Genomic DNA, 56,296 nt, shown 5'->3' on the forward strand with positions numbered 1-56,296 from the left:
GCGGCAGCATCGCCGGATCCATCTTGCTGGTGCCAAACACCGAGATCGTCTGGCCTTGGTGCAGGGTGTCCCACCACACCACCGAGTAACGGATCACCGGCAGCAGGGCCACGCCGACAATGGCCAGCAGTCCGGCGGCACGGGCGGCATTGCGGCGGTCATCGATGGCGCGGTACAGCGCCATCACCCCCAGGTACAGGAACAGCAGGATCAATTCGGTGGTCAGGCGCGGATCCCAGTCCCACCAGGTGCCCCACATCGGCTTGCCCCAGATCGAGCCGGTGAGCAGGGTGATCACGGTGAAGGCCGCGCCGATCGGCGCGCAGGCCATGGCCAGGATCTCGCACAGCTTGATCCGCCAGATGTGGGCGATGGCGGCATAGCCGGCCATCAGCGCGAACACCAGCAGGCTCATCCAGGCACTGGGGACATGGATGTACAGGATGCGGAAGCTGTCGCCCTGCTGGTAGTCGGCCGGCACCACGAACAGCGCCTGCCACAGGCCGATGCCGAGCAGGGGCAGGGCTATCAGCCAGCAGACCGGTGCCCAGCGTGCGGCAAAGCGGTCGAAGGTCGGCGGGGAACCCAGTTGGTGGAACCAGCGCAGCAGGGCAGTCATCAGATACGTGTGCTCATCGGGTTGGCTTGCGTGGTGGGCGTGCTGGTCCAGGGCGGCTCATTCCAGGCTGATCCGCAACGCCGCCGCGGTAAGCAGCGGCGCCAGTACCAGCGCGGCGGCCAGCAGGGCGGCCAGCATCAGCAGGGCACCACTGCTGTCCTGGCCGTTGCCGGCCGCCACCAGGGCACCGGCGCCGAACACCAGCACCGGAACGTACAACGGCAGCGACAACAGCGCCACCAGGATGCCGGCGCGGCCCAGGCTGACGGTCAGTGCGGCGACCACCCCGCCGATCAGGCTCAGCAACGGGGTACCCAGCGCCAACGATGCCAGCAACAGGCCGATCCGGTCATGCGGCAGATGCAGCATCAGCGCCAGCAGCGGGCTGAGCAGCAGCAGCGGCACGCAGGTCACCAGCCAGTGGCCGACCACGCGCACCAGGCACAGCCAGGCCAGCGGCAGCGGCGCCAGCAGCCACTGCTCCAGGCTGCCATCGGCGGCATCGTCGCGGAACAGCCGTTCCATCGCCAGCTGTCCGGACAGCAGCACGGCCAGCCACAGCACCGCACCGGCCACGCTGGCCAGCGCCTGCGGTTCGCGGCCCTGGGCCAGGGCGAACAGCATCACCACCAGCAGCGCAAACAGCACCGGCTGGATGGCATCACCGCGCCTGCGCCAGGCCAGGCGCAGGTCACGCTGCAGCAGGGCGCCGGCCGCCTGCAGGGCGCCGGGACGGGTATCGACGGCACTCATGCGCCCACCTGCGCATCCAGGTCCAGCTGCTGGTGCGGCAGCGCGGTGCCATTGAACTGGCCATGGCAGGTCAGCACCGCCGCACCGTTGCTGCGCAGGTGGGCTGCCAGCATCCGCTGGACCAGGTCCATGCCTTCACTGTCCAGGTTGGCGTACGGCTCATCCAGCAACCATACCGGTGCCGGTGACAGCCAGAGCCGGGCCAGTGCCAGCCGCCGACGCTGACCGGCGCTGAGGCTGTGCGCCGGCACCTGCTCATGACCGGCCAGGCCGACAATGCCCAGCGCCGCAGCCGGGGTCTGGCGGGCGCGGCGGCCGAGCAGGCCGCAGGCTGCCTGCAGGTTGTGCAGGCAGCCCAGCTCGGCCTTCAGGCCAGGCAGGTGGCCGAGGTAGGCGACATAGCGGCTGCGGGCATCGCTGCTGGCCGGCTGGCCGTCGAAAAACAGCTCACCGCTGCTGGGCCGGGCCAGGCCGGCCAGCACCCGCAGCAGGGTGGTCTTGCCGCTGCCGTTGCTGCCGCTGACCTGCAGCAGGCCGCCGGCAGGCAGGGAAAAACCCAGTGGACCAAACACGGCTTGTCCCTGGCGTTCAAAGCACAGGGCATCGGCGGCCAACAACGGGGTCTGGTTCAAGGTGAGCGGATGCCAGCGAAAGGTGAAAGTGATTGTAGCCGGCAGTTGCCGGTGTGCCAGCCACTGGCGTGATTGCGTACACTGCCGTCCTTTGTCGATCATGGAGCCGGCCATGCAGCCGCAGACCAAGCTGCCCAAGGTGGGCACCACCATTTTCAGTGTGATGTCGCAACTGGCCGCCGAACACGGCGCGGTCAACCTGGGCCAGGGCTTTCCGGATTTTCCGGCACCGCAGCGCCTGCTCGATGCCACCAGCGCGGCGATGAATGCCGGCCACAACCAGTACGCACCGATGCAGGGCGTGCCGGTGCTGCGCCAGGCGATCGCGGCCAAGGCACTGGAGTGCTATGGCGCGGTGGTCGATGCCGACACCGAAATCACCGTCACCAGTGGCGGCACCGAGGCGATCTTCAATGCCATCCATGCGGTGGTGCGCCCGGGTGAGGAGGTTATCGTGCTCGACCCGGCCTATGACTGCTATGTGCCGGCGATCGACCTGGCCGGGGCGCGTTCGGTGCATGTGGCGCTGGACCCGGTTACCTTCGCGGTGCCGTGGGAGGCCGTGCGCGCGGCGATCACCCCGGCCACCCGGATGATCATCGTCAACACCCCGCACAATCCGTCCGGGGCGATGCTGGGCGCGGCCGACATGCAGACCCTGTCCGACCTGCTCGCCGGTACCGACATCTACCTGCTTGCCGACGAGGTCTACGAACACATCATCTATGACGGTGCGCGGCACGAATCGGCACTGCGCTGGCCGGCCCTGCGCGAGCGCGCTTTCGTGGTTTCCAGCTTCGGCAAGACCTACCACTGCACCGGCTGGAAGCTGGGCTATGCGATCGCCCCGCCGGCGCTGACCGTGGAGTTCCGCAAGGTCCACCAGTACAACACCTTCACCAGTTTCGGCCCGGCCCAGTATGGTTTTGCGGCGATGATCAACGAGCAACCGGAGCACCACCGCGAGCTGGGCGCGTTCTACCAGGCCAAGCGCGATGCCTTCCGTGCCCAGCTGGCACAGACCCGGTTCAAGCTGCTGGATGTGGCCGGTGGCTACTTCCAGCTGGTGGATTACTCGGCCATCAGCGACCTGGACGACATGGCCTTCTGCCGCTGGCTGACCATCGAGAAGGGCGTCACCGCCATCCCGCTGTCGCCGTTCTATGCCGAGCCACCGGCCGGGCAGCGCCTGATCCGCCTGTGTTTTGCCAAGAACCAGGCCACCGTGGATGCGGCCATCGCGCGTCTGCGCGAGCTGTGAGGTGGGCGCGATGAACCTTCCGACCCAGGACCTGCGCATCTCGCTGGTGCAAGGCGATACCTTGTGGCATGACCCGGCAGGCAACCGTGCCCACTATGCGGCGCTGATCGCGCCACTGGCCGGGCAGACCGACCTGGTGATCCTGCCGGAAACCTTCACCAGCGGTTTTTCCAATGTCGCCGGCGAGCAGGCCGAGGGCATGGACGGCCCGTCGCTGGCTTGGATGCAGGCCCAGGCCGCCGCGCTGGATGCGGTGGTCACCGGCTCGCTGCAGCTGCGGGTGGACGGCCAGGTCTACAACCGTCTGCTCTGGGTCTACCCGGACGGGCGCATTGCCCATTACGACAAGCGCCACCTGTTCCGCTACGGCGGCGAACACGAGCGCTATGCCGCCGGCAGCCACCGCCTGAGCGTGGAGTGGAAGGGCTGGCGGATCAATCCGCAGGTCTGCTACGACCTGCGCTTTCCGGTGTTCTGCCGCAACCGTTACAACGTCGAGCGCGCCGATGCGCTGGACTTTGACCTGCAGATCTTCGTGGCCAACTGGCCGCAGCAGCGTGCCCATGCCTGGAATACCCTGGCCCGCGCGCGGGCAATCGAGAACCTGTGCTATGTCGCGGTGGTCAACCGGGTCGGCACCGACGGCAACAAGCTCAGCTATGCCGGCGACAGCGCGGTGATCGATTTCCTTGGCCAGGCGCAGCTGGCCCTGCACGGCAGCGAGCAGGTGGCCACCACCACGATCAGTGCCGCTGCGCTGGCCGCGCACCGCCAGCGTTTTCCGGCAATGCTTGATGCCGATACGTTCGAACTGCCGGGGATGGGCCGGCCCTGAGGAGCGGCTTGCCCGGCGCACAGCGCCGGGTCAGCGGCGGTTCCGCGCGGCTCGGCAGTGGACCAATAAAAACGCCCCGCTGACGGGGCGTTCTGGTTTCCGGTGTCCTGCCGCAGTGGCAGGGCACCGGATTGGCACGCGACGGGCTTAGAAGCCGCCGCGCGGGCCGCGGTTGCCGCCACCTGGGCCACGACCACCGGGACGTGCGCTGCCACCCGGGCGGGCACCGCCACGGTTGCCGCCGGGGCGATCGCCGCCCGGGCGCGGGCCGCGGTTGCCGGCCGGGCGGTCATTGCCGCCACGCGCCGGGCGGGCGGCACCGTACGGGCTGTAGCCCGGGTTGGCGTGATCGGACGGGAAGCTCGGTGCATTGCCCGGATGCCCGTACGGATGACGCGGCGCGGCGGGGCGGCCTTCGCCAGCACCACGCGACTCAGCATGGGCCGGCTTGCCGCCGGCGTAACCGCCTGGCTTGCCGCCACGATTGCCACCCGGCTTGCCGGCGCCACCCGGACGGCCTGCACCGGCCGGACCACGGCCAGCACCCGGACCGCGCCCGGCACCCGGGCCGGCATTGCGGTGGCCGCTCGGGCCGGTGGACACGCCTTCGGGCACATACCAGGAACGGAAGGCGGCGGGATTGCCTTCCGGCAACGCACGGTCGTTGCGCGGCTTGCGCGGCTTGAGCGGCTTGTTGATCTGCTTGGCCGCCGCATCACCGGTAACGGTCAGGCCGCCGCGCGGCGGCTTGCCACCACGGCCACGGCCACGCTCTTCGCGCGGGTTGTCGAAACGGCGCAGCTCGCGGCCTTCATCGGCGGCGGTGTTGCCATTGATGTAGGCATTGCGCGGCTGGCCATCACGGCCCACGCGCACCGGCGCCTTCAGTGCACGGCGCTGGCCGATCACCGGCAGCAGGGTCAGTGCCGGAGCAGCGCCGTCCTCGAGCTTGAGTTCATTGCGCAGGGCCTGGACCTGGGCCGAGCTCAGTTCGCTGCTCTGGCCACGGGCCAGTTCGCGCGGCAGGGTGATGTTGCCGTAGCGGGCGCGCTTCAGGCGCGAGACCTGGCAGCCCTGGGATTCCCACAGCCGGCGTACTTCGCGGTTGCGGCCTTCCTTGACCACGACCCGGAACCAGTCGTGCGAATCGGTGCCGCCGATGCGCTCGATCTCGTCGAACTTGGCCGGGCCGTCTTCCAGCGCCACGCCACGGGCCAGGCGGTCAACGATGTTGTCCGGCACCTTTTCCTCGCCTTCCGGGGCGCGCACGCGGACCACGTACTCGCGCTCGACCTCGAAGGAGGGGTGCATCATCGCGTTGGCCAGCTCGCCGTCGGTGGTCAGCAGCAGCAGGCCGGTGGTGTTGATGTCCAGGCGGCCGATGCTGATCCAGCGCGCGCCCTTGAGCGGCGGCAGCGCTTCGAACACGGTCGGACGGCCTTCCGGGTCTTCGCGAGTGGTGACCTCGCCTTCGGGCTTGTTGTAGATCAGCACGCGGGCCGGTTCGGTCAGCGCGCTGGCCACGAACTGGCGGCCGTCCAGCTCGACCTTGTCGCCGCTGCGGATCGACTGGCCGGTCCTGGCCACTTCGCCGTTGACCTTGACCAGGCCGTCGGCAATGCGCTGTTCCAGTGCGCGGCGCGAGCCCAGCCCGGCCTGGGCCAGCACTTTGTGCAGGCGCTCTTCGGTACGGGTGGTATCGCTGCCTTCGCGCTTGAGCGAAAGTTTGTTCAACGACATTTTGCTTTTGGTGTCACTCATCAATTTGGCTCCGGCCTGCCCGTGCAGGGCGGCCTTCAGGTTCAACATCGGCTTGCTCAACGGCCAGCGGCGTCAGCGCAGCGGCGTTGGAGGAGTTCAGGTGGTGCTCTGCCGCACGGGTGCCCGGCGCAGCGTCGGGTGCCTCGTCCAGAGGCGTTGTAGCGGTGGAAAAATCTTCATTGGCGGCGGCCAGGGCCGCCGCGCTGTCCTGCAGGCTGTGCAACGGTGGCAGCTGGTCCAGCGCGGCAAGGCCGAAATGGTCCAGAAACGCGCGGGTGGTACCCAGCAGTGCTGGGCGTCCGGCGATCTCGCGGTGGCCGACCACTTCCACCCAGCCACGTTCTTCCAGGGTCTGGATGATCTGGCTGGATACCGCCACCCCGCGCACCTGTTCGATCTCGCCGCGGGTGATCGGCTGCCGGTAGGCAATCAGGGCCAGGGTTTCCAGCGTGGCGCGCGAATAACGCGTACGCCGTTCGCTGAACAACCTGGCCACCCAGCGGTGACAGCCGGGCTTGACCTGGTAACGCCAGCCGCTGGCCACTTCGCGAAGTTCCACGCCCTGGTCGTCACTGTCCTGCTGCAGCTGTGCCAGGGCATGCCTGATCGCGTCGCGGTCAACCCCGTCATCGGCATCGAACAACTCCTCCAGCTGGCGCAACGACAGTGGCTGTGGGGCCGCCAGGATCGCGGCTTGAAGGATGCAGCGCAGTTGCCCGGTGCTGATTGCCATGGTCAGTGCAATTGACCGCAGGCAGCAACATGGATCGGGCCCAGTGCCTGGGTCTGGGTGATCTCCAGCAGCTGCTCCTTGGCCAGTTCCAGAATGGCCAGCAGGCTGACCAGTACCCCGTTGCGGCCTTCCTCCGGCGTAAACAGGGCAACAAAATCGTGGCGCTGGCCATCGGCCACCGTGGCCAGGATCTGGCTCATCCGCTGCCGCACGCTCAGGGCTTCGCGGGTGATCTGGTGGCCGGCCTGCAGCTGCGCCCGTTGCAGTACCTGCTGCAATGCCTGCAGCATCTGGCCCAGGTCCACCTGCGGTGGCGTCTGGATGGCCACCGCCAGCCCGGCATCGGCATGGGCCAGGTCGGTGTCGCGTTCGAGCCGGGGCAGCGCATCCAGATCCGAGGCCGCCTGACGGAAGCGCTCGTATTCCTGCAGCCGGCGCACCAGCTCGGCACGCGGGTCATCATTGAAGGTGTCATCCTCGCCGAAGGCCTCATCGCACGGTGGCGGTGGCAGCAGCATCTGCGATTTGATCTGTGCCAGCATCGCCGCCATCACCAGGTAGTCGGCGGCCAGCTCCAGCCGCAGCTGCTGCATCAGGTCGATGTACTGCACGTACTGGCGGGTGATTTCGGCAACCGGGATGTCCATCACATCCAGGTTCTGCCGGCGGATCAGGTACAGCAGCAGGTCCAGCGGGCCTTCAAATGCTGACAGCACCACCTCCAGTGCATCCGGGGGGATGTACAGGTCGCGCGGCATCTGCAGCAACGGCTGTCCATGCAGCAGCGCCAACGGGGTTGGCTGCCCATGCTCAGGCAGGTGTTGCAGGTTCGCGTCGGGCGCGGCTTGGGCTGTCATCAGTTCCAGGTACGGATGGCGCGCCGGGTGCCGGGTTGCGCTCACAGCGCAGACGCGACGACCCAGGTGCACACGGTTTGCACCGTCTGTCGGTGCTGCCACACATCAAAAAAACAAGGCCATGCGCCGAGCGGAGCACGGTAGAACACGGAAGGTGGTCATCACGGCGTTGCGCGGTGCGGCTCGGAGGCTGGCCGATGAAGGCGGCCGGGCGACAGTTCACCAACGCGTGTAGGTGCAAAGACTAACGCCGTGGCCCGGTCGCTGTCTAGTGTTGGCCGGCTACACTGGTGACTTGTTTAACGCAGGTGCGGAGTTGGCCGTGTGGTACGTGATTGAAGGCTTTGATGGTGTCGATGTGCTGGCGGCACGGATGCAGGCGCGGCCTGCACACCTGGCGCGTCTGCGCGCCCTGGCCGATGCCGGGCGGCTGCTGCTGGCCGGCCCTTGCCCGGCCATCGATGCCGAGGACCCGGGCCCGGCAGGTTTCAGCGGTTCGCTGGTGGTGGCGCAGTTTGCCGATCTGGCCCAGGCCCGGGCATGGGCCGAGCAGGATCCCTATGTGGCCGCCGGGGTCTATGTGCGCGTGGATGTGCGTCCTTTCAGGAAGGTGTTGCCATGAATGCCGCCAGGGTGGAAAAAATCCAGCAGTGCCTGCAGCAGGCTCTGGCGCCGCTGGAGCTGAGCGTGGTTGATGACAGTGCGCGGCACGCCGGGCATGCCGGCGCCCGCGATGGCCGTGGCCACTTCAATGTGCGCGTGGTCAGCGCGGCCTTCGCCGGGATGCGGCCACTGGCCCGCCATCGCGCGGTGTATGCCGCCCTGGGCGAGCTGATGGATACCGATATCCATGCACTCGGGGTCGAGGCATTGACCCCCGAAGAAGCGTCAATGGCTTAATTCAGGCTGACCATTGGCATCTGAAGGGCAGGGTTTTCGCCTGCGCTGTGACTGGGTACGCAATTTATTCACGTTTGTTTGCGAACAATGCGCAGCTGACCGGGGGCATGTTGCCCCCGGCCTTATTTCTGCCACCGGAGCTGCCTGATGTCGCCCTCTGCGTTTACCCGCCTGCCTTCCCGTCGTCTGTTGGTTCTGGCACTGGCCGCCGGTTTGAGTCTGGCTGCTCCGGCCATGGCCCAGAGCACCGGCGCCACCCTCCGCGGCCAGGTCAATGCCGATTCCGCGCCGGCAGCCGGTGCCCGCATCACTGCCACCAACCTGGCCACCGGTGCGGTACGCAGTGCGCAGGTCAATGCCGATGGCAGCTATCTGCTGCCCGGCCTGGTTCCGGGCCAGTATCGGGTGGTGGTCCAGGCCAATGACCAGCGCGATGAGCGCGTGGTCAGTGTCGCGGTAGGGCAGACGGCCACCTTGAACCTGGCCGTGGGCGGGGAGGCCGAAACGGCCAGTGCCGGTACGGCACAGCAGCTGGATACGGTACAGGTGAGCGCCACCGCGCTGGTGGAAACCAAGACCTCCGAGCTGGCCACCTATGTCAGCAACCGCCAGATCGAAGCGCTGCCGCAAGGTACCCGCAACTTCCTGGCCTTTGCCGACACCGTGCCGGGGATGATCTTCGAGCAGAACCCGGGCAATGGCGCGACCAGGTTGCGCGCCGGTGCGCAGAGTGCCAACAACATCAACGTCTACATCGATGGCGTGGGCCAGAAGAACTATGTGATCCAGGGCGGCATCACCGGCCAGGATTCCAGCCGCGGCAACCCGTTCCCGCAGCTGGCCATCGGTGAGTACAAGGTCATCACCTCCAACTACAAGGCCGAGTACGACCAGATCAGCTCGGCGGCGGTGACCGCGGTGACCAGGTCGGGTACCAATGATTTTTCCGGTTCCTTCTTCTGGGATACCACCAACCAGGACTGGCGCACCGCGCGCGAGGATGAGCGGGGCGGTGAGAAGACCCGTTCCAGTGAAACCCAGTACGGCATGAGCGTGGGCGGGCCGATCATCCGTGACCGCCTGCACTTCTTCACCAGCTACGAAGCCAAGGAATACAACTCGCCCAAGGACCTGGTGCCAGGGGAGGGCCTGAGCGTGGCCGACATGCCGGCGTGGCTGGCCGACCAGTTCGGGTCCACCAGTGTGCCGTTCAAGGAGGATCTGTACTTCGGCAAGCTGAGCTGGACCTTCAATGAGGCCAACCTGCTGGAGCTGAGCTTCAAGAAGCGCGAGGAGCTGGGTGTGGGCAATGTCGGTGGCCAGAGCGCCGCCAGCTTCGGCACTGACACCGGGGTGGATGAGGACCGCTACGACCTGCGCTGGCAGTACAGCAGCATGGACTGGCTCAACGATGCCCACCTGACCTGGGAAGATGCCTACTGGTCGATGGCACCGGTCAATTTCGGCAATGGCTACCAGCTCACCGATGGCTCTTCCAACAACGGCCGCCTGTTGTTCCGCACCGGCGCCGGTGATGGCGGCCTGCAGGACAAGGGCCAGGAAGGCTGGTCGCTGCAGAATGACACCACCTATTTTGGTTTTGCCGGGCACACCCTCAAGTTTGGTGTGAAGTACAAGCAGGTAGAGCTGAACACCATCGAGCAGCAGCCGTACAACCCGCAGTTCTATTACGACATCGCCCAGGGCGGGCAGGTGCCGTACTACGTTTCCTTCGGCAGCCCGGTCGCCGGCACCGAGGGTGGCGTGGTGCGCTCGACCAACAAGCAGTTCGGTATCTATCTACAGGACGACTGGGAGGTCAGCGACCGGCTGACCCTGAACCTGGGCCTGCGCTGGGACTATGAAAAGACCCCGGCCTGGTCGGACTTTGTCACCGGCGCGGACGTGCTGACGGCACTGGCCACGCAGGACCCGCAGGCCGGTGCGCCGGCCGGACAGACCTATGCGCAGAGCCTGGCGGCCGGTGGCATCGATGTTGCCGGTTTCATCAGCACCGGCTCCAACCGCAAGGCGTTCCGCGATGCCTGGCAGCCACGCCTGGGTTTTTCCTATGACCTGAGCGGGGACGAGCGCCATGTGCTGTTTGGCGGCATTGGCCGTGCCTATGACCGCAACCTGTTTGACTACCTGCAGCTGGAGCGCACCAAGGCCACCTTCCCCTACCGCCAGCTGGCGATCAACTCGCCCGGCCATGCCTGTGATGTCGCCCTGGCCGGCTGCGTGGACTGGGACCCGGCACTGCTGCAGCGCGACTACCTGATGAGCCTGGCCAGTGGCGGGCAGAGCGGGCGGGAAGTGTGGATGTTCGCCAACGACCTGAAGGTGCCGTATTCGGACCAGATCAGCCTGGGTATCCGCAATGCCGTCCAGCTGGCCGGCCAGCAGTGGAACACCTCGCTGGCCTACCAGTTTGTCGACTACAACGATGGCCTGCTGATGCTGTTTGGCAACCGTCAGCCCGATGGCAGCTATTTCAACGCTTCCGGCAGCCCGTGGAGCAATGGCGGCGTGCCGGGCATGGGCAACCTGATCCTGGGAACCAACAACCTGGAAAGCCGCAGCCATTCGCTGCTGTTCTCGGCCGACAAGCCGTACACCGCGGCCAGCCCGTGGAGTGTCAACCTGGCCTATACCTACACCTCAGCCGAGCAGAACGTGCATGAGCAGAATCCCGCCTATGGCTGGTTCTTCCCGGCCGGCGGCAGTTTCGGCGGTGCATGGACGCCGCGCCACCGGCTGGTGCTCAGTGGTTTTGGCGACCTCGGTCATGGCCTGAGCCTGTCGGGCAAGTTGACCCTGGCCAGCCACCTGCGCCGCTGGGATGTGGATGGCAGCAGTGGCTATGAAACCATCCGCAGCTTCCAGCCCGACGGCACCATCGGCTTCAAGCAGTTTGACCTGTCGCTGGCCAGGACCTGGGATACCGGCAGCGACGTCAAGCTGAAGGTGCGCGCCGATGTGCTCAATGTGTTCGACTGGCAGAACTGGGGCGGGTACGGCATCAACTGGCGTAGCGGTGAGATCAACCGCTGGGACCAGTACGCCACCCGTACCTTCAAGCTGTCCTTTGGGCTGGACTGGTAACGGTGGCGTTGCCGGCGCGGCAGGACCAACGGCGCTGGTGCCGAGGGCGTGCAATCGGTCACGATTGACCGCTTGATGATCAATACAAGGTGGTTGCAGGTGAAGTCGGCACGCTGGATCGTGGCGGTGGGTCTGCTGGGCTGTGCCATCGCCCAGGCCAGCACGCGGGTACTGGATGGGTTTGATGATCCCTCGCGCTGGCGCCTGCAGGCTTCTGAAGGCGCGCAGGCCCGGCTGACCCGGGTCAGCGGCGCCGATGGCGGACGGGCGCTGTGCATCGCTGCCGACTTCGGTGCGCATGCCGGCAGCGTGCGCCTGAGTGCACCGCTGGCCCTGGACCTGCCGCCGGATGGGCGGCTGCAGCTGTCCAGCCGCGGGCAGGCGGCACAGGCCCAGCTTTCGCTGCACATCATCGATGAGGCCGGGCGCCGGCATGGCGCCCATCATGCCGGGCGTGGCCTGTCTGGCCGTTGGCAAGGCCTGGACTGGTGGTTGTCCGAATTCAGCGATGCCAGCGGCAGTGGCCTGGTGCTGCCGGCCCGAAGCCAGCGGCTGGAGCTGCGTCTGGCCTCGGCCAGCGGGGGGCAGGCGCAATGGTGTATCGACAGCCTTGCCCTGCACGTGCGCCCGGTCGATCAAAGCCCGTTCACCCCGCTGGCCCTTGCCGATACCGCCACCGCCCTGCAGCAGCGGATGGTCGATGGTCGCGCCGACACCCTGTGGGTCAGTAGCGGGGTCAAACAGCAGACGGTGAGCCTGGACCTGGGTCGTGAGCGCGAGGTCGGCGGGCTGGTGGTGCAGTGGGCTGCCGGCCTGCGCGCGGATAAATACCGGGTCCAGGCCTCCAACGATGGTCGGCGCTGGCAGCAGCTGCGCCAGGTCAATGCCCCGGCCGGCACTACCGACCGGCTGCGTCTGGGACCGCTGACGGCGCGCTATCTGCGGCTGGACCTGGAAGATGGGCCGAACTGGCGCTATGGCATTGTCGACCTGCTGCCGCAGCATGCGACCTTTGGCCGTTCGACGGAGGCCTTCCTGCGCGAAGTGGGCAAGGCATGGCCGGCGGGCGTGCTGCCAGCCAGCATCAGCGATGGACCGGTGCGCTGGACGGTGCTGGGTGCGGAAGCCGCGCCGGCACCGGTGTGGTTCAGTGAGCAGGGCATCATCGAGCCGCGGCCCGGACAATTTACCCTGACCCCGCAACTGCAGATCGATGGCAGCTGGCACGGCGCCGAACAGATGCAGGTGCAGCCGGTGGCGCAGCCTGCTGGCGCGCAGAGCCGCTGGCAACACACCCAGGCACAGCTGACGATCAGCGCCAGTACCGGCCACGATGCGCAGGCACAGCCGTGGCTACGTGTGCGCTACCGGCTGGCCAACCCCGATGCCAGCAGTCATCGTTATGCGCTGGCGCTGGCCTTGCGCCCGTTCCAGCTGCATGCGGCCGGCCGTCTGGGGGATCTGCCCGGTGGTGCCGGCTGGATCGAGCAGGTGGCCGTCAGCGATGCGGCGGTGGCGATCAATGGCGCGCCCGCGCTGCTGGCTGCGCAACGCGCCGATGCCGCCTTTGCCAGCCATTTCGATGCCGGGCTGGATCTGAACCTGCTGCGTGCGGCGCAGCTGCCGCAGGCCCGCCAGGCCAGTGATGGGCAGGGCTTGGCCTCGGCGGTGATGCTGTGGCGGCAGGAGCTGGCCGCCGGGCAGAGCAGGGAATGGGAGGTCTGGCTGCCGCTGTCGGACCCGGCCATGACCAGCGCGGTGCCAACGCGTTTTACCGCGCAAGCCGTGCCTGCTGAAGGCTGGCAGCTGCCGGGTGAGCAGGGCCGCTGGCTGGTCGACAGCTGGCAGGCGGCCGTGGTGCGGATGCGGGCCGAACGCAACGGCCCCTGGCTGCGTACTGACAGCCGGCGCTCGATCGGGGCGGGAAACCGCGACAGCATGCATATCGCCAGTGCCTTGATGCGCGCCGACCAGGCCGACGCCGTGCTGCCCTGGCTGCTGGCGCGGATTGCTACCGGCAGTACCCGACACTGCCCGTTGCTGGCGCATTGGGCCCAGTTGGCGGCCCAGGCGCAGCTGGCCGGGGCATGGTCGCCTGCGCAGCGCCAGGCCTTGCAGCCCTGGGTGCAGGACAGTCTGGCGCGCTACCAGCCCGGCGGGGCCTGTGCCGAGCCGGCGGCGTCCCCGGCACCGGATCCGGCCAGCGTGTCGCTGCAGCTGGCCGCTCTGTTGCCCGAGCCTGCGCTGGCGCTCGGCCCTGCACAGGGCAATGGGGGTGAGGTGGTGCAGGCGGACGCCGGTGCCGGGCAGGTCGCCGCTGTCGCGCCGGTGACGGGCGTCCTGCCGGCTGGCCCGCTGGCCACGTCCACTCAGGTTCCCTTGCCGCCCGGCGAACCGGTGTCATTGGCCCAGCGCCAGCAGCTGTGGGAGGCAGCCCTGGCCCTGCACGATGACAGCCTGTTGCCCGGCTGGCAGCAGTGGCAGCGCGGCCAGAGCCAGGGGTTGCTGGATGCGCGTCAGGCCGCCGAACAGGTGCAGGCCATTGCCGCCACTGTGGTACAGGAGCAGGCAGATCATCTGCGCCTGCTCCCCGGCTTGCCGGCGTCGGCCTGGCAGCAAGGGCAATTGCAGGTGCCCGGTGTGCTCACCCGGTGGGGCCGTCTGGGCCTGCAGGGGCGGCGCGAGGGCAGCGACTGGGTGCTGGTGTTTGCGCCGGGGCTGCAGGCGCCACCGGCCGGCCTGGTGCTGGACTGGCCCTTCGCACAGCCGCCGGCGCCAGCACTGGTCGATGGCTTGCCACAGCCCTGGCAGAGCGGGCGCTTGCATCTGCGCAGCGTGCCGGTGCAGCTGCGGATTGCGCTGCCGGTACCGTGAGTCCGCTGCACTGAGCAGCGAAAAAGAAAACGCCGGGATGACCCGGCGTTTTTCCTGGCCGTCAGGCCGGGTTGCCTTGCGGATAGGGGCTGTCCCATTCCCAGGCCTGGCCGTTGCCAAGCAGGGGCCCGACCGCGATCGACAGCGCGCCCTGGTCGGCGCGGCCCACCAGTGCGCGGTTGAAGGCAAACAGGTTGCGGCCCATGCCGTGGCCGACCTCGGCCGTACTGGTGGCCAGTGGCCGGGCGTCCAGTGCGGACGGCTCCAGATGCACCTGCAGCTGGCCGGTAGTGCCGTCCACGGTGATCAGGTCGCCCTCCTGCAGGCGGGCCAGGACGCCGCCACGGCTTGCCTCCGGGGTGACATGGATGGCCGCCGGGAACTTGCCCGAGGCGCCAGACAGCCGGCCGTCGGTGACCAGTGCGACCTTGCGGCCCTGGTTCTGCAGCATCCCCAGCAGCGGCGCCAGCGAATGCAGCTCGGGCATGCCATTGGCCTGCGGGCCCTGGAAGCGCACCACCGCGACAAAGTCATGCGGCAGGGCGCCGGCGGCATGCAGCCGGTTCAGTGCGGCCGGTGTGTCGACCACCACGGCCGGTGCCGTGATGCTGCGATGCTCCGGCTGCACCGCCGACAGCTTGATCAGCCCCTGGCCCAGGTTGCCTTTGAGCAGGCGCAGGCCGCCCTGGGGCTCGAACGGGTCGGCGACCGGGCGCAGCACACTGGTGTCGGCGCTGGTGGTGGCGCCTGCCACCCAGTGCAGGCGCTCGCCGTCCAGGCGCGGCTCCTGGCAGTAATCGCCGATGCCACCCGGGGCGATGGTGCGGATGTCGCCATGCATCAGGCCGGCCTTGAGCAGTTCGGCAAACACCAGCGCGGTACCGCCCGCGGCGGCAAAATGGTTCACGTCGGCCTGGCCGTTGGGGTAGACATGGCTCAGGGTCGGCACCACCGATGAAATCGCGTCCATGTCTTCCCAGTCCAGCACGATGCCGGCGGCACGGGCCACGGCAATCCAGTGGATGGTGTGGTTGGTCGAGCCACCGGTGGCCATCAGCGCCACGATGGCGTTGACGATGGCCTGTTCGTTGACCAGTTCGCCGATCGGGCGGTAATCATCGCCGGCGGCTGTCAGTTGCAGCGCCCGCTGCGCGCTGGCAGCCGTCAGGGCGTCGCGCAACTCGGTGCCCGGTGGGACGAAGCTGGTGCCGGGCAACTGCAGGCCCATGGCTTCCAGCAGCACCTGGTTGGAGTTGGCCGTGCCGTAGAAAGTGCAGGTGCCAGGCGCGTGGTAGCTGGCGGCCTCGGCGGCGAGCAGTTCCTCCCGGCTGGCCAGCCCGGCCGCGTAGCGTTCGCGCACGGCCGCCTTTTCCTTGTTCGGGATCCCGCTGGGCATCGGCCCGGCCGGAATGAACACCGCCGGCAGATGGCCAAAGGCCAGCGCGCCGATCAACAGGCCCGGCACGATCTTGTCGCATACGCCCAGATACACCGCGGCATCGAACATGTCATGGCTCAGCGCCACGGCGGTGGCCTGGGCAATCACATCGCGCGAAAACAGGGACAGTTCCATGCCGGGCCGGCCCTGTGTCACCCCGTCGCACATCGCCGGCACCCCGCCGGCCACCTGCGCGGTGGCGCCCATCGCGCGTGCCGCGGCACGGATGATCGCCGGGTAATGCTCGAACGGCTGGTGTGCCGAGAGCATGTCGTTGTAGGCGCTGACAATGCCCAGGTTGGGGGCATTGACCGCTTTCAGGGTGGCCTTGTCCTGCGTGCCGCAGGCGGCAAAACCGTGGGCCAGGTTGCCGCAGCTCAACCTGGCCCGTGCGGGCGTCACCGTGCTGGCGGCCCGGATCTGGGCCAGATAGGCCGCGCGGCTGGGGGCGCTGCGCTGGATGATGCGCGCGGTAACCGCTGCGATGGTGGGGTGTAGCAGGTTCATGTCGGATCTCCAGTGGCGCCCGGCCGGCTGGCCGGTGGGCGCAGCAGGGCGGGTGCGGATGGCAGCTTTACGGGCACCAGAACACCTGCAGTGGCCCGGTGCTGCTGCCCAGGGCGTACAGGATGGGGTAATGACGGGGATTGCCGCTTTTCAGCGCGGTGGTGAGGGTGTCGAGCTTGTCGTTGCCACGCAGCAGCAGGAAGCGTTGCCGGCAGTGGCCGAGCCCGGCCGGGGTCAGGCTCAGGCGCTGTGCGAATGGCTGGGCGGCCGGGCAGTCGCCGGCATCGATGCTGGCATACGGCGCGGTGCTGTCCAGGGCCTGCGCCAGGTCCCGCGCGCCGGGAAACAGCGAGGCGGTGTGGCCATCATTGCCCATGCCCAGTACCGCCACCGTCGGCAGCGGCTGTTGCCGCCAGTGCGCATTGGCGGCCTGCACGCTGGACGCGGGGCTGCTGCCCGGCTGCGCCAGCGCTTGCAGGCGGGCCTGCGGCTGCAGGGCCAGCAGATGCTGTTCGACCAGCCGGTCATTGCGGTTGGCATCGCCAGCGGCAAGCCAGCGCTCATCCACCAGCCCCAGCTCCAGCTGGCTCCAGTCCAGTGCGGCCTGCGCCAGTTGCCGGTAGACCGGTGCCGGCGTGCTGCCGCCGGAAAGCAACAGGCGCTGTCGCTGCGGGCCTTGCAGGGCCCGGGCGATGGCCGTGGCGGCGGTCGTGGCCCAGCCTGTGCTGTCGGCATGGCGGTGCAGCAGCAGACTGTGGTTCATGGCAGGGTGGGCTCCAGCAGGTTGGCCGGAAGGAACTGGGCCGCCCGCTGCGGCCCCCATTGCCCGGCGGGGTAGCTGCCCATGGCCAGGCCGGCCTGCTGCCAGGCGGCCAGCACGCTGTCGGTCCAGGCCCAGGCGGCGCGGACTTCATCGGCACGTACGAACAGGGCGCTGTTGCCGCTGAGGGCATCCAGGAACAGGCGCTCGTAGGCGATGCGCCGCTGCTGGCCGGTCGGCACCGACAGCTCCAGCGCCAGCGGCTGCAGTTCCAGGGCGCCCCATTCCGGGCCGGCCAGCGAGCTGAGCAGGCCCAGCTGGATGTTTTCATTGGGCTGCAGCTGCAGGGTGATCCGGTTGGGCTGGGCCTGGCCGCGGCTGGGCTTGTCAAACAGCCAGTGGCTGACCGGCTTCAGGGTGATCACCACCTGGGTGCTGCGGCAGGGCAGGCGCTTGCCGGTGACCAGATGGAACGGCACCCCGGCCCAGCGCCAATTGTCGATATGCGCGGTGACCGCGGCAAAGGTTTCCGGATCGGTGCCGGCCGGCGGCACATAACCGGGCACGTCCTGGCCATCGATCCGGCCGGCGCCGTAGCGGGCCCGCAGGGTCAGTGGCGCGGCGGTCTTCGGATCCAGCGGGCGCAGGCTGCGCAGCACCTTGACCTTTTCATCGCGGATGCGGTCGGCCTGCAGTGATACCGGCGGCTCCATCGCCACCAGTGCCAGCAGCTGCAGGATATGGCTCTGGACCATGTCGCGCAGGGCACCGGCCTGGGCGTAGTAGGCGCTGCGGCCATCCACGCCGCCGCTTTCGGCCACCAGGATGTGCACCGATTCAATGTGGTTGCGGTTCCACACCGCCTCCAGCAGGGTGTTGCCAAAGCGCAGGGCCATCAGGTTCTGTACTGCCGCCTTGCCCAGGTAATGGTCAACCCGGTAGGTGCGTTCCTCCTCGATCAGCCCGGCAATCTGCTCCAGCAGGGCATCGGCACTGGCGCCGTCACTGCCAATGGGCTTTTCCAGCATCAGCCTGGACGGTGCTGCCAGTGCACCGGCCTGTGCCAGGCCCTGGGCAGTGCTCGGGTACAGCGCCGGTGGAATGGACAGGTAGCTCAGGCAGGTGCCGCCGCCGACATCGGCGACAGCGGCAGTCACGGCCGCACTGTCGGACAGGTCGACGCTGCGGTACTGGACCCGTGCCAGCAGGCCCTCGATGGCCGCAGCAACCTGGGCATCGGGCGCTGCCTCAAGCAGCCGCTGCCGCAGCAGGTCGGCAAAGCCGGCGTCGTCGTGCGCGCTCAGGGCCAGGCCGCGAATGCGCAGCCCGGCCGGCAGCAGCCCGTCGGCATGCAGGCGCAGCAGTGACGGGAACAGATAGCGCTGGGCCAGATCACCGGTGGCGCCGAACAGCAACAGGGTGGTCGTGGGGCAGGCGTGCGGATCGATCATGCGCAGGGAGGAGTCCGGGTGGATATGCCGGACCATCCTAGCGCCACCGGGTCACGGCTGGCGCTTCCTGCCTGGGCCGGTTCAGCGTTGCAGGCCATCGAGCAGCGGCAATTGGCTGACCGCCTGTCCATCCACGCTCAGTGGCAGATCTTCGCGCTCCAGCGGCAGCACCGCCAGGGCATACGGTGCCGCCACGCAGGCGATCTGGCCGATGCTGGCCTCGGCCGCAAGCACCGCGCTGCCGGCAGCAACGCCTTCGTCAATTCCGTGCAGCAGTACGGTGGCGCGCTTGGCCTTGCCCAGGAAATGGGTGCGCGCGACGATCTCCTGGCCGGGGTAGCAGCCCTTGCGTACCGAATAGCCGTTGAGCCGGTCCAGCCCAAGCTGCTGCGCGGTCCAGCTTTCGCGCTGATCGGCCGCCAGCCGCGGCAGGCCCTGGCGCAAATCCGCCTGGCGCCATGGTGCACTGCCATCGCCGGCTGCCGGATCACGGCTGATGCGCAGAACGCGCGGCAGCCCGGCGCTGCCCCAATCCAGTTCGATGCTGCCATCGGCAGCGATTGCGGCGGTGTTGCCGCTGGCCAGCGACGCGGAGGCGAAGCTGCCGCTGGCCTGGCGGTCATCGACCCGGAGGGTGACCTTGCGGCGGAAGACAAAGCGTTGCAGCGCCTGGCCGAACTCGGCAGCGCCCCCGTCCGGGAGGATCGCCAGCAGGTCGCCTTCGCCGATCCGCAGCAGTGCCAGCACCGCCAGTACCCGTCCCTTGGCATTGAGCCAGCAGCTCCACTGCCATTGCCCGGGCGCCAGCAGGGTCACGTCATTGGCCAGTTGTGATTGGGCGAAGACTTCGGCATCGGGCCCTTGCAGGCGCAATAAACCGATCTCGGGCAGGGAAAAACGGGGGGGCAGGTTGTCAGTCACGGTCAGCGGGTCTAAAATCAATACGTTGCGAGACCAAAAATGATAGGCCAAACAACCCCCACTCCTGAAACCATCCCGGAAACTGCGGTCAACGACCAGCAGGAAACTGCTGTGCCGGAAACCGTCAAGGTGCCCGAGGTGGGTGGCCGCGGCGGACTGGATCCGGTGCGCTACGGGGATTGGGAGAAAAACGGACGCTGCATCGACTTCTGAAGCCGTTGCAGCGAATAGCCAATGCGGCATTCCGCCGCCCAGCCGAGACAATGAGCCCAGCGAAATGGCGAATCGATCACGCCCCCTCTCTCCGCATCTGCAGGTGTATCGCTGGCAGATCCAGATGGCCACCTCGATCCTGCATCGAGCCACCGGCATCATCCTATCTGTCGGCGCTCTCATCATTGCCGGTGGATTACTCGCCCTGATGATGGGGCCAGAATCCTGGGCCTGCTTCACTGACCACGCCGGGGCGTGGTACGGCAAGGCCTTCCTGTTTGTCTGGACCTGGGTGTTTGCCTATCACCTGAGCAATGGCGTGCGCCACATCGTGCAGGACTTTGCCGTGGGTTACGCCAAGGCGACCTTCATCCGCAGCTCCTGGCTGTCGGTGATTGCCTCGCTGGTCATTACCGCCCTGGTCTGGGCGGCTGTTGTCGTGGGGGGCTGAGTGATGAACAAGTTCCGTACTCCGTTGAAGAATGTGCGTGGCCTGGGCAGCGCCAAGTCCGGCACCGAGCACTTCATCCACCAGCGACTGACCGCCACCGCGCTGGTCTTTTTGGGAATCTGGTTCCTGTGCCTGGTCGTCAGCCTGGTCGGCGCCGACTACGTCACCGCGGTGGAGACCATCTCCAGGCCGTGGAACGCCGTGCTGCTGGTCGGCCTGCTGGTGGCCATGTTCTGGCACGCCCAGCTCGGCCTGCAGGTCGTGCTGGAGGACTACATCCACAACTCACTGCTGGCGTTGGCCCTTCAGGTCAGCGTGAAGTTCGTCGCCGTGCTCGGCGCGATCATCAGCATCTTCGCAGTGGCCCGCATCGTGCTTGGGAATTGATACGCCATGTCCGCTTACAAGATTACTGAACACAAGGTCGACATGGTCGTCGTCGGCGCCGGCGGCGCTGGCTTGCGTGCGACCTTCGGCCTGGCCCAGAAAGGCCTGCAGACCGTGTGCATCACCAAGGTCTTCCCGACCCGTTCGCACACCGTTGCCGCCCAGGGTGGCATTTCCGCCGCGCTGGCCAACATGGGCGAGGACGACTGGCGTTACCACTTCTACGACACCATCAAGGGCTCCGATTGGCTGGGTGACCAGGACGCGATCGAGTACATGTGCCGTGAAGCCATTCCGGCGATCATCGAACTGGAACACTACGGTGTGCCGTTCTCGCGTACCGAAGACGGCAAGATCTACCAGCGCCCGTTCGGTGGCATGACCACCAAGTACGGTGAAGGTCCGTCGGCGCAGCGTACCTGCGCTGCGGCTGACCGTACCGGCCACGCCATCCTGCACACCCTGTACCAGCAGTCGCTGGCGCACAACGCCCGCTTCATGATCGAGTACTTCGCACTCGACCTGATCATGGACGAGGAGGGTGTCTGCCGCGGCGTGCTCGCCCTGGACATGGCCGAAGGCACCCTGCACCTGTTCCGTTCGCACGGCGTGGTGCTGGCCACCGGCGGCTACGGCCGTGCCTACTTCTCGGCGACCTCGGCCCATACCTGCACCGGTGACGGTGGCGGCATGGTCGCCCGTGCCGGCCTGCCGCTGCAGGACATGGAGTTCGTGCAGTTCCATCCGACCGGCATCTACGGTGCCGGCTGCCTGATCACCGAAGGTGTCCGCGGCGAAGGTGGCATCCTGCGCAACAGCAATGGCGAGCGCTTCATGGAGCGCTATGCACCGCACTACAAGGACCTGGCCTCGCGTGACGTGGTCAGCCGTTCGATGACCATCGAAATCCGCGAAGGCCGTGGCGTCGGCGAGCACAAGGACCACATCCTGCTCGACCTGACCCACCTGCCGCCGGGTGCGATCGATGAAAAGCTGCCGGGTATTGCCGAGTCCGCCCGCATCTTTGCCGGCGTGGACGTGCACAAGCAGCCGATCCCGGTGATTCCGACCGTCCACTACAACATGGGTGGCATCCCGACCAACTACCACGGCGAAGTCGTGCGCAAGGCCGGCGACAACCCGGATGCAGTTGTCCCGGGTCTGTACGCCATCGGCGAAGCCGCCTGCGTGTCGGTGCACGGTGCCAACCGCCTGGGTTCCAACTCGCTGCTGGACCTGGTGGTGTTCGGTCGCGCGGTGGCCAACCGCTGCGCCGAGACCATCAAGCCCGGTGCTTCGCACAAGCAGCTGCCGTCGGACGCCTGTGACAAGGCACTGGGCCTGCTGGACAAGCTGCGCCACGCCAATGGCGACACCCCGACCGCGGTCATCCGCGACCGCATGCAGCGCACGATGCAGTCCGATGCGGCGGTGTTCCGCACCAGCAAGACGCTGGCCGAGGGCTGCCAGAAGATGGCCGAGGTGTTTGATTCGTTCCAGGACGTCAAGGTTTCCGACCGCTCGCTGGTCTGGAACTCGGACCTGATCGAAACCTACGAGCTGAACAACCTGCTGCTCAACGCCGTGGCCACGATCAACTCGGCCGAACAGCGCAAGGAAAGCCGTGGTGCGCATGCGCACGAGGACTTCCCGGACCGCGACGATGTCAACTGGCACAAGCACACCCTGGTCACGGTTGATGAGAAGGGCAAGTGCAGCTTCGATTTCCGCCCGGTGCATATGTACACGCTGACCGATGACGTCGCCGTTGTGCCGCCGAAGCCGCGCGTCTACTGATCCGGGGAACTTACGAAAATGGCTGAATTCTCTCTTCCAAAGAACTCCCGGGTCACCAAGGGCAAGCATTTCCCGGCTCCGGCCGGTGCCCGCAACACCCGTACCTTCAAGATCTACCGTTGGAGCCCGGACAGCGGCGAGAACCCGCGCACCGACACCTACGAGCTTGACCTGGACGCCTGCGGCCCGATGGTCCTGGACGCCCTGATCAAGATCAAGAACGAGGTCGACCCGACCCTGACCTTCCGTCGCTCGTGCCGTGAGGGCATCTGCGGTTCGTGCGCGATGAACATCGACGGCACCAACACGCTGGCCTGCACCCGCGCCATCGAGGACTGCGAAAAGAAGGAAGTGCCGATCTACCCGCTGCCACACATGGACGTGGTCAAGGATCTGGTGCCGGACCTGACCCACTTCTATGCGCAGTACGCCTCGATCAAGCCGTGGATCCGTACCCAGACCCCGGCCCCGTCGGACCGTGAGCGCCTGCAATCGCCGGAAGACCGCAAGAAGCTCGACGGCCTGTACGAGTGCATCCTGTGCGCCTGCTGCTCCACCAGCTGCCCGAGCTACTGGTGGAACGGCGAGCGTTACCTGGGCCCGGCGATCCTGCTGCAGGCCTACCGCTGGATCATCGACTCGCGCGATGAAGACACCGGTGCCCGCCTGGATGACCTGGAAGATCCGTTCAAGCTGTACCGTTGCCACACCATCATGAACTGCGCCCGGACCTGCCCGAAGGGCTTGAACCCGGCGCTGGCCATTGCCGAGATCAAGAAGCTGATGATGGCGCGCCGCGCCTGATTGCTGCCGTGATCCGGCCCTGATGTGGCATCGCGACCGGTGGTCTCACCGGTCGTCGCTGACGGCACCGCGCCTTTACGCCGGTGCCGTTTTTTTTGCATTTCCGGCCGTGGCCGGCCATAGGGAGTGAAGCATGGACGAGGCAACCGAACTCAAGCGCATCCGTTGGCGCAGCCGCCGCGGCATGCGTGAGCTGGACCGTCTGTTTGACCGTTATCTGGACCATGCCTGGGCCACTGCACCGACCGCCGAGCGCGCGGTTTTCCTGCGCATGCTCGACTGCGAAGACGATAAGTTGTGGCGCTGGTCGATGGGCTATGAGGAGTGCCCGGATGTCGAGCTCGTCGCGTTACTGCGCAAGATTGCCGCGATGCCGGCTTGACTGGTCGCCGCGCTGGCAGGTGGGCCTGCTGCTGTTCGGTGGCCTGCTGGCCATGCTGGCGCTGATCGACAGTGACCTGCCTCGCGCCCTGATCAACCCGGCCCTGGCAGTGACCGGCCTGCTGGCCGTGTGGCAGGCGCTGCGCCGGCAACGCTGTGCCAAGCTGCTGTTTGAAGTGGACCGCCAGCAGGGCCTGGTGTGGTGCGAAGGCCAGGCATTGGAGCAACCCGCCGTGGCATGGCGCTGTGGCCTGTTGGTGCTGGGCTGGAAAAGCGATGGCCATACCAGGCGCTGTGTTTTCCTGCCGTGGCAGCTGCCGGAAGCAGCGGTTGGTGAACTGCGCCAATGGCGGCCTGCGCGGCGGCATTCCACAACGTAGGCGGCAGTGGCACCATAGCCTGATCTGATCGGGCGAGCCTCATGTTCAAACCAGTTCCCGTGGCCATTGGCCTGCGTTACCTGCGCGCCAAGCGGCGTAATGGCTTCATCTCCTTCATTTCCATGGCCTCGATCATCGGCATTGCCCTCGGGGTAATGGTGCTGATCACCACGATGGCGGTAATGAGCGGTTTCCAGAAGGAGATCCGTGACCGCCTGTTGCAAATGACCGCGCATGCCACGGTGACTGCCGAGGGCGAGCCGATGCGAGATTGGCAGCAGGCGGTGGATGCTGCGCGCAAGGATCCGCGTGTGGCCGGTGCGGCCCCGTATATCGAAATCCAGGGCATGCTCTCCGGCCCGCGGGTACAGGGCGCCGTCGTCCAGGGCATTGATCCGGCCCTGGAATCCAAGGTCTCGGTGATCGCCGAGAAGATGACCGAAGGCAGCCTGGATTCATTGGAGCAGGGCCAGTTCAACATCATCCTCGGCAAGGAGCTGGCGCTGTGGCTCGGTGTGGGGGTGGGCGACAACGTCGTGGCAACCCTGGCCGAAGTGCAGGGCACCCCGTTGGGGGCAATGGCGCGCACCAAGCGTTTCCATGTCAGCGGGATCTTCGAGGCCGGCTACAACGAGGTGGATCGGGGTGCGGCCTTCGTCAACCTGGATGACCTGTCGCGCGTGTTGCGCAGCGATGGCGTCACCGGCGTACGCCTGAAGCTGCATGACATGGACCAGGCCTTCCAGGTCGCCAGTGACCTGGCGTTGTCGCTGGATGGCCTGTACCGGGTCAGCGACTGGACCCAGCAGAACGCCAATCTGTATCACTCCCTGAAGATGGAAAAGACGGTGATGGGCATCCTGCTGTCGCTGATCATCATGATGGGCGCTTTTACCCTGGTGAACTCGCAGGTGATGCTGGTCACCGACAAACAGGCTGATATCGCCATCCTGCGCACCCTTGGCCTGAGCCCGGCCGGGGTGATGCAGGTGTTCATGGTCCAGGGCAGTCTGATCGGCCTGGTCGGCACCACCCTGGGCCTGCTGGGCGGGATCACCCTGACCTTCAACCTGGAGCGCCTGCTGCGCTTCATTGAAGGCACTTTCAACATCGTGCTGCTGCCGCCGGATGTGTACTACATCACCGGCCTGCCCACCGACATGCAGCCGGCCGATGTCGCCTTGACCGTGCTGGTCGCCCTGTTGATGGCCTTTCTGGCCACCCTGTACCCGGCATGGCGTGCGGCACGTACGCAACCGGCGGAGGCACTGCGTTATGAATGATGTGATCAATGATGCGGTGATTCGTGCAGAAGGCCTGGCCAAGACCTATGCCGAAGGCAAGATGCACACGCCGGTGTTCGATGGCCTGGAGCTGTCGGTCAGCCGTGGTGAAACCGTGGCGATCATCGGTGCCTCCGGTGCCGGCAAGAGCACCCTGCTGCACCTGCTCGGTGGCCTGGATGTGCCCACCGCCGGCGAGGTATACGTGGCCGGGCAGCGGATGAGTGCACTGAGCGATGCGGCGCGCGGTGCGCTGCGCAACCGGAACCTGGGCTTCATCTACCAGTTCCATCACCTGCTGCCCGAGTTCAGCGCGCTGGAAAACGTGATGATGCCGGTACTGCTCGGTGGCGGTGAGATTGCCGATGCGCGCGCCCGTGCGCTGGAGCTGCTGCAATCCGTTGGCCTGGGCCATCGCCTGGAACACAAGCCGGGCGAGATGAGCGGTGGCGAACGCCAGCGTGCCGCGGTGGCGCGCGCCCTGGTCAACCAGCCGGCCTGCGTGCTTGGTGATGAGCCCACCGGCAACCTGGATGACCGCACCGCGGCGGCGGTGTTCGGGCAGATGCTCGAACTCAACCGGGCGCGGGCGACCTCGCTGGTGCTGGTGACCCACGACCGCAGCCTGGCGCGCAAGCTGGACCGGGTGCTGGAGCTGCGTGAGGGCCGCCTGCATTCACTGGCTTCTGCGCAGGTGTGAAGCAGTATTCGGCCGGCAGGGGGGATGATCCGGATCTGACCAACCAAGAGGGCAGGACAATGAAATGGCGTAGCAGTGTGGCGTTGTTGGTACTGGCGCTTGCCGGTTGTGCGACCGGTCCCAGGCTCACTGATCAGGAGAAGCTGGCGTTGCACCTGGCACATGCCGGTGAGCCGGTTTCCAGCTTCCGTTTCTTCGGCAACATCCACGGCTGGAGCGAGCTGGGTGACAGCGCGATGGTGGTCTACACCCGGCCCAATGAGTCCTGGTTGCTGCAGTTCGATACCACCTGCCCGGGCTTGCCCTATGCCACCACCATCGGCCTGAGCAGCCAGTTCGACCGCGTGCACGCGCGCTTTGACCGCGTGTTGCTGCACGATGCCATCCCGGCCAGCTGCCGCATTTCCACCATCCGCCCGCTGGACAGCAAGGCGCTGAAGGCTGACATGGCCCAGTTGCGCCAGGCCAGGATGGAGCAGCGCCAGGAGGGGGACGGGCAGGGCGATTGAGCCTGCGCACATGCTGCTGGGCAATGCGAAAAGGCCGCCCCTGGGGCGGCCTTCTGCTGTCTGGTTCCTGCGTTGTCAGTCCTGCGTTTGCTGCGGGGCCTGGTAGCCGGCAACGGCATCCACGCTGCCTTCGTTGAACAGGTACTTGACCATCTGCTCCTGCAGGTAGGCACGGTGCTTGGGGTCGCGTGGCGAGAGCCGGTTTTCGTTGATCAGCATGGTCTGATGCGCCAGCCACGCCTGCCATGCCGGCTTGCCGATATGGTTGAAGATGCGCTGGCCAAGCTCGCCCGGCCAGGGGACAAAATCCAGGCCTTCGGCCTGGGCCTGGGCGTGGTCACAGAAAACAGTGCGCGACATGGGCTTCTCCTTGCGGTGTGATGCGCGGCACAGCGCCTCACAAAGAATCGATGAGTTTACGGATCGGGGCGGGCAGGCCCAGTGCGGCCAGCTGGACGCGGTCAAACCAACCAGCGGCGGTTTCGCCGATGCGTTGGCGGCTGCTGCAGCGTAGTCGATACACATGCAGTTGCAGCCGGTAATGGCTGAAGGTGTGGCTGATCGTGGTCAGGGTGTCGGCCTGTTCCAGGTCTGCGCCCAGCCCGGTGAGCGTCCATTGTGCCAGCCCGGCATGGGTATCGGCCTGCGGCAACGTCCACAGCCCGGCCCAGATGCCGCGCTCGGGACGCCGCAACAGCGCGTAGCGACCCTGGCCATCGTCGGCCAGCAGGGCATGGGCTTCGCGTTCGGGCAGGGTCTTGCCGGCCTTGCGGGTCGGCAGCTCGGCTACCCGGCCATCGCGCAGGGCAATGCACTGCTGCTGCAGTGGGCACAGGGCGCAGGCGGGTCTGGCGCGGGTGCACAGGGTGGCACCAAAGTCCATCTGTGCCTGGGTCCAGTCGGTCATGCGTCCATCTGGAACCGCCTGCAATTGCTGTTCGGCCAGCTGCCAGAGTGCGCGTTCCACCGCCGGCACGCCGGGATGGCCTTCAATCCCGAATACCCGGGTCAGCACCCGTTTGACGTTGCCATCGAGGATGGCGTGACGATCGCCCCAGGCCTGGGACAGGATGGCCGCAGCGGTACTGCGGCCGATGCCGGGCAGTGCCATCAGCGCCTGCAGGTCGCGTGGCAACTGGCCGTCATGGTGCTGGACGCAGGCGCGGGCAGCGGCCTGCAGGTTGCGTGCCCGGGCGTAGTAGCCCAGTCCTGCCCAGTGCGCCATCAACGCGTCGGCCGGTGCCGCAGCCAGCGCGGCCAGGTCCGGGAAGCGTTCGACGAAGCGCAGGAAGTAGGGGATGACCGTGGCGACCTGGGTCTGCTGCAGCATCACCTCCGACAGCCAGACCCGGTAGGGTGTGCGCGGATGCTGCCAGGGCAGGTCGTGACGGCCGTGGTGCTCGAACCAGGGCAGCAGGGTGCCGGGTAACAGTTGCGTGGTGGCCATAAATGATCAGGCGGCTCGCAGATGCCGCAACGTGCGCCAGGGGCACTCCAGCAGCGATGCAGCCGATGCCGGCCCAGAGTGGTCAGCCGGCACCGTGGCCCTCACTGCGCTCAGGCGGGATTGCCGCCCAGGGCATCGGGCAGCAGGGCATCGACAAATGCGGTTGCATCGAACACGCGCAGGTCTTCCGGGCGTTCGCCGATGCCGGCAAAGCGGATCGGAATGCCGAACTCGCGCGCCAGCGCAAACACCACGCCGCCCTTTGCAGTGCCATCGAGCTTGGTCACCACCAGCCCGGTCACCTTGACCGCCGCATTGAACTGGCGCACCTGGTTGATTGCGTTCTGGCCGGTGGTGCCATCGATCACCATCAGCACCTCGTGCGGCGCGGTCGGGTCGAGCTTGCCGAGCACGCGGCCGATCTTGCCCAGCTCGTTCATCAGCCCGGTCTGGGTATGCAGGCGGCCGGCGGTATCGGCGATCAGGATGTCGGTGCCACGGGCCTTGGCGGCCTGCAGGGCATCAAAAGCGACCGAGGCCGCATCGGCATTCTGGCCCTGGGCGATCACGGTCACATTGTTGCGCTGGCCCCAGGCCTGCAACTGGGCCACCGCCGCAGCGCGGAAGGTGTCGCCGGCCGCCAGCATCAGGCTGTGGCCTTCATCCTTGAAGCGCTTGGCCAGCTTGCCGATGGTGGTGGTCTTGCCGACGCCATTGACGCCGACGGTGAGCAGCACGAACGGCGCGGCAGTACGGTCGATCACCAGCGGCCGGGCCACCGGCTCGAGCACGGCCAGCAGCTCGGCGCGCAATGCTGCCAGCAGGGCATTGCCATCAGCGAACTCGCGCGCCTTCATCCGCTTGCGCAAGCCCTCGATGACGCTGGTGGTGACCGGTACGCCGACGTCGGCGGTGAGCAGGGCGGTCTCGATTTCGTCGAGCAGGTCGTCGTCGAGCTTGGGATTGCGCGAGAACAGGCTGGTGATTGACCTGGCGAACACGCTGTTGCGCAGGCGCTCGCGCCAGCCCAGCTTGCCGGCCGGCGCGGCCGCAGCAGCGTTGGAGGAAATCAGGTCGGCTTGGCTGTCATCGGCCACGGGCACGGCGGCCGGTTCGCTGTCAGCCACTGCCGCAGCGGTCCCGAGGGCCGGTGCCGGGCTGGCCGCGGCAGCTTCCACGGCCGCAGCGATGGGCTCCGGCTGGGTGCTGGATGGCTCGATGGCCTCCTGGACGAGGGCAGGCTCCACCCTTGCCGGTTCGGCCACGTCGGCCGGCGCGCTGGCCGCTGCCGCCTGCTCGCTGACATCAACAGCAACGCTCTGGTTGCCGACCGGCGGCTGGAAGGCGGCAGCAATCTCTTCCGCGCTCAGGCGCGGTTTGCTGGCGTCCTGTGCGGCGTCGGTCTTTTTGCGGCGGAAGATATTGAACATGGATAGTGGCGCTGTAATCAGGTGGCTATGCTACCACCGACCGGCATTTGGGCCGATTGCCAGTGGTGGGCGGGACTGGACAAAACCAAGGCCGGCCCTGTGCCGGCCTTGGTCTGCAGAGGATCTGTCTCGGCTCAGGCAGACAGCTCGAGCAGCAGCTTGTTGAGCCGGCGCACGTAGGCGGCCGGGTCCTTCAGGCTCTCGCCGGCCGCCAGCGCGGCCTGGTCAAACAGCACATGCGCCAGTTCGGCAAAGCGGTCGGTATCGGCTTCGTTGTCCAGCTTGTTGATCAGCGGGTGGGTCGGGTTGAACTCGAATACCGGCTTGGTTTCGGGGACCTTCTGGCCGGAGGCTTCCAGGATCTGGCGCATCTGCAGCCCCAGGTCGCCGGCACCCAGGGCCAGGATGGCCGGCGAGTCGGTCAGGCGGTGCGAGACACGCACTTCGGACACGCTCTCCCCCAGGGCCTCACCGAGGCGCTTGACCAGGCCTTCCTTGTCCTTGGCCGCTTCTTCTGCGGCCTTCTTGTCTTCTTCCGATTCCAGCTTGCCCAGGTCCAGGTCGCCACGGGCGATGTCGACAAACGATTTGCCGTCAAACTCGGTCAGGTAGCCCATCAGCCACTCATCGATACGGTCGGTAAGCAGCAGCACCTCGATGCCCTTCTTGGCAAACACTTCCAGGTGCGGGCTGTTGGCTGCCTGCAGGTGGCTTTCGCCGGTCAGGTAATAGATCTTGTCCTGGCCTTCGCCCATGCGCCCGATGTAGTCGGCCAGCGACACATTCTGGGCATCGCCGTCGCCCTTGGTGGAGGCAAAGCGCAGCAGGCCGGCAATCTTCTCGCGGTTGCTGTAATCCTCGGCCGGGCCTTCCTTGAGCACCTGGCCGAACTCCTTCCAGAACCTGGCGTAATCCTCGGGCTTGTCGGTGGCCAGCTTCTCCAGCATGTCCAGCGAACGCTTGGTCAGGGCCGACTTCATCGAGTCGATCACCGGACCGGACTGCAGGATCTCGCGCGAGACATTGAGCGAAAGGTCATTGGAATCGACCACGCCCTTGATGAAGCGCAGGTACAGCGGCAGGAACTGCTCGGCCTGGTCCATGATGAAGACGCGCTGCACGTACAGCTTCAGGCCCTTGGGTGCCTCGCGCTGGTACAGGTCATACGGGGCGCGGCCGGGCACGTACAGCAGCGAGGTGTATTCGAGCTTGCCCTCGACCTTGTTGTGGCTGTGCGCCAGCGGGTCGGCGTAATCATGGGCGATGTGCTTGTAGAACTCGTTGTAGTCCTCGGCCGAAATATCGGCCTTGGCGCGGGTCCACAGCGCATTGGCCTTGTTGACGGTTTCCCAGGCCGGGGCGCTGTCATCGGCCTTGTCAGCATCTTCGCCGTATTTTTCCACCGGCATCTGGATCGGCAGGCCGATGTGGTCGGAGTACTTCTTGATGATCGAACGCAGGGTCCAGCCGTCGGCGAAGCTCTCCTCGCCGTCCTTCAGGTGCAGCACGATCCGGGTGCCGCGTGCCGGCTTGTCGATGGTGGCCACCTCGAACTCGCCTTCGCCACGGCTGGACCAGCGCACACCCTCGCTGGCCGGCAGGCCGGCGCGGCGGCTGTAGACATCGACCTGGTCGGCCACGATGAAGGCCGAATAGAAGCCGACACCGAACTGGCCGATCAGGTTGGAATCCTTCTTCGCATCCCCGGAAAGTTGCTTGATGAACTCGCCGGTGCCGGACTTGGCAATCGTGCCCAGGTGGGCAATCGCCTCCTCGCGGCTCATGCCGATGCCGTTGTCCTCGATGGTCAGCGTACGGGCGTCCTTGTCATAGGACACGCGCACGGCAAGCTCGCCATCGCCTTCCAGCAGCGCCGCATCGGTCAGCGCCTCGAAGCGCAGCTTGTCGGCCGCATCGGCGGCATTGGAAACCAGCTCCCGCAGGAAGATTTCCTTGTTGGAGTACAGCGAGTGGATCATCAGCTGCAGCAGCTGCTTGACCTCGGTCTGGAAGCCAAGGGTCTGCGTGCTCGATTCGGTGGTCATGTTCGAAAGGCTCCGTGGTGCATTGCCGCTGTCTGCGGCGCCGACAGATGGGTAGGGGTGGGGCGTGCCGATTTCAAGGGCCGGGCGGCTTGTCCTCCGGCGCGGCGGGCGCGTTACCATGGGCTTCCCTGATTTTCCTGGCCATCGTCGATGTCGCGCCGTTTTCCGCCTGATCCTGCCCGCACCCGTCCTGTACCGGTCAGGACACCGGCCACGGCGACCGGCCAGGTACGCATCATTGGCGGGCAATGGCGCAATACCCGGCTGGCGGTGCCCGATCGCCCGGGGCTGCGCCCGACCTCCGACCGCGTGCGCGAGACCCTGTTCAACTGGTTGATGCCCAGGTTGCCGGGGGCGGCGGTGCTGGACCTGTTTGCCGGCAGTGGCGCACTCGGGCTGGAAGCGCTCTCGCGCGGCGCCGCCCAGGCCACCCTGGTGGAGAAGGATCGCCAGCTGGCCGCCGCCATCAGTGCCGTGGCCAGCCGTCTGCAGGCCAATGCCCGGGTGGAAGCCAGCGATGCGCTGGCCTGGCTGGCGCGCCCGCCCGGCCAGCGCTTTGACATTGCCTTTGTCGATCCGCCGTTTGCCGACGGCTTGTGGGCACAGGTGCTGGCGCTGTTGCCGGCACACCTGGCCGAGGATGCCTGGTTGTATGTGGAGTCCGATGCCGCGCAGCAACCGGAGCCGGGAATCGGCTGGCAACTGCATCGCCAGGGCAGTACCCGCGAGGTACGTTTTGCCCTGTACCGGCGTCAGCGGGCTGCTACACTGGCGACCGATTCCACGCCGTGAACCCCGCATGACCGGTGCCAACCGCCGTATCGCCGTTTACCCGGGTACCTTTGACCCGATCACCAACGGCCACATTGACCTGATCAACCGCGCCGCGCCGTTGTTCGAGAAAATCGTCGTCGGCGTGGCCAAGAGCCAGACCAAGGGGCCGACCCTGCCGCTGGAGCTGCGTGTGGCGCTGGCCCAGGCGGCTACCGCCCAGCACGGCAATGTCGAGGTGGTCGGCTTTGACAGCCTGCTGGCCGATTTCGTGCGTTCGGTCCACGGTGGCGTGCTGCTGCGCGGGCTGCGCGCGGTGAGCGATTTTGAATACGAATTCCAGATGGCTTCGATGAACCGTCATCTGATCCCGGAGGTGGAAACGCTGTTTCTGACCCCGGCCGAGCAGTACAGCTTCATTTCCTCTTCTCTGGTGCGTGAAATCGCGCGACTGGGCGGCGATGTGTCCGGTTTCGTGCCGGCCAACGTGCTGGAGGTTCTGCGGCGTGCCCGTCAGGCGCGTGACAATGCCTGAGCGGATCAACCATCCCCGTCACACCCTAGGTACTGGAGAGTCCATCCTCATGAATACCCTCAAGAGCGTGCTTGCTGCCGCTACGTTGGCTGTCGCCCTGACGGCCTGCTCCAAGGAAGAAACCCCTGTTGTCGAAGAAGCAGCGGTGGCGCTGGTTGCTCCGGCTGCCGACGATGACGCTGGCTGGCGCCAGTACCTGCAGGCGGTGGTCCGCGAGAACCTGGGGACGATCTCCAACCCGCCGTTCCTGTACTACCTGCCGCCGGAGTCGGACCCGGAATTTGCCGACAAGTATGGCCGCCAGGTCGAATCGGCCACCACCGCGATGAGCCGTGGCGTGCAGCCGGGCAACATGCTGGCCTTTGGCTCCTCGGCCTCGGCCAAGATGGCTGACCTGATCGAAACCGCGTTCAAGCCGGTCGAGGCAGACACCCTGAAGGGTGTGCGTGTGCTGTTCATCGGCAACGCTGCCGACAATGCCCGCGTCATGGCCATTGTCCAGCCCACCGGCGCTGAGTACATCTTCGTCGAAGCCAAGTAAGTCACGTTGGCCGGGAAGCAGCTGCTGTGGCGGCTTCCCGGCCGCGTCGTGTTTTACGCGGCTGCTGCCGCAGCGTCGGCCCCACGACGCGGAGTACCTTGCCCATGGCGCTGAAAATCAACGATCTGTGCGTCAACTGTGACGTATGCGAGCCGGCCTGCCCGAACGCGGCCATCGCGATGGGCGAGACCATCTATGTGATCGATCCGGCGCGCTGCACCGAATGTGTCGGCCACCATGACGAGCCCCAGTGCGTGGTGGTCTGCCCGGTCGAATGCATCGACCCGGATCCTGACATTGTCGAAACCCAGGAGCAGCTGCTGGCCAAACTGGCGCGCCTGCAGCAGGAACATCCTGAGCTGTATACCCCGGAGAGCTGAGCGCATGAAGTTGTTTGCCCGCCCGTTGCTGTTGCTTGCCCTGGCCTTCACCCCGCTGGCCTGGGCCGACAGCCCCGCCGTGCTGGCCGCGCCGGCGCAGCCGGCAGTGGCCGAAAAGCCCGATGCGGCAGTGATTGCCAGCGCCCACCACCTGGCCACCGAGGCCGGGCACCAGATCCTGGCCGCCGGCGGCAATGCCTTCGATGCGGCGGTGGCGGTGTCCTCGGTGCTGTCGGTGGTCGAGCCGATCAGCTCCGGGCTGGGCGGCGGTGGCTTCTTCCTGCTCCACGATGCCACCAGCGGCAAGCAGACGCTGATCGATGCGCGCGAAACCGCGCCGGCTTCGGGCGTGCCCGCTGCCTATCTGGATGCGCAAGGCAACCTGGACCGCGACCGCTCGGTCAACGGCCCGTGGTCGGCCGGCATTCCGGGCCTGCCGGCGGCGCTGGTGCACCTGTCCGGGCGTTACGGCAAGCTGCCGCTGGCCCAGTCACTGGCACCGGCCATCCGTATCGCCCGTGAGGGTTTCCCGGTGTATGCGCGGATGGCGCGTGGCTATGCCAGCCGTGCCGAGGTGATGGAGCGTTATCCCGGTACCCGCGAGGTGTTCCTGCGCAATGGCCGGCCGATCGCCGAGGGCGATGTGTTCCGCCAGCCCGAACTGGCAGCCACCCTGGAGCGGTTGGCCGCTGACGGTTTTGATGGGTTCTACAAGGGCCGCACCGGGCGCCTGCTGCTGGCCGGGGTCAAGGACGCCGGTGGCCAGTGGACCGCGCAGGACCTGGCCAGCTACAAGGTCATCGAGCGCGAGCCGATCCGTTTTGACTACCGCGGCTGGCAGATCACCACCGCCGCGCCGCCGTCCTCCGGCGGCATCGCGCTGGCTTCGATGCTGCAGATCCTGGAGGGCTGGGACCTGCCCAGCCTGGCCCCGGCCCAGCGCACCCACCTGGTGGTGGAGGCGATGCGCCGCGCCTACCGTGACCGCACCTTCTTCCTCGGCGATCCGGATTTTGTCCACATCCCGCAGCGGGTGCTGACCAGTGGCGACTACGCCCAGGGCCTGCGCGCGACCATCCATCCGCAAAAGGCCACCCCGAGCGACCTGCTCAGCGGCCAGCCGACCCCGCTGGAGGATGAGGAAACCACCCACTTCTCGATCATCGATGCCCAGGGCAACCGGGTCGGTGGCACCCAGACAGTGAACCTGCTCTACGGCTCGGGCCTGGTGCCCAAGGGCACCGGCGTGCTGCTCAACAACGAGATGGACGACTTCGCCCTCAAGCCGGGCACGCCCAATGCCTTCGGGGTGATGGGCTATGCGGCCAATGCCCCGGCGCCGGGCAAGCGCATGCTGTCCTCGATGACCCCGACCTTCATGGACAACGGCCGCGAAGTGGTGGTGATCGGTACCCCGGGCGGCAGTCGGATCATCACCATGGTGCTGCTGGGCATCCTCGGCTTCGATGCCGGGCTGGACGCCCAGGCCGTGGCCGCGCTGCCGCGCTACCACCACCAGTGGTACCCGGATGTGATCGAGGCCGAGAGCGGCACCTTCGATGCCGACACCGCGCAGGCATTGCGGGCGATGGGCCATACCCTGAAGCTGCCTGGTGACGAGGCCGCCGGTGGCCGCGGTTCCTCGCATGTGTGGGGCAACCTGCAGACCGTGCATTGGGACCGGGTCAGCAACACCCTGTCTGCCGGCAGTGACCCGCGCAATCCGGTCGGTTCCGGCCAGGTGGTCAAGGCCGCTGAGCCGGTGGCTGTCGACTGAAGCGGACAGCAAGTCCACCAAAAAACCCTGCCGGCGGCAGGGTTTTTTCATGGCTGACAGCCCGGCAGGTAGTCAGTCGTGCAGCACCCGGGTGCCGAAGATGCGGTCACCGGCATCGCCCAGGCCCGGCAGGATGTAGCCCTTCTCGTTCAGGCGTTCGTCGATGGCAGCGGTGTAGATCTCCACATCCGGGTGGGCGGCTTCAACTGCACGCAGGCCTTCGGGCGCGGCCACCAGGAAGATGCCCTTGATACGCCTGGCGCCGGCACGCTTGAGCATGTCGATGGTGGCAATCAGGGTGCCGCCGGTGGCCAGCATCGGGTCCAGGATCAGGGTGTCGCGCTCTTCCAGCCGTCCGGTCAGACGCTCGAAGTAGGGCACCGGCTGCAGGGTCTGCTCGTCACGCTGCAGCCCGACCACGCTGACCCGGGCCGAGGGCAGCAGGTCGAGCACGCCGGTGAGCATGCCCAGGCCGGCACGCAGGATCGGCACCAGGGTGATCTTGGCACCGGCCAGTCGTTCCACCGCGACCGGGCCGGCCCAGCCGGCAACGCTGATCGTTTCGGTGGACAGGTCGGCGGTGGCCTCGTAGGCCAGCAGGGTGCCGATCTCATTGGTCAGCTCGCGGAACTCGCGCGTGCTCAACTCCGGGTTGCGCAGCAGGCCGATCTTGTGGCGTACCAATGGGTGACGGACTTCGATGATCTTCATCTTGGGGTTATCCGTAGGAATTGGTTGATTGTAGGTGGCAGGCACGTTGCTCGTCTTGCCTTTCGCAGTGCCGGTTGCGCGGGCCACAAGCGTGACTGTCATCCTTTCGCCCCGGGCCTGTCATCTGGCTGACATGGGATGGAAATATCGTCTCGGCATTCACCAGACAGGGGTATGTCCGTGCGTAAGCAGGTGTTGTGCAAGGCGGTTTCGATGGGCGTGCTGGCCCTGGCCAGCAGCCCGGTGCTGGCCAGCGGCGAGATGACGGCGGCGGCCGTGGAGCTGGACCGTGTCGAGGTCCGCGCCCAGCGCGAGGCCCAGGTTCGCGCGGTGGACCTCAAGCGCAGTGCCGATGCCATCCAGGACGTGGTGTCCTCCGACGCGCTGGGTGACTATCCGGACATGAACGTGGCCGAGTCGCTGCAGCGCCTGCCGGGCGTCAGCGTCACCCGTGACCAGGGCGAAGGCCGCTTCGTGGTGGTGCGCGGGCTGGACGCGGCACTGAACAATGTCTCCATCGACGGCATCGCCGTCGGTACCCCGGAAGACTCCAGCCGTGCCGCACCGCTTGACGTGATTCCTTCCGACTCGACCGAGCGCCTGCGCGTGGTCAAGTCGGCCACCCCGGACATGCCGGGCGATGCGATCGGCGGCAGCGTCATCGTCGAATCGGCCTCGGCTTTCGATCGCGACGGCCGCAGCCTGCGCGGCAAGGTCGAGGCCAGCCACCAGGAGCTGTCGGGCAATACCAGCCCGAAGGCGGCGTTCAACTACAGCGAGGTGTTCAACGACACCTTCGGCATCGCGCTGGGCATCAACCACCAGCAGCGCGAGTTCGAATCGGACAACACCGAGGTCGAATACGACAGTTTTGACGGCGGCGCCGACGGTGACCTGGCGGCCATCGACATCCAGCACCGCAAGTACACCATCGAGCGCGAGCGCACCGGCGCCAACCTCAACCTGGACTGGCGCCCGGATGCGGACAACCGCTACTTCCTGCGCACCCTCTACACCCAGTTCAACGACGCCGAGACCCGTCACCGCACCATCTTCGGCTTCGGCGACGGTGAAATCAGCGCGCTCGGCGATGGCCGCTACCAGGTCGATGAACTGCCCGCCGACGCCATTGCCAAGCGCCTGCGCTACCGCACCAAGGAAGAGGACACCATTGCCGCCAGCTTCGGCGGCGAGCACACCCTGTCCTCGGCGGTGGTCGACTACAAGCTGGGCTGGACCAAGACCCGCGAGCGGGTGCTGGACGAAATCGAAGCGCGGTTCGAGTACGACGCCGATGACCTGTCGGCGACCATCGACCAGCGCAGCGCGCTGCCGGGTTACCGCATTGACGGCGATGGCTGGAAGGAGCTGTCCAACTACGCATTCGACCGCATGGTGGTGGCACCAACCATCGTTGATGACAAGGAACATTCGGCCCAGTTCAACGTGCGCTTTGATGCCGAAAACGCCAGCTACAAGTTCGGCCTGCTGGGCCGCTGGCGCGAACGTTCGGCCGACGTCAACGAAGCCGAGCTGCGCCGTGGTCCGGATGTGGACCTGACCAGCTGGGCCGGCGCACGCCTGGACCACCGTCACGGTGACCTGGGCCAGTGGCTGGATTCGGGCAGGATGAACAGCTGGTGGGCCGCCAACCGTGACAAGGTTTCGGCCCGCCCGCAGGATGTGGCCGAAAACACCGCCCTGAATCTGGAAGAAGATTACCGCGCCAGCGAGGACATCCTGTCGGCCTATGCGATGGGTACCTGGGACATCGGCAACCTGCGCCTGATCGGTGGCGTGCGTGTGGAAAACACCCAGTTCGCTGCCGACGGCAACAATGTGGACATCGACCAGGACGGCGTAGCCCAGGTCAGCGGCCGCCGTGTGGCCAACAGCTACACCAGCGTGCTGCCGGGCCTGCATGCCCGCTACGATACCGACGGTGGCTGGGTACTGCGCGGCTCGGCCAACAAGACCGTGGCCCGTCCGTCCTTCGGTGACATCTCCCCGCGTCTGGGCATGAACCGTGACGACGAAGAAGTGCGCGTGGGCAACCCACAGCTCGATCCCTACGAGTCCACCAACCTGGACCTGAGTTTCGAACGTTACATCGGCGATGCCGGCCTGCTCTCGCTGGGCGTGTTCAACAAGTCCATCGACGGCTACATCGTGGAAACGGTCACCGACAACCATCCCGACTTCCCGGGTTTTGAGGTCACCACCTCGATCAACGGCGACAAGGCCACCGTCTTCGGTGCCGAACTGAACTGGCAGCAGCAGCTGGACTGGCTGCCGGGTGCCTGGTCGGGCCTGCTGGTCGGTGCCAGCGCCACCTGGCTGGATACCGAGTTCGATGCCGGCATGGCCGACCGCGCCGGGGAGAAGTTCATGTTGCCGCGTGCGTCCAGGCAGGTGTACAGCGGCCACATCGGCTACGAGTACGGCCCGCTCAGCACCCGTCTGGCGGCCGTGCACCGCTCCGAATACCTGGACAGCATCGGCGACAGCCGCGATTACGACGTGTACGTCGCCCCGCACACCCAGATGGACTTCAGCCTGGACATCAAGCTGGGCCAGCGCGTGAGCCTGTATCTGGAAGCCTCCAACCTGCTCGACGAGCCGTTGGAGCTGTACCAGGGCAACAGCAGCCGCACCCTGCAGCTGGAGGAATATGGCCGCACCTACGCCGTCGGCGTGAAGGTGGCCCTGTGATGCGCGCCCCGGTACGTTCCCTGCTGGCCCTGGCCACGCTCGCTGCACTGACCGCCTGCAGTGCACCGGTTGCCGAAACGGTCGGCAACCCTGCAGAGGGCCAGGTAGAAGCGGCAACAATCCAAGCGGATGCTGCCAGCGTGGCTCGCATTACCGAAGCCTTCCTGACCCCGATGACGCCGGATGACAACATCGACTCGCCAGCCACCTGGCAGGCGCCCGATGGCAGCCTCTGGCTGATCGCCACGGCCAAGGCCACTGACAAGCTGGTCGTCTATGACGGCCAGACCGGTGCCCACCTGCGCGATGTCGGCACCGCCGGCGCCGGGCCGGGCCAGTTCGATCGCCCCAACGGCATCGCGGTGATTGATGACCTGGTGCTGGTGGTGGAGCGTGACAACCGCCGCGTCCAGGTCATGACCCTGCCGGACTTCACCCCGATCGGGCATTTCGGCCAGGACGCGCTGCGCAAGCCTTATGGCCTGTGGGTCAACAAGACCGGGCAGGGCAGCTACGACCTGTATGTGACCGATTCCTGGGACAACGGCGAGGATGCGCAGGGCAATGACATCCTGCCCGCCCTGGCCGAGCTGGATCAGCGCGTGCGCCGTTATGCACTGAACGTGGCCGACGGCAAGGCCAGCGCGACGCTGACCGCCAGCATCGGCGATACCAGCGAAAAGGGCGCGCTGCGCGTGGTCGAATCCTTGTGGGGTGATCCGGCCAATGACCGCCTGCTGATCGCCGAAGAGGATGAAACCTGGGCCAACGAGTTCAAGGTCTACCATCTGGATGGCCGCTTCAGCGGGCAGGTGTTCGGCGGCGACAAGCTGGCTGCGCAGGCCGAGGGCATCATGCTGCGTACCTGTGGTGATGGCGGCTGGTGGATCACCACCGAGCAGGGCAAGGCGCGCAGCACCTTCCACCTGTTTGACCGCCAGACCCTGGCCCATGTCGGTGCGTTCGAAGGCAGCACGGTGGCCAACACCGATGGCATCTGGAACAGCCAGCAGGCCAGTGCGCGCTTCCCGCAAGGGGCGCTGTACGCCGTGCACGATGACCAGGGCGTGGTGGCCTTTGACTGGAAGGACATCGCCAGGGCGCTGTCATTGCCGGAGTGCGCGCTGTGACAGCACCGGCAAGCCGTCGTCTGAAGGCGCTGCTGCTGGCGCTGGGAGTGGCTCTTGCCGCTCCCGGCGTTGCGCTGGGCGCGCCGGCCGCAACGCCGGAGCATGAATCCAATACCCAGGTGCCGGCCGGGCAGTTGTATTACCAGCCGGGCCCGGCGCCGGACCGCATCGTGCTCAGCCCGGCCGCCGATGCAGCCAGCGGTTTTGCCGTGTCCTGGCGCACCGATGACAGCGTCAGCGCGCCGTTGCTGGAGCTGGCGCCATTGGGTGATTCGCCAGCCTTTGCCGCCAGCCGCCGCATCACCGCACAGACCCTGCCGCTGGCCAGTGAGACCGGCAGTGCGCATTTCCACCATGCCCGGGTGGACGGGCTGGCGCCGGGATCAGCCTGGCTGTACCGCGTGCAGGGCAATGGCCGCTGGAGCAGCTGGAACCGCGTGGTCACCGCCGGTGGCGTCGATGAGCCATTGACCCTGTTGTATTTTGGTGACACCCAGAACAAGAACCTGTCCCACGTCACCCGGGTGGTGCGCCAGGCCATGCGCCAGGCACCGCAGGCGCGGCTGGCCCTGTTTGCCGGTGACCTGGTCAGTGGCGGCGATGGCCAGGACGACATCGAGTGGGGCGAGTGGCATGCCGCAGCCTCCCCGTTGCTGGAAGAAGTGGTCACCGCACCGGCCGCCGGCAACCACGAATATGCCGACCTGCACGAGGACACACCGCAGGAAACCAAGGTGCTGGGTTCGCACTGGTCGCGCGCCTTCGCCCTGCCGGACAACGGTGACGCAGCGGTGCCGCACACCAGTTACTGGTTTGACCACCAGGGCGTGCGCGTGGCCGTGATCGATGGCACCTCGGCACTGGAGCATGACACCGGCGCGCAGCAGGCCCGCTGGCTCGACGCAGTGCTGGCCGCCAACACGCGGCCGTGGAGCATCGTGATGGTCCACCAGCCGCTCTACGCCCTGCGCGCCGGGCGCGACAACGCTGCGTTGATCGAGCACCTGGGGCCGGTGCTGCAGCGCCACAAGGTGGACCTGGTCCTGCAGGGCCACGACCATGCCTATGGCCGCCGCCTGCTGGCGGGTGCGGGCTCTTCCGTACTGGTTTCTTCCGTGGCCGGGCCCAAGCAGTACCGTCTGTCCGGGCAAGCCAAGGCCACGATGGCGCCGACCGGCGAGGACACCCAGTTCTTCCAGGTCCTGCGCCTTGCTGCAGACGGGCTGGACTACCAGTCCTTCACTGCCAGTGGCGCCCTGTATGACGCCTTCCGCATCCAGCGCCAGGCCGATGGCAGCAAGCAGCTGGTTGAGCAGGAAGCAGGCCGCATTGCACCGCGCAACTGCGACCACCGAGCTGCTACCGCCAAGGGCCGCACGGACCGGTGCTGGGAATGAGCCGGTCAATGCGGGCATCACGCCTACTTCTGGGATTGCTGGCCATGGCAGCCGGTCCGCTGCTGGCCGCCAGTCCGGACCGTGGAATTGACGACCCAGGGCCGGACACGGCCGTGCTGCGGGTGGAGATCCCGGCCGGCAGTGCCGTCAAGTACGAGTTCGACAGCCAGGGACGGCTGTTCGTTGACCGTTTCCTGCCCGGCAGCGAGGTCTATCCGGCCAATTACGGCGGGCTGCCCGGCACCTTGGCCGGTGACGGGGATCCGCTCGATGCGCTGGTGATCACCCGCCAGCCCTTGTTGCCGGGTGTGCGCATCGCCTTCCGGCCGATCGGGGTGCTGCGCATGCGCGATGGCGGCCAGCACGATGACAAGCTCATCGGCGTGCCGATCAGTGCCGTGGATGCCGATTACGACCTGATCCAGGAACTGGAACAGCTGCCGCCGGCCCTGCGCCAGCGCATTGAAGGCTTTTTCAGCCGTTACAAGCACACCCGGGCCGAGGGCAATCCGGTACAGCTGGCCGGCTGGGGCGATGCCGGGCAGGCGCGCGAGCTGCTGAGGCAGGCCCTGGCGCGTGGCGCCGCGCGGCCCTGAGCGGCGCCTGCAGCCACTGTCTTGACCAGGCCAGCGGCAGCAACGGCGGCGCCCTGGTCCGCTTCAGCCCCGGGCCTGGCACCGCAGTGCCGGCCATGCCGTCTGCGGGCAAGGCACCGGCAATGGCGGGCCCGCGCTAAAGAATTGCCGCGCCGGCCGCTATCACTTGGGAGCCGGTTGCAGCGACGCCCGGTTGCCGCGTCGCAGGCATCGATGCAGTGCAATCCTGGCGTGTTGAATGATGCCGCCGGCCAGGCGTATCGTCGCCGTTGCTGGCTGCCGTGACCGACTTTGGGTCGATGCCTGCAACTTTCTGAACAGGGGGCTGTAGAATGCCGCACCGCATTTTGGAACATCCAAAAACACAGGCTGGAAACTGTGCCGCTGGCGGACGATGCAACTCAAGGACAGGCGGATTGAACCGGGCGCAAGTCCCATCGATGCTTGACCAATATTCAAAGGAGACAAAGATGGTAAGTAAATGGATCAGCCGCCTCGCTCTGGCGGCGGTTTTGGTTATTGCCAGCCCGATGGCACTGGCGCAGCAGATGTATGTGGATGTCACCAACAATACCGGCTTCCCGATCTGGCACCTGTATGTCAGCCCGGCTTCGGCCTCGGATTGGGAAGAAGACCTGCTCGGCGCCAGTGAAGTGCTGGAAAATGGCCGCACCAAGCGCATCACCCTGACCGGTTACAAGTCGCCGCGCTTTGACGTGCGTGCCGTCGACAGCGATGGCGATTCGTATACCCGCATGAATGTCAATGTGCGCGAATCGGATGTGATCTTCCGCCTCAGCGACATCGATATCTGATCCTTGCCGGGAATGAAAAAAACAGCCGCTTGCGGCTGTTTTTTTTGTCCGGCGTTTGCCGCTGGCTGTGCAGGATTCTGCAGTGCAGCCAGGTGCGGGCCACGTGTGACGCAAAGGCTGCTGTCCCGCAACGGCCAGCGACGCGTCAGTCACGCAACCGATGGTGCTGTTCTGGATGCAGCGCTGATCAAGCAAATACCGGCAGTCAACTGGCTGGTCGTGTACTGCCACCCGGGGCAGCCCCCTTGTCAGCCTGATCTCCGGCTGCGTGCCCGTGGCAGAGGCCGCAATGCCCGCAGCCTGTGCCCCGCCGCAGGCGCTGGCAGGGCGGTCCCCTGCGGCTGGAACCCACTGCCGGCGCCCCGCCTGGCCGGTGACAGCGCGGCCTGTTGCCGCTGGTGCCGGGCAGCAAAGAGCCCGCCTCACGGCGGGCTCGTGCCTTCCGTCCTGCGGGTGCGGATCAGGCCCGGCGTGGGCCTTCGACCAGCGCACGCCCGACCATCTCCACCAGCAGGTCCAGTTCGGCCTCGTCCATGCCGAAGTGCGGGGTGAAGCGCAGCGAATTCTCGCCGCCGTGGATCACATTGACCCCGTGCATGCGCAGCCACTCCTCGGTGGAGCCGGCCCCGTAGCACTTGTACTGCGGGGCCAGCTCGCAGGAGAACAGCAGGCCAGTGCCCTGCACCTTGGTGATCGCGCCCCCCAGCCGTTCCTTCAATGCTTCCAGCTTCTGCATCGCCTGCTGGCCACGCAGGCGGATATTGTTGCGGACCGGCTCATCCAGGCGTGCCAGGGTGGCGCAGGCCACGTCCAGCGCACGCGGGTTGGTGGTCATGGTGTTGCCGTACACGCCCTTGCGGTACAGCGCGGCGGCGTGCTCGGTCACGGCCAGTACCGACAGCGGGAACTGGGCGCCGTTCAGGGCCTTGGAGTAGGTCTCCATGTCCGGCGCCTCCAGCTCCTGGTGGCCGGGGTAGTCGACGAAGGACAGGGTGCCGTGCACGCGCAGCGCGGCCTGGATCGAGTCGATCAGCAGCAGGCTGCCGTGTTCGCGGGTCAGCTCACGGGCCAGGCGGTAGAAGTCCACCGGCACCGCACGGCCCGGGTCGCCTTCGCCCATCACCGGCTCCAGGAACACCGCCTCGATGAACCAGTGGTTGGCCTGGGCATCGGCAAACACCTGGCGCAGGGCCTGCTGGTCATACGGGGGGATGGCAATGACGCTGTGCTCGTCGCGGTAGCTGGCCAGATGCGCATCGTAGGCCTTGCGGGTGGAATCGGAATACAGCGCCGGACGGTCGGTACGGCCGTGGAAACTGCCCTTGATCACCACGCGCTTGATCGTGGCGCCGGCATGCCGGGCGCCCGGGTCGGTCATCAGCTTGGCGTTGATGTCAGCGATGCGCGCGGCCAGCCCGACCGCTTCGGAGCCGGAGTTCAGGCACATGAAGTGCGAGAACGGGCAGCCGCCGCGGGTATGGCCGATTTCGCGGCGCATTGCGGCAATGAAGCGGTCCTGGGCCAGCGAGGGAGTCATGATGTTGGCCATCACCTGCGGCTTGCCGAGCGCCTCCAGGATATCGGCCGGGGTATGGCCGAAGCCGAGCATGCCGTAGCCGCCGGCGTCATACAGCACCGCGCCCTTCAGGCTGACCACCCACGGCCCGCGGGCGGCCAGCGCGATATAGGGCACCACCGCATCATCGGCATAGAAGTTGACGAAGCCATCCTGCACGGCGGCGATCTGCGCGCTTTCATCCAGGTCCAGCAATGCCGCGGCCTGCGGCTTGATACGCGCGTATTCGTCGGCAGCGGCGTCGATGGCGGCGCGCAGGTCAGGGTGGTTGGCGGCCAGCTGCTCGACCTGCGGGTCAGACAGGCCCTGGGTAAGGCGGGTGCCGGCATGGGCGCGGAGCGGGGCGAGCGGGGCAAGAAGGGACATGCTGAATCCGTGCTGATTGTGTCTAGTGTTAGTTGTAACCGTTAACGCACTACAAATGGCAGTGCGAATCTGCTCAAATCAATGGCCGGTTTCGGCGGATTGACGAAAGGTTTTCGACAAAGTGACCATTTCCCAGGCGGATGCACAGTTGCTTGACCTGTTGCGTGAAGATGCGCGCGCCTCGACCGCGGCGCTGGCGCGCCGGCTCGGGGTGTCGCGGACCACGGTGCAGAGCCGGATCGAACGGCTGCAGCACAGCGGAATAATCGCCGGCTACACCGTGCGCCTTGGCCAGGCGATGGAGCGCCAGCAGGTCCGCGCGCATATCTCCATCACCGTGATGCCGAAGAAAATGCCGGCGGTCGTGCGGGCGCTGCAGGCCATTGCTGCGGTGCGCAGCCTGCATTCGGTCAGTGGGGTGCATGACCTGGTGGCGATGGCCGCCGTCGATGGCGTGGCGGCAATGGACGAGCTGACCGATGCCATCGGCGCCATTGATGGGGTCGAGCGCACCACCACGGCAGTCATCCTGGGCACCAAGTTCGAGCGGTGAGGGCAGAGGCGGTACAGGGGCGTAAACTGACGCCCCCGTTGTATCGAGCTGCCGGCGTTGAAGAAGTCCGATTTTGCCTACCACCTGCCTCCCGAACTGATTGCCCAGGCGCCGCTGCCGGAGCGTTCGGCCAGCCGCCTGCTGCTGGTGCCGCCGGCACCGGCAGCGCTGGAGGATCGCCAGGTGCGCGATCTGGACCAGCTGCTGCAGCCCGGCGACCTGCTGGTATTCAATGACACCCGGGTCATCCCGGCGCGCCTGTTCGGCGCCAAGGCCACCGGTGGCCGGGTCGAGATCCTGATCGAGCGCCTGCTCGGCGCGCAGGATGTGCGCGCGCAGCTGGGGGTAAGCAAATCCCCCAAGGCCGGCAGCGTGATTGATCTGGATGCCGGCGGCCAGGCCGAGGTGCTCGGCCGGGATGGCGAGTTCTATCTGTTGCGCCTGCACGTGCCCGGGGCGCTGGAGGACTGGCTGGAGCAGGCCGGACGCCTGCCGCTGCCGCCATACATCACCCGCGACGTGGACAATGCCGACAAGCAGCGTTACCAGACCGTATTCGCCCGGGAAGCCGGCGCGGTGGCAGCGCCCACCGCCGGGCTGCATTTTGACCAGACACTGCTGGATCGCCTGAGCGCACGCGGGGTGCAGTTCGGCCATGTCACCCTGCATGTGGGTGCCGGCACCTTCCAGCCGGTGCGGGTGGAGGACCTGTCCGAACACCGGATGCACAGCGAGCGGGTCCGGGTCAGTGCCGAACTGGTAGAGAAGGTGCGTGCCACCCGGGCTGCTGGCGGTCGTGTGATCGGGGTGGGCACCACCGTGGTGCGGGCGCTGGAAAGTGCGACCAGCGATGGTGTCCTGGCCGCCTACGAGGGAGAGACGCGCATCTTCATCACCCCCGGTTACACCATCACCAGTGTCGATGCGCTGCTGACAAACTTCCATCTGCCCGAAAGCACGCTGCTGATGATGATCAGTGCCTTTGTCGGACGCCGGCGCGTGTTCGCCGCCTACGCCCATGCGATCGCGCAGCGCTATCGTTTTTTCAGCTATGGCGATGCGATGCTGTTGTTCCCCGGCCCACAGGATGAACAAGACACCTGATGGTGTGCTGTGGTCGTGGCGTGAATGATATAAATTCTCACTTGCAGGTCCGGCCATCCGCGCCGGGCTGACGACCACTTCTGGAGCCCTGTCATGTTCGATCCGAAGCGCGCCGCCGGCCTTGTGGCCGCCCTGAGCACCGCCCTGCTGCTGGCGGCCTGCGGCAAGACCCCGCCGGCCACTGCCGGCGCGCAGGCGGCTGGCGCAGCGCCGGCAACCGCTGGCGAGGTCAACCTCTACACCACGCGCGAACCGGGCCTGGTGCAGCCACTGCTGGATGCCTTCACTGCGCAGACCGGTATCAAGGTCAATACGGTGATGCTGCGTGATGGCCTGACCGAGCGGCTGGCAGCCGAAGGCGAGCGCTCGCCGGCCGATGTGCTGATGACCGTCGATACCGGCCGGCTGCTGGACGTGGTCGAAGCCGGCTACACCCAGCCGATCGACTCGGCGGTGCTCAACAGCGCCATCCCCGCCAACCTGCGCAGTGCCGAGGGCCAGTGGTTTGCGCTGTCGCTGCGCGACCGGGTGGTGTATGCCGACAAGGACCTGGACCTGAGCGGTTTCACCTATGAGGACCTGGCCGATGAAAAGTGGAAGGGGCGGGTATGCATCCGTTCCGGCCAGCATCCCTACAACACCAGCCTGTTTGCCGCGATGATCGCCCATAACGGCGCACAGGCCACCGAAAACTGGCTGGCCGCGGTCAAGGGCAACCTCGCGCGCAAGGCCGCTGGCGGTGACCGCGATGTGGCCCGCGACATCCTCGCCGGCATCTGTGATATCGGCATTGCCAATGCCTACTACGTCGGCCGGATGAAGAACGCCGAGCCGGGCAGCGAGCAGCGTGCCTGGGGCGATGCCATCCAGGTCGTGCGCCCGGTGTTTGCCGCTGACAATGGCGGTACCCACGTCAATATTTCCGGTGCCGCCGTAGCCCGCCACGCACCCAACCGCGACAACGCGGTCAAGCTGCTGGAGTATCTGGTCGGCGACGAAGCCCAGAGCCTGTATGCCCGCGCCAATTACGAATACCCGGTCAAGCCTGGCGTGGCGCTGGATCCGGTGGTGGCCAGCTTCGGTGAGATGACGATTGATCCGCTGCCGCTGGCCCAGGTGGTGGCCAACCGCAAGCTGGCCAGCGAGCTGGTGGACAAGGTCGGTTTCGATAACTGAGCGTGCGCATGCCGGCCCTGTCCCGACCCCATCGGTCCGCATCAACACGGGCCGGCAGCAACCGATGAGCCTGCCGGATACTCCTGCGCGCTGGCTGCTGGCAGCACTGGCCATCGCCGCGCTGGTGCTGACCCCGGTGCTGGCCCTGGGCTGGGTCGCGCTGGATGGCAGCTCGGGGCTGTGGTCGCACCTGCTGGCCACGGTGCTGCCGCGGGCCAGCGCCAATACCGTGATTGTCCTGCTCGGCGTCGGTGTGCTGGTGGCGGTGACCGGTACCGGCTGTGCCTGGCTGGTCACCGCCTATGCGTTTCCCGGGCGCAGCGTCCTGAGCTGGGCCTTGTTGCTGCCACTGGCGGTGCCGACCTATATCGTTGCCTACACCTATCTGGATCTGCTGCATCCGCTGGGCCCGGTGCAGGGCGCGCTGCGCTGGCTGCTGGGGTACGACAGCCCGCGTGATTTCCGTCTGCCGGACATCCGCCATCTGGCCGGCTGCATCGTGCTGCTGTCGCTGGTGCTGTATCCGTATGTCTACCTGACCACCCGCGCCCTGTTCATGACCCAGGCCGCCAGCCTGCTTGAAGCCGGGCGCAGCCTGGGCGCCGGCCCGGTGGCGGTGTTTTTCCGGGTTGCCCTGCCGCTGGCCCGTCCGGCCATTGCCGTCGGCGTGGTGCTGGTGCTGCTGGAAACCCTCAATGACATCGGCGCGTCGGAGTTTCTCGGCGTGCAGACCCTGACCGTGGCGATCTATACCACCTGGGTGACCCGCTCGGATCTGGCCGGCGCGGCACAGATCGCGCTGTCCATGCTGGTGATCGTGCTGGCCCTGGTGACGCTGGAGCGCCATGCACGCCGTCATCAGCGCTATGCCACCACCCAACGCCCGCGCCCGATGCAACCACAACGGCTGCACGGCGCGCGCGCGGCGCTGGCACTGGTGATCGGCGCGTTGCCGGTGCTGGCCGGGTTCCTCGCCCCGGCGCTGTACCTGCTGGTGGAGGCGCTCAAACGGCTGCGCGGCGAGGGCGCTTCGCCGCAGCTGCTGGCGGCACTGGGCAATACCGTAGCCATTGCCGCGGCCACCACCGGGGCCGCGTTGCTGCTTGCGCTGGTGGTCAGCTGGGCGCTGCGGCTGGCGCGCACGCATCGCCGCCGTGGCTGGGCCGGGTTTGCCAACCGCAGTGCCAGCCTGGGCTATGCCATTCCCGGCACGGTGATGGCGATCGGCCTGCTGGTGCCGCTGGGCCTGTTCGACCGCTGGGCCAGTGACGTGCTGGTGGCTTTCGGTGGCCAGGCCCGGTTGTTGCTGATGGGTACGCTGTGGGCCTTGGTGCTGGCCTGCACCCTGCGCTTCCTGGCGGTGGCCATCGGTGGGATCGAGGCCGGGTTGACCCGGATTCCGCCATCGCTGGATGCCGCCGCTGCCGCGCTCGGCGATGGCCCGACCCGGACGCTGTGGCGGGTGCACCTGCCGCTGCTGCGGCCCTCATTGGCAGCGGCGGCCTTGCTGGTGTTTGTCGACACGATGAAGGAATTGCCGGCAACCCTGGTGCTGCGGCCGATGAATTTTGAAACGCTGGCGACCTGGCTGTATGCCGAGGCCGCGCGTGGTACCTACGAAGAGGGCGCGCTGGCGGCCTTGCTGATTGTGCTGGCCGGCCTGGCCCCGGTCATTTTGTTGGCACGCACCGGTGCCACGCAGGGAGAACGCTGATGAATGCACCGTTGCAGTTGCAGCTGCAAGGGGTCGAGCTGGGCTATGGCCACGGGCGCGGCTACCAGCCGGTGGTGCAGGGGCTGGATCTGACGCTGGAGCGTGGCCAGATCGGCTGCCTGCTGGGAGCATCCGGTTGCGGCAAGACCACCGTGTTGCGGGCGATCAGTGGTTTTGAACCCGTGCACCACGGCCAGATCCACATCGCCGGCACCCGGGTGGCCGATGCGCAGCAGCAGTTGCCACCCGAGCAGCGCCGGGTCGGGCTGATGTTCCAGGATTACGCCCTGTTTCCGCATCTGGATGTGGCTGCCAATGTCGGCTTTGGCCTGCGCCGGCTGCCGGCCAGGCAACGCTCGGCGCGGGTGGAGGGCCTGTTGGAGCAGGTCGGCCTGGCCGGGTATGCCCGGCGCTACCCGCATGAGCTTTCCGGTGGCCAGCAGCAGCGCGTGGCCCTGGCCCGTGCGCTGGCGCCAGCACCGCAGCTGCTGCTGCTTGATGAGCCGTTCTCCAACCTGGACACCGATACCCGGCAACGACTGGCCGCCGAGTTGCAGCAGGTGCTCAAGGCCGCCGGTACCACCGTGCTGATGGTGACCCATGATCAGTCCGAGGCCTTTGCCATTGCCGACCGGATCGGGGTGATGGCCCAGGGGCACCTGCTGCAGTGGGGCGATGCCCAGCAGTTGTACCGGCATCCGGCCAGCCCCTATGTGGCGCAGTTCATCGGCCGTGGCCAGCTGTTGCCGGCGGCCTTGCTCGGGCAGGGGCCGGACCGGGTGCTGGTGCGCCCGGAGCACCTGCAGCTGGCCGAGGACGGCCTGCTGGTGGCGATGGTGGAAGGCGTGCATTTCCGTGGCCCGGACTATGTCGGCCGGTTGCGGCTGGCCGATGGCAATCATGTCGAGGCCCTGCTCGGCCTGCAGCCGCCGGCAGTGGGCAGCACCGTGCGCCTGGCCTGGAATGATCCGGCCCCGGTGTTCTTTGACTGAAACTCTGGATTGAACAAATTGGCGGGCAGGCTGGGCCTGTGCGCCCGGCTGGGCGACAATGCCCGCCTTAGAAGTGAGTGACGCCATGTCCCGACTGACCTTTTCCCTGTATTCCCGCGATGGCCGAGCCCGTCGCGGGCAGCTCAGCTTCCCGCGCGGCACCGTGCAGACCCCGGCCTTCATGCCGGTGGGTACGTATGGTTCGGTGAAGGGCGTGCTGCCCGAGCAGATCCGTGCGCTGGGCGCGGAGATCATCCTGGGCAACACCTTCCACCTGTACCTGCGTCCGGGCCTGGAGGTGATCGCCGATCACGGTGGCCTGCATGGCTTTTGCCAGTGGAACGGCCCGATCCTGACCGATTCGGGCGGCTTCCAGGTGTTTTCGCTGGCCCACCGCCGCAAGATCACCGAGCAGGGCGTGACCTTCAATGCGCCGACCGATGGCTCCAAGGTGTTCCTGGGGCCGGAGGAGAGCATGAAGATCCAGAAGGTGCTCGATTCGGACATCGTGATGATCTTCGACGAGTGCACCCCGTATCCGGCCAGCGAAGAGGTCGCGCGCAAGTCGATGGAGCTGAGCCTGCGCTGGGCCCGGCGCTCGCGCGATGCCCACGATGCCCTGGGCAATGACGCCGCATTGTTCGGCATCGTCCAGGGCGGTGTGCATCCGGAGCTGCGCAGCCGCTCGATCGACGGCCTGCAGGCCATCGGTTTTGACGGCTATGCCATCGGCGGCCTGGCCGTCGGTGAGCCGGAGCACGAGCGCAATGCGATGCTCGAGCACCTGGACCCGCAGCTGCCGGCCGACCGCCCGCGCTACCTGATGGGCGTCGGGCGACCGGAAGACCTGGTCGAGGGTGTGGCCCGCGGCGTGGACATGTTCGACTGCGTGATGCCCACCCGCAACGCCCGCAATGGCCATTACTTCACCTCTACCGGTACCGTGCGCATCCGCAACGCGCGCTATGAGCGTGATATGGATCCGATCGAGCCGGGCTGCGGCTGCCATGCCTGCACCGGCGGTTATACCCGTAGCTACCTGCGTCATCTGGACCGCTGCAACGAGATGCTCGCGCCGATGCTGGGCACGCTGCACAACCTGTTCTATTACGAAAAACTGATGGCCGACATCCGCGCGGCGATCGAGGACGGCCGCTTCCTGCAGTTCCGTGCCGATTTCTATGCCCGCCGCGGTGCTGTGGCGCCACCGTTGCCCTGAGTCCAGTGCCGGGCTTGAAAGCCGGCCTCCGCATCGCAATATCTGCCGTGGCATACTCCACGGCTACCTATTTCGCGACCGCTCCCGCTTACCCGGACGCGGCCCAACCCAAGGAAAGACCCAATGACCCTGACCGCTTCCCTGATCCCCGTCGTTGCTGCTGCGGCGCCGGCTGGCGCTGGCTTCGGCACCCTGCTGTTCCCGATCGTGCTGATTGCGATCATGTATTTCCTGATGATCCGCCCGCAGATGAAGCGCCAGAAAGAACACAAGGCGATGCTGGAAAAGATTGCCAAAGGTGATGAAGTGATCACCGCTGGCGGCATTGCCGGTGTGGTCACCGATATCGGCGAGAGCTTTGTCAGCGTTGAAGTGGCCGATGGCGTGCGCATCCGGGTACAGAAGGCTTCCATCGGCAACGTGCTGCCCAAGGGCACGCTGAAGTCGGCCGTCTAAGCACCACCCCCTTTTACTGGACGCGGTCCCGGCGCGGCTGGGCCGCGCGGGATCAAAGCAATGCTTGAATTTCCTCGCTGGAAATATCTGGTGATTCTGCTGGTATTGGCGATCAGTGCGATCTATGCACTGCCCAATGTCTACCAGAAAGACCCTTCCGTGCAGATTACTGCCAACCGTGGTGCGAGCCTGGACCAGGCGCTGGTCGAACGTATTGACGGCCTGCTGGAGCAGGCCGGGGTCACCCCCAAGTCGGTGGCGATCGAGGGCCAGAGCCTGCTGGTACGCCTGAACGACCTCAAGTCGCAGACCGCGGCCAACGATGCGCTGCGCCAGCCGCTGGGCGAGCAGTACATGGTCGCGCTGAACCTGGCCTCCACCGTACCGGCCTGGCTGGATAACCTCGGTGCCAAGCCGATGGTGCTGGGCCTGGACCTGCAGGGTGGCGTGCATTTCGTGCTGGAAGTGGACCAGAAGGCCGCGCTGGACAAGCGCATGGAGGCCTATGCCGAAGACGTGCGGGTGGCCCTGCGCGAGGCGCGGGTGCCGTACCAGTCGGTCGAGCGCCGTGACCAGTCCATCGTCGCCACGCTGAGCCCGTCGGCCGCTGCCGATGCCGGTGAACGCGGCCGCCAGGCCCTGTTCAAGTCCCAGCCGACCTTCAGCTACCAGCTCGCCGGCAACCAATTGGTGATGCAGATTCCGGATGCGGAGATCGCCACCATCACCGCCGGTGCGATCGAGCAGAACATCCTCACCCTGCGCAACCGCGTCAACGAGCTGGGCGTGGCCGAGCCGATCATCCAGCGCCAGGGGGAAAACCGCGTGGTGGTGCAGCTGCCCGGCGTGCAGGACACCGCCGAAGCCAAGCGCATGATCGGTGCCACCGCAACGCTGGAATACCGCGCCGTGGTCGATGGCAATGCCGCCGACGCGCTGGCCACCGGGCGCATCCCGCCCGAGGCCAAGGTCTACCAGCAGCGTGACGGCCGTGGCCCGATCCTGCTCAACAAGCGCGTGATCGTGACCGGCGACCAGATGGTGGCCGCGCAGAGCATGGTCGATCCCAACGGCCAGCCGGCCGTGAGCGTGACCCTGAACTCGGCCGGTGGCCAGCGCATGTTCGACTTCACCAGTGCCAATGTCGGCAAGCCGATGGCGGTGGTGTACACCGAGCGCGTGCCGCAGGTGAGCATCGTTGATGGCAAGGAAGTGCGCAGCTTCCGCATCAAGGAAGAGGTCATTTCGGTGGCCAACATCAACGGCGTGTTCGGCAAGAACTTCCAGACCACCGGGCTGGAAAAGACTGAAGCCGAAGGGCTGGCGCGCCTGCTGCGTTCCGGTTCGCTGGCTGCGCCGATGGACTTTGTCGAAGAGCGCATCGTCGGCCCGTCGCTGGGTGCGGAAAACGTCGAACGCGGCGTCACCGCGGTGCTTTACGCCTTCCTGTTCACGCTGCTGTTCTTCCTGGTCTACTACCGCATGTTCGGTGTGTTCACCTCGATCGCACTGTTGTTCAACCTGCTGATCGTGGTGGCGGTGATGTCGCTGTTCGGCGCGACCATGACCCTGCCGGGCTTTGCCGGCCTGGCCTTGTCGATCGGCCTGTCGGTGGACGCCAACGTGCTGATCAACGAGCGTATCCGCGAGGAACTGCGCGCCGGCATGCCGGCCAAGAAGGCCATCGTGGAGGGCTATGAAAAAGCCTCCGGCACCATCCTGGACGCCAACGTGACCGGTATCCTGGCCGGTGTGGCGCTTTACGCCTTCGGCACCGGCCCGCTAAAGGGCTTTGCCGTGACCATGGTGGTGGGCATCTTTGCCTCGATGTTCACTGCGATCACCGTTTCTCGTGCGCTTGCCGTGCTGTGGTACAGCCCGCGCAAGAAGCTCAAGACCCTGGCCATCTGACGGGAGCACCACGACATGAACATTTTCCCGTTGCGCCTGATCCCGGCCCGCACCAACTTCAACTTCATGGCCCTGCGCTGGCCGGCGGTGATCCTGGCCGGCCTGCTGTTCGTGCTGTCCATCGGCCTGATCGCGGTCAAGGGCTTCAACTACGCGCTGGACTTCACCGGCGGTACCGTGGTGGAAGTGCGTTTTGACAAGCCGGCCGATGTCGATGGCGTGCGCGATCACCTCGAAGCGGCCGGATACGCCGGTGCCCAGGTGCAGAGCTTCGGTTCCGGCTCGGACCTGCTGATCCGGCTGCAGCCGCAGGCTGCTGCAGAAGGCGAGAGCACCGGTGACGCCAACAACCGCACCGCGGCCGATGTGCTGCGTGCCATCTCGCTTGAGGGCAATGCGGCCACGGTGATGAGCACCGAGTTCGTCGGTCCGCAGGTCGGCAAGGAGCTGGCGATGAACGGCGTGTATGCGGCGCTGTTTGTGATGATCGGTTTTCTGATCTACATCGGCTTCCGCTTCGAGACCAAGTTCGCGATTGTCGCGATCCTGACCACGCTGTTTGACGTGCTGATCGTGGCCGGCTACTTCTCCTTCAGTGGCCGCGAGTTCGACCTGACCGTACTGGCCGGCCTGCTGGCAGTGATGGGCTTTTCGATCAACGACACCATCGTGGTGTTCGACCGCGTGCGCGAGAACTTCCGTGCCATGCGCGCCGAGCCGATGGAGATCATGAACGCCTCGATCAACCAGACCCTGTCGCGCACCATCATCACCTCGGTGGTGTTCTTCCTGTCGGTGCTGGCGCTGTACCTGTACGGCGGCGGCTCGCTGGAAGGGCTGGCCCTGAGCCAGATGATCGGTGCGGTGGTCGGTACGCTGTCCTCGATCTTCATCGCCTGTCCGTTGCTGACGATGGGTGCGCTGGCGGTCAGCAAGGCCGACCTGCTGCCCAAGGCCAAGGATCTGGAAGAGCTGGAACGTCGCCCGTAACCGGCTGTTGCCGGCGCATTGGCGCGTGTTGCTGACAAGGGCCGCAATCACTGCGGCCCTTGTCGTTTCTGCCGGTCCAGACCCTACGCTGGCGTTGGTTGCCGTACGGCGACAAGGTCACTAGCATCGTCGCATCGTTGCCTGCCCAAGTGGCTTGGCAGCGCCCATTCAATGCGTTGTTCCCGAGGTAAGTATGGTCATCAAACCGCGTGTGCGCGGCTTTATCTGTGTCACCACCCATCCGGCCGGTTGCCGCGCCGCGGTCAAGGAACAGATTGATTACATCAAGGCCCAGCCGCGGCGCGAGCAGGGGCCCAAGCGCGTGCTGGTGCTCGGTGCCTCCACCGGCTACGGCCTGGCTGCACGGATCACTGCCGCCTTCGGCAGCGGTGCCGCCACGTTGGGTGTGTTCTTCGAGCGCGAAGGCACCGAGGGCAAGCCCGGCACCGCCGGCTGGTACAACAGCGCTGCCTTCCACGAGTTTGCCCAGGCCGAAGGGCTGTATGCGCGCAGTGTCAACGGTGATGCCTTCTCCGACGAGGTCAAGGCACGCGTGATCGAGATCATCAAGGCCGACCTCGGCCAGGTCGACCAGGTGGTCTACAGCCTGGCCGCGCCGCGCCGCAAGCACCCGCGCACCGGTGAGGTGATCAGCTCCACCCTCAAGCCGATCGGCGCGCCGATCACGCTCAAGGGGCTGGATACCGACAAGGGCGTGCTCACCGAGACCACCCTGCAGCCGGCCAGCGAAGAGGAGATTGCCGGCACTGTGGCGGTGATGGGCGGCGAAGACTGGCAGATGTGGATCGAGGCGCTGCTGGCCGCTGGCGTGCTGGCCGAGGGCGCAACGACCCAGGCCTTTACCTATGTTGGCGAGGAAATCACCCAGGCCATCTACTGGAACGGCTCCATCGGTGCGGCCAAGAAGGACCTGGACAAGCGTGTGCTGGACATCCGCCGCCAGCTGGCGGCCATCGGCGGCGATGCCCGGGTGTCGGTGCTCAAGGCCGTGGTGACCCAGGCCAGTGCGGCCATTCCGACGATGCCGCTGTACCTGTCGCTGCTGTTCAAGGTGATGAAGGAGCAGGGCACGCATGAAGGCTGCATCGAGCAGCTCGATACCCTCTACGACATCCTGTACGGCGGCCCGGCCGAGGCAGCCGATGCGGCCGGCCATCTGCGCCGCAGCCTGGTCGATGGCCTCGGCCGCCAGGTGGCGCTGGTGGACGAGGAAGGTCGCCTGCGGGCCGACTACAAGGAAATGGCGCCGGAAGTGCAGTCCAGGGTGGTCGAGCTGTGGCCGCAGGTCACCGATGCCAACCTGGAGCAGCTTGCCGACCTGCAGGCTTACAAGCGCGAATTCCTGCGCCTGTTCGGCTTTGGCATCGACGGGGTGGATTACGAGGCCGATGTCGCCACCGAGGTGGCCATCACGCCGCTGGATACGCTGTAAGCGCCGCCGGGTCTGCGCATGGCAAACGAAAAGGCCGCCTGTTTCCGGGCGGCCTTTTTGCTGCTGCAGGCAGCTGGATGCCTCAGCCGAACTCGAAATCCATCTGTGGCTGGACCGGGCCGACGAACTCACCCTGCACGTAGTGGACGCCGGCGGTGAACAGCTGGCTCATCGACGCCGCATCGGA

The 56,296-nt window shown here is 66.6% G+C and carries 53 protein-coding genes (2 of these 53 only partly in view); 36 read left to right on the plus strand and 17 right to left on the minus strand.

Translation table 11 applies throughout. The annotated features are described in order from the left end of the window. The 3 genes in view from ABB25_RS07620 to ccmA are tightly spaced (at most 57 nt apart) and all read right to left on the minus strand, a layout consistent with a single transcriptional unit that may run on beyond the window. Window positions 1-619, minus strand: the 5' portion of a protein-coding gene (locus ABB25_RS07620) for a heme ABC transporter permease (protein WP_057665557.1). 131 nt of this gene lie to the left of the window's left edge; 619 of the gene's 750 nt are visible here — the first part of the coding sequence; the start codon lies at window positions 617-619; its stop codon lies off the left edge, out of view. A 57-nt stretch (window positions 620-676) separates the two neighbouring features. After that, window positions 677-1,372, minus strand: coding sequence for a heme exporter protein CcmB (gene ccmB, locus ABB25_RS07625; protein WP_057665559.1), 696 nt, complete (start codon window positions 1,370-1,372; stop codon window positions 677-679). After that, window positions 1,369-2,004 (minus strand): heme ABC exporter ATP-binding protein CcmA, encoded by a 636-nt coding sequence (gene ccmA, locus ABB25_RS07630; RefSeq protein ID WP_057665561.1) that lies wholly within the window; start codon window positions 2,002-2,004, stop codon window positions 1,369-1,371. Before ccmA ends, ccmB begins: the two co-directional genes overlap by 4 nt. 112 nt (window positions 2,005-2,116) lie before the next feature. Here ccmA and ABB25_RS07635 point away from each other — a divergent pair, with 112 nt between their 5' ends. After that, window positions 2,117-3,265 (plus strand): pyridoxal phosphate-dependent aminotransferase, encoded by a 1,149-nt coding sequence (locus ABB25_RS07635; protein ID WP_057665734.1) that lies wholly within the window; start codon window positions 2,117-2,119, stop codon window positions 3,263-3,265. A gap of 10 nt (window positions 3,266-3,275) precedes the next feature. Continuing rightward, a complete protein-coding gene (locus tag ABB25_RS07640; RefSeq protein ID WP_057665563.1) occupies window positions 3,276-4,100 on the plus strand; it encodes an amidohydrolase in 825 nt (274 codons plus the stop codon). 147 nt (window positions 4,101-4,247) lie between these two features. Here ABB25_RS07640 and ABB25_RS07645 read toward each other — a convergent pair whose 3' ends face one another. The 3 genes from ABB25_RS07645 to ABB25_RS07655 are packed head-to-tail and all read right to left on the minus strand — an operon-like array spanning window position 4,248 to window position 7,451. Continuing rightward, window positions 4,248-5,861 (minus strand): pseudouridine synthase, encoded by a 1,614-nt coding sequence (locus tag ABB25_RS07645; RefSeq protein ID WP_057665737.1) that lies wholly within the window; start codon window positions 5,859-5,861, stop codon window positions 4,248-4,250. Continuing rightward, a complete protein-coding gene (scpB, locus tag ABB25_RS07650) occupies window positions 5,854-6,594 on the minus strand; it encodes an SMC-Scp complex subunit ScpB (RefSeq protein ID WP_057665564.1) in 741 nt (246 codons plus the stop codon). The genes ABB25_RS07645 and scpB overlap by 8 nt, the downstream gene beginning before the upstream one ends. Window positions 6,595-6,596: 2 nt before the next feature. Further along, on the minus strand, window positions 6,597-7,451 hold the full coding sequence (locus ABB25_RS07655) for a segregation and condensation protein A (protein ID WP_057665566.1): 855 nt from the start codon (window positions 7,449-7,451) through the stop codon (window positions 6,597-6,599). Between the two features lie 322 nt (window positions 7,452-7,773). On the opposite strand from ABB25_RS07655, the gene ABB25_RS07660 reads away from it, so the two are divergent. The 4 genes from ABB25_RS07660 (at window position 7,774) to ABB25_RS07675 (ending at window position 14,330) form a co-directional block, all read left to right on the plus strand. After that, on the plus strand, window positions 7,774-8,073 hold the full coding sequence (locus ABB25_RS07660; RefSeq protein ID WP_057665739.1) for a YciI family protein: 300 nt from the start codon (window positions 7,774-7,776) through the stop codon (window positions 8,071-8,073). Next, entirely contained in the window at window positions 8,070-8,351 is a 282-nt protein-coding gene (locus ABB25_RS07665) for a BolA family protein (RefSeq protein ID WP_057665568.1), read from the plus strand. Before ABB25_RS07660 ends, ABB25_RS07665 begins: the two co-directional genes overlap by 4 nt. Before the next feature lie 147 nt (window positions 8,352-8,498). After that, a complete protein-coding gene (locus tag ABB25_RS07670; RefSeq protein WP_057665570.1) occupies window positions 8,499-11,456 on the plus strand; it encodes a TonB-dependent receptor in 2,958 nt (985 codons plus the stop codon). A gap of 75 nt (window positions 11,457-11,531) precedes the next feature. Then, window positions 11,532-14,330 (plus strand): discoidin domain-containing protein, encoded by a 2,799-nt coding sequence (locus ABB25_RS07675; RefSeq protein WP_083488179.1) that lies wholly within the window; start codon window positions 11,532-11,534, stop codon window positions 14,328-14,330. Window positions 14,331-14,391: 61 nt separating this feature from the next. Here ABB25_RS07675 and edd read toward each other — a convergent pair whose 3' ends face one another. From edd to ygfZ, 4 genes are all read right to left on the minus strand, one after another. Further along, window positions 14,392-16,275: a phosphogluconate dehydratase gene (gene edd / locus ABB25_RS07680; RefSeq protein ID WP_057665573.1), complete on the minus strand. Its 1,884-nt coding sequence runs from the start codon at window positions 16,273-16,275 to the stop codon at window positions 14,392-14,394. Window positions 16,276-16,342: 67 nt separating this feature from the next. Next, complete coding sequence (gene pgl, locus ABB25_RS07685; protein WP_057665574.1) at window positions 16,343-17,038, minus strand: 6-phosphogluconolactonase; 696 nt, start codon at window positions 17,036-17,038, stop codon at window positions 16,343-16,345. Beyond that, window positions 17,035-18,486 (minus strand): glucose-6-phosphate dehydrogenase, encoded by a 1,452-nt coding sequence (zwf, locus tag ABB25_RS07690; protein WP_057665576.1) that lies wholly within the window; start codon window positions 18,484-18,486, stop codon window positions 17,035-17,037. The genes pgl and zwf overlap by 4 nt, the downstream gene beginning before the upstream one ends. Before the next feature lie 81 nt (window positions 18,487-18,567). Further along, on the minus strand, window positions 18,568-19,407 hold the full coding sequence (gene ygfZ, locus ABB25_RS07695; protein WP_057665578.1) for a CAF17-like 4Fe-4S cluster assembly/insertion protein YgfZ: 840 nt from the start codon (window positions 19,405-19,407) through the stop codon (window positions 18,568-18,570). Between the two features lie 39 nt (window positions 19,408-19,446). Between ygfZ and ABB25_RS14300 the strand changes: the two genes are divergently transcribed. The 10 genes from ABB25_RS14300 (at window position 19,447) to ABB25_RS07740 (ending at window position 26,312) form a co-directional block, all read left to right on the plus strand. Then, window positions 19,447-19,620 carry a DUF1674 domain-containing protein gene (locus ABB25_RS14300; RefSeq protein ID WP_083488181.1) on the plus strand — a complete coding sequence of 58 codons (174 nt, stop codon included), beginning with the start codon at window positions 19,447-19,449 and terminating at the stop codon, window positions 19,618-19,620. Window positions 19,621-19,684: 64 nt separating this feature from the next. After that, the gene (sdhC, locus tag ABB25_RS07700) at window positions 19,685-20,071 is read left to right on the plus strand and encodes a succinate dehydrogenase, cytochrome b556 subunit (protein WP_057665580.1); all 387 of its coding nucleotides are present in this window, start codon (window positions 19,685-19,687) and stop codon (window positions 20,069-20,071) included. 3 nt (window positions 20,072-20,074) lie between these two features. Continuing rightward, window positions 20,075-20,458 (plus strand): succinate dehydrogenase, hydrophobic membrane anchor protein, encoded by a 384-nt coding sequence (sdhD, locus tag ABB25_RS07705; RefSeq protein ID WP_057665582.1) that lies wholly within the window; start codon window positions 20,075-20,077, stop codon window positions 20,456-20,458. A 6-nt stretch (window positions 20,459-20,464) separates the two neighbouring features. Continuing rightward, on the plus strand, window positions 20,465-22,255 hold the full coding sequence (gene sdhA / locus ABB25_RS07710; protein ID WP_057665584.1) for a succinate dehydrogenase flavoprotein subunit: 1,791 nt from the start codon (window positions 20,465-20,467) through the stop codon (window positions 22,253-22,255). 18 nt (window positions 22,256-22,273) lie between these two features. Next, the gene (locus ABB25_RS07715; RefSeq protein WP_057665586.1) at window positions 22,274-23,059 is read left to right on the plus strand and encodes a succinate dehydrogenase iron-sulfur subunit; all 786 of its coding nucleotides are present in this window, start codon (window positions 22,274-22,276) and stop codon (window positions 23,057-23,059) included. Between the two features lie 133 nt (window positions 23,060-23,192). Then, a complete protein-coding gene (locus ABB25_RS07720) occupies window positions 23,193-23,441 on the plus strand; it encodes an FAD assembly factor SdhE (RefSeq protein WP_057665588.1) in 249 nt (82 codons plus the stop codon). Next, the gene (locus ABB25_RS07725) at window positions 23,392-23,820 is read left to right on the plus strand and encodes a hypothetical protein (RefSeq protein ID WP_152981098.1); all 429 of its coding nucleotides are present in this window, start codon (window positions 23,392-23,394) and stop codon (window positions 23,818-23,820) included. Before ABB25_RS07720 ends, ABB25_RS07725 begins: the two co-directional genes overlap by 50 nt. 41 nt (window positions 23,821-23,861) lie before the next feature. Next, window positions 23,862-25,103 (plus strand): lipoprotein-releasing ABC transporter permease subunit, encoded by a 1,242-nt coding sequence (locus tag ABB25_RS07730; RefSeq protein ID WP_057665592.1) that lies wholly within the window; start codon window positions 23,862-23,864, stop codon window positions 25,101-25,103. Next, entirely contained in the window at window positions 25,096-25,803 is a 708-nt protein-coding gene (gene lolD / locus ABB25_RS07735) for a lipoprotein-releasing ABC transporter ATP-binding protein LolD (protein ID WP_057665594.1), read from the plus strand. The genes ABB25_RS07730 and lolD overlap by 8 nt, the downstream gene beginning before the upstream one ends. Before the next feature lie 59 nt (window positions 25,804-25,862). After that, window positions 25,863-26,312: a DUF6491 family protein gene (locus ABB25_RS07740; protein WP_057665596.1), complete on the plus strand. Its 450-nt coding sequence runs from the start codon at window positions 25,863-25,865 to the stop codon at window positions 26,310-26,312. 75 nt (window positions 26,313-26,387) lie between these two features. Here the strand turns inward: ABB25_RS07740 and ABB25_RS07745 are convergent, their stop codons facing one another. From ABB25_RS07745 to htpG, 4 genes are all read right to left on the minus strand, one after another. Next, on the minus strand, window positions 26,388-26,672 hold the full coding sequence (locus ABB25_RS07745) for an oxidative damage protection protein (protein ID WP_057665597.1): 285 nt from the start codon (window positions 26,670-26,672) through the stop codon (window positions 26,388-26,390). 37 nt (window positions 26,673-26,709) lie between these two features. Then, window positions 26,710-27,759, minus strand: a complete 1,050-nt coding sequence (mutY, locus tag ABB25_RS07750; RefSeq protein ID WP_057665599.1) for an A/G-specific adenine glycosylase — start codon at window positions 27,757-27,759, stop codon at window positions 26,710-26,712. 110 nt (window positions 27,760-27,869) lie between these two features. Next, a complete protein-coding gene (gene ftsY, locus ABB25_RS07755) occupies window positions 27,870-29,189 on the minus strand; it encodes a signal recognition particle-docking protein FtsY (RefSeq protein WP_057665601.1) in 1,320 nt (439 codons plus the stop codon). Window positions 29,190-29,323: 134 nt separating this feature from the next. Further along, window positions 29,324-31,234, minus strand: coding sequence for a molecular chaperone HtpG (htpG, locus tag ABB25_RS07760; protein ID WP_057665603.1), 1,911 nt, complete (start codon window positions 31,232-31,234; stop codon window positions 29,324-29,326). A gap of 150 nt (window positions 31,235-31,384) precedes the next feature. Here htpG and rsmD point away from each other — a divergent pair, with 150 nt between their 5' ends. The 5 genes from rsmD (at window position 31,385) to ggt (ending at window position 35,238) form a co-directional block, all read left to right on the plus strand. Next, a complete protein-coding gene (gene rsmD, locus ABB25_RS07765; RefSeq protein WP_083488182.1) occupies window positions 31,385-32,026 on the plus strand; it encodes a 16S rRNA (guanine(966)-N(2))-methyltransferase RsmD in 642 nt (213 codons plus the stop codon). A gap of 7 nt (window positions 32,027-32,033) precedes the next feature. After that, window positions 32,034-32,540, plus strand: coding sequence for a pantetheine-phosphate adenylyltransferase (gene coaD, locus ABB25_RS07770; protein ID WP_057665606.1), 507 nt, complete (start codon window positions 32,034-32,036; stop codon window positions 32,538-32,540). Between the two features lie 49 nt (window positions 32,541-32,589). After that, window positions 32,590-33,081: a hypothetical protein gene (locus ABB25_RS07775; RefSeq protein ID WP_057665608.1), complete on the plus strand. Its 492-nt coding sequence runs from the start codon at window positions 32,590-32,592 to the stop codon at window positions 33,079-33,081. A 104-nt stretch (window positions 33,082-33,185) separates the two neighbouring features. Beyond that, complete coding sequence (locus ABB25_RS07780) at window positions 33,186-33,461, plus strand: YfhL family 4Fe-4S dicluster ferredoxin (RefSeq protein ID WP_057665610.1); 276 nt, start codon at window positions 33,186-33,188, stop codon at window positions 33,459-33,461. Window positions 33,462-33,465: 4 nt separating this feature from the next. Next, window positions 33,466-35,238 carry a gamma-glutamyltransferase gene (gene ggt / locus ABB25_RS07785; protein WP_057665612.1) on the plus strand — a complete coding sequence of 591 codons (1,773 nt, stop codon included), beginning with the start codon at window positions 33,466-33,468 and terminating at the stop codon, window positions 35,236-35,238. 72 nt (window positions 35,239-35,310) lie between these two features. On the opposite strand, the gene upp is transcribed toward ggt, so the two are convergent. Beyond that, window positions 35,311-35,949 carry a uracil phosphoribosyltransferase gene (upp, locus tag ABB25_RS07790; RefSeq protein WP_057665614.1) on the minus strand — a complete coding sequence of 213 codons (639 nt, stop codon included), beginning with the start codon at window positions 35,947-35,949 and terminating at the stop codon, window positions 35,311-35,313. Between the two features lie 174 nt (window positions 35,950-36,123). Here upp and ABB25_RS07795 point away from each other — a divergent pair, with 174 nt between their 5' ends. The 5 genes from ABB25_RS07795 to ABB25_RS07815 all read left to right on the plus strand — a co-directional run bounded on the left by ABB25_RS07795 (window position 36,124) and on the right by ABB25_RS07815 (window position 42,599). Continuing rightward, window positions 36,124-38,661 (plus strand): TonB-dependent receptor, encoded by a 2,538-nt coding sequence (locus tag ABB25_RS07795; protein WP_057665617.1) that lies wholly within the window; start codon window positions 36,124-36,126, stop codon window positions 38,659-38,661. Beyond that, window positions 38,661-39,791, plus strand: coding sequence for an NHL repeat-containing protein (locus ABB25_RS07800; RefSeq protein WP_057665619.1), 1,131 nt, complete (start codon window positions 38,661-38,663; stop codon window positions 39,789-39,791). The genes ABB25_RS07795 and ABB25_RS07800 overlap by 1 nt, the downstream gene beginning before the upstream one ends. Beyond that, window positions 39,788-41,188, plus strand: a complete 1,401-nt coding sequence (locus ABB25_RS07805) for a purple acid phosphatase family protein (RefSeq protein ID WP_425477316.1) — start codon at window positions 39,788-39,790, stop codon at window positions 41,186-41,188. Before ABB25_RS07800 ends, ABB25_RS07805 begins: the two co-directional genes overlap by 4 nt. A gap of 44 nt (window positions 41,189-41,232) precedes the next feature. Beyond that, window positions 41,233-41,784: an inorganic diphosphatase gene (locus ABB25_RS07810; RefSeq protein ID WP_244477772.1), complete on the plus strand. Its 552-nt coding sequence runs from the start codon at window positions 41,233-41,235 to the stop codon at window positions 41,782-41,784. A 470-nt stretch (window positions 41,785-42,254) separates the two neighbouring features. Further along, the gene (locus ABB25_RS07815) at window positions 42,255-42,599 is read left to right on the plus strand and encodes a hypothetical protein (protein ID WP_211259301.1); all 345 of its coding nucleotides are present in this window, start codon (window positions 42,255-42,257) and stop codon (window positions 42,597-42,599) included. A gap of 460 nt (window positions 42,600-43,059) precedes the next feature. Here the strand turns inward: ABB25_RS07815 and ABB25_RS07820 are convergent, their stop codons facing one another. Next, a complete protein-coding gene (locus ABB25_RS07820; RefSeq protein ID WP_057665625.1) occupies window positions 43,060-44,541 on the minus strand; it encodes an aminotransferase class III-fold pyridoxal phosphate-dependent enzyme in 1,482 nt (493 codons plus the stop codon). Window positions 44,542-44,662: 121 nt separating this feature from the next. Between ABB25_RS07820 and ABB25_RS07825 the strand changes: the two genes are divergently transcribed. The 10 genes from ABB25_RS07825 (at window position 44,663) to fabV (ending at window position 56,109) form a co-directional block, all read left to right on the plus strand. After that, complete coding sequence (locus ABB25_RS07825) at window positions 44,663-45,094, plus strand: Lrp/AsnC family transcriptional regulator (RefSeq protein WP_057665627.1); 432 nt, start codon at window positions 44,663-44,665, stop codon at window positions 45,092-45,094. Window positions 45,095-45,151: 57 nt separating this feature from the next. Continuing rightward, window positions 45,152-46,198 (plus strand): tRNA preQ1(34) S-adenosylmethionine ribosyltransferase-isomerase QueA, encoded by a 1,047-nt coding sequence (gene queA / locus ABB25_RS07830; RefSeq protein ID WP_083488184.1) that lies wholly within the window; start codon window positions 45,152-45,154, stop codon window positions 46,196-46,198. Window positions 46,199-46,291: 93 nt separating this feature from the next. Then, entirely contained in the window at window positions 46,292-47,374 is a 1,083-nt protein-coding gene (locus ABB25_RS07835; RefSeq protein ID WP_083488185.1) for a Fe(3+) ABC transporter substrate-binding protein, read from the plus strand. A 64-nt stretch (window positions 47,375-47,438) separates the two neighbouring features. Next, on the plus strand, window positions 47,439-49,088 hold the full coding sequence (locus ABB25_RS07840) for an ABC transporter permease (protein WP_057665630.1): 1,650 nt from the start codon (window positions 47,439-47,441) through the stop codon (window positions 49,086-49,088). Then, the gene (locus ABB25_RS07845) at window positions 49,088-50,080 is read left to right on the plus strand and encodes an ABC transporter ATP-binding protein (RefSeq protein WP_152981100.1); all 993 of its coding nucleotides are present in this window, start codon (window positions 49,088-49,090) and stop codon (window positions 50,078-50,080) included. Before ABB25_RS07840 ends, ABB25_RS07845 begins: the two co-directional genes overlap by 1 nt. Before the next feature lie 85 nt (window positions 50,081-50,165). Next, the gene (gene tgt, locus ABB25_RS07850) at window positions 50,166-51,299 is read left to right on the plus strand and encodes a tRNA guanosine(34) transglycosylase Tgt (protein ID WP_057665632.1); all 1,134 of its coding nucleotides are present in this window, start codon (window positions 50,166-50,168) and stop codon (window positions 51,297-51,299) included. Window positions 51,300-51,422: 123 nt separating this feature from the next. Continuing rightward, window positions 51,423-51,755, plus strand: a complete 333-nt coding sequence (yajC, locus tag ABB25_RS07855; protein ID WP_057665634.1) for a preprotein translocase subunit YajC — start codon at window positions 51,423-51,425, stop codon at window positions 51,753-51,755. 60 nt (window positions 51,756-51,815) lie between these two features. After that, window positions 51,816-53,666 carry a protein translocase subunit SecD gene (gene secD / locus ABB25_RS07860; RefSeq protein WP_057665636.1) on the plus strand — a complete coding sequence of 617 codons (1,851 nt, stop codon included), beginning with the start codon at window positions 51,816-51,818 and terminating at the stop codon, window positions 53,664-53,666. Window positions 53,667-53,681: 15 nt separating this feature from the next. After that, window positions 53,682-54,656: a protein translocase subunit SecF gene (gene secF / locus ABB25_RS07865; RefSeq protein ID WP_057665638.1), complete on the plus strand. Its 975-nt coding sequence runs from the start codon at window positions 53,682-53,684 to the stop codon at window positions 54,654-54,656. 193 nt (window positions 54,657-54,849) lie between these two features. Further along, complete coding sequence (gene fabV, locus ABB25_RS07870; RefSeq protein ID WP_057665640.1) at window positions 54,850-56,109, plus strand: enoyl-ACP reductase FabV; 1,260 nt, start codon at window positions 54,850-54,852, stop codon at window positions 56,107-56,109. Window positions 56,110-56,191: 82 nt separating this feature from the next. Here fabV and ABB25_RS07875 read toward each other — a convergent pair whose 3' ends face one another. Next, window positions 56,192-56,296, minus strand: partial view of an EAL domain-containing response regulator gene (locus tag ABB25_RS07875; protein WP_057665642.1) — the final stretch only. 1,968 nt of this gene lie beyond the right edge of the window; only the last 105 of its 2,073 coding nucleotides appear in the window; its start codon lies off the right edge, out of view; the stop codon is at window positions 56,192-56,194.

The organism is Stenotrophomonas koreensis, from assembly GCF_001431525.1.
Classification (GTDB): Bacteria; Pseudomonadota; Gammaproteobacteria; order Xanthomonadales; family Xanthomonadaceae; genus Stenotrophomonas; species Stenotrophomonas koreensis.

Excerpts from the sequence above, each read along its gene's own strand:
- ccmB (WP_057665559.1), bottom strand. The coding sequence starts at position 1,372 with ATGAGTGCCGTCGATACCCGTCCCGGCGCCCTGCAGGCGGCCGGCGCC.
- ABB25_RS07635 (WP_057665734.1), top strand. The coding sequence starts at position 2,117 with ATGCAGCCGCAGACCAAGCTGCCCAAGGTGGGCACCACCATTTTCAGT.
- ABB25_RS07640 (WP_057665563.1), top strand. The coding sequence starts at position 3,276 with ATGAACCTTCCGACCCAGGACCTGCGCATCTCGCTGGTGCAAGGCGAT.
- ABB25_RS07645 (WP_057665737.1), bottom strand. The coding sequence starts at position 5,861 with ATGAGTGACACCAAAAGCAAAATGTCGTTGAACAAACTTTCGCTCAAG.
- scpB (WP_057665564.1), bottom strand. The coding sequence starts at position 6,594 with ATGGCAATCAGCACCGGGCAACTGCGCTGCATCCTTCAAGCCGCGATC.
- ABB25_RS07655 (WP_057665566.1), bottom strand. The coding sequence starts at position 7,451 with ATGACAGCCCAAGCCGCGCCCGACGCGAACCTGCAACACCTGCCTGAG.
- ABB25_RS07665 (WP_057665568.1), top strand. The coding sequence starts at position 8,070 with ATGAATGCCGCCAGGGTGGAAAAAATCCAGCAGTGCCTGCAGCAGGCT.
- ABB25_RS07670 (WP_057665570.1), top strand. The coding sequence starts at position 8,499 with ATGTCGCCCTCTGCGTTTACCCGCCTGCCTTCCCGTCGTCTGTTGGTT.
- ABB25_RS07675 (WP_083488179.1), top strand. The coding sequence starts at position 11,532 with ATGATCAATACAAGGTGGTTGCAGGTGAAGTCGGCACGCTGGATCGTG.
- edd (WP_057665573.1), bottom strand. The coding sequence starts at position 16,275 with ATGAACCTGCTACACCCCACCATCGCAGCGGTTACCGCGCGCATCATC.
- pgl (WP_057665574.1), bottom strand. The coding sequence starts at position 17,038 with ATGAACCACAGTCTGCTGCTGCACCGCCATGCCGACAGCACAGGCTGG.
- zwf (WP_057665576.1), bottom strand. The coding sequence starts at position 18,486 with ATGATCGATCCGCACGCCTGCCCCACGACCACCCTGTTGCTGTTCGGC.
- ABB25_RS14300 (WP_083488181.1), top strand. The coding sequence starts at position 19,447 with ATGATAGGCCAAACAACCCCCACTCCTGAAACCATCCCGGAAACTGCG.
- sdhC (WP_057665580.1), top strand. The coding sequence starts at position 19,685 with ATGGCGAATCGATCACGCCCCCTCTCTCCGCATCTGCAGGTGTATCGC.
- sdhD (WP_057665582.1), top strand. The coding sequence starts at position 20,075 with ATGAACAAGTTCCGTACTCCGTTGAAGAATGTGCGTGGCCTGGGCAGC.
- sdhA (WP_057665584.1), top strand. The coding sequence starts at position 20,465 with ATGTCCGCTTACAAGATTACTGAACACAAGGTCGACATGGTCGTCGTC.
- ABB25_RS07715 (WP_057665586.1), top strand. The coding sequence starts at position 22,274 with ATGGCTGAATTCTCTCTTCCAAAGAACTCCCGGGTCACCAAGGGCAAG.
- ABB25_RS07720 (WP_057665588.1), top strand. The coding sequence starts at position 23,193 with ATGGACGAGGCAACCGAACTCAAGCGCATCCGTTGGCGCAGCCGCCGC.
- ABB25_RS07725 (WP_152981098.1), top strand. The coding sequence starts at position 23,392 with ATGTCGAGCTCGTCGCGTTACTGCGCAAGATTGCCGCGATGCCGGCTT.
- ABB25_RS07730 (WP_057665592.1), top strand. The coding sequence starts at position 23,862 with ATGTTCAAACCAGTTCCCGTGGCCATTGGCCTGCGTTACCTGCGCGCC.
- lolD (WP_057665594.1), top strand. The coding sequence starts at position 25,096 with ATGAATGATGTGATCAATGATGCGGTGATTCGTGCAGAAGGCCTGGCC.
- ABB25_RS07740 (WP_057665596.1), top strand. The coding sequence starts at position 25,863 with ATGAAATGGCGTAGCAGTGTGGCGTTGTTGGTACTGGCGCTTGCCGGT.
- ABB25_RS07745 (WP_057665597.1), bottom strand. The coding sequence starts at position 26,672 with ATGTCGCGCACTGTTTTCTGTGACCACGCCCAGGCCCAGGCCGAAGGC.
- mutY (WP_057665599.1), bottom strand. The coding sequence starts at position 27,759 with ATGGCCACCACGCAACTGTTACCCGGCACCCTGCTGCCCTGGTTCGAG.
- ftsY (WP_057665601.1), bottom strand. The coding sequence starts at position 29,189 with ATGTTCAATATCTTCCGCCGCAAAAAGACCGACGCCGCACAGGACGCC.
- htpG (WP_057665603.1), bottom strand. The coding sequence starts at position 31,234 with ATGACCACCGAATCGAGCACGCAGACCCTTGGCTTCCAGACCGAGGTC.
- rsmD (WP_083488182.1), top strand. The coding sequence starts at position 31,385 with ATGTCGCGCCGTTTTCCGCCTGATCCTGCCCGCACCCGTCCTGTACCG.
- coaD (WP_057665606.1), top strand. The coding sequence starts at position 32,034 with ATGACCGGTGCCAACCGCCGTATCGCCGTTTACCCGGGTACCTTTGAC.
- ABB25_RS07775 (WP_057665608.1), top strand. The coding sequence starts at position 32,590 with ATGAATACCCTCAAGAGCGTGCTTGCTGCCGCTACGTTGGCTGTCGCC.
- ABB25_RS07780 (WP_057665610.1), top strand. The coding sequence starts at position 33,186 with ATGGCGCTGAAAATCAACGATCTGTGCGTCAACTGTGACGTATGCGAG.
- ggt (WP_057665612.1), top strand. The coding sequence starts at position 33,466 with ATGAAGTTGTTTGCCCGCCCGTTGCTGTTGCTTGCCCTGGCCTTCACC.
- upp (WP_057665614.1), bottom strand. The coding sequence starts at position 35,949 with ATGAAGATCATCGAAGTCCGTCACCCATTGGTACGCCACAAGATCGGC.
- ABB25_RS07795 (WP_057665617.1), top strand. The coding sequence starts at position 36,124 with ATGTCCGTGCGTAAGCAGGTGTTGTGCAAGGCGGTTTCGATGGGCGTG.
- ABB25_RS07800 (WP_057665619.1), top strand. The coding sequence starts at position 38,661 with ATGCGCGCCCCGGTACGTTCCCTGCTGGCCCTGGCCACGCTCGCTGCA.
- ABB25_RS07810 (WP_244477772.1), top strand. The coding sequence starts at position 41,233 with ATGGCAGCCGGTCCGCTGCTGGCCGCCAGTCCGGACCGTGGAATTGAC.
- ABB25_RS07815 (WP_211259301.1), top strand. The coding sequence starts at position 42,255 with ATGGTAAGTAAATGGATCAGCCGCCTCGCTCTGGCGGCGGTTTTGGTT.
- ABB25_RS07820 (WP_057665625.1), bottom strand. The coding sequence starts at position 44,541 with ATGTCCCTTCTTGCCCCGCTCGCCCCGCTCCGCGCCCATGCCGGCACC.
- ABB25_RS07835 (WP_083488185.1), top strand. The coding sequence starts at position 46,292 with ATGTTCGATCCGAAGCGCGCCGCCGGCCTTGTGGCCGCCCTGAGCACC.
- ABB25_RS07840 (WP_057665630.1), top strand. The coding sequence starts at position 47,439 with ATGAGCCTGCCGGATACTCCTGCGCGCTGGCTGCTGGCAGCACTGGCC.
- ABB25_RS07845 (WP_152981100.1), top strand. The coding sequence starts at position 49,088 with ATGAATGCACCGTTGCAGTTGCAGCTGCAAGGGGTCGAGCTGGGCTAT.
- tgt (WP_057665632.1), top strand. The coding sequence starts at position 50,166 with ATGTCCCGACTGACCTTTTCCCTGTATTCCCGCGATGGCCGAGCCCGT.
- yajC (WP_057665634.1), top strand. The coding sequence starts at position 51,423 with ATGACCCTGACCGCTTCCCTGATCCCCGTCGTTGCTGCTGCGGCGCCG.
- secD (WP_057665636.1), top strand. The coding sequence starts at position 51,816 with ATGCTTGAATTTCCTCGCTGGAAATATCTGGTGATTCTGCTGGTATTG.
- secF (WP_057665638.1), top strand. The coding sequence starts at position 53,682 with ATGAACATTTTCCCGTTGCGCCTGATCCCGGCCCGCACCAACTTCAAC.
- fabV (WP_057665640.1), top strand. The coding sequence starts at position 54,850 with ATGGTCATCAAACCGCGTGTGCGCGGCTTTATCTGTGTCACCACCCAT.